The organism is Ferruginibacter paludis (assembly GCF_030409685.1).
Lineage (GTDB): Bacteria > Bacteroidota > Bacteroidia > Chitinophagales > Chitinophagaceae > Ferruginibacter > Ferruginibacter paludis.
This window is the reverse complement of sequence record NZ_JAUFQJ010000013.1, coordinates 230,686-288,356: the sequence shown is the minus strand read 5'-3', so window position 1 is coordinate 288,356 and position 57,671 is coordinate 230,686. Positions and strand designations below refer to the sequence as shown.

Below are 57,671 nucleotides of genomic sequence, written 5' to 3'. Positions count from 1 at the left end.
TCATTGGTATTGCCGTCAAACGAAATTTTTTGTAAAATCGCTTTATACTCAATGGGGACATCAAGGGTCACTTTATTTATGATTTCTTCATTCACGACAGTTTCTACTTTTTTAGTTCCGTCGCAAACTGTATGCACAACCTGGTCTACAAGACAGCATACCCCACCACAAGCTGCACATTTCCACCCTTTGAGTTGCACCTTTTGTATAATGTCGCAGGGGTATTTATAAGGCACGTCAATAAATTTGGTTACCGGTCCTGTAACGGGATTCAAGACAGGAATTTTGATCGTTTGGTTGTCCTGTTTTAAGGGCACCGGTACTTTTGATTTTATTTGCTCTCCCAGCGCAGTGTTTGAAAACAAGAGAGGAATACTGAGGCTGGAAGCGGCGACCGGAATTTCGGTGGTTGTAACTATTTCTTTTGGAGCTTCCGCGTTATCGTGACAGGAACACATCAGGATTGCCAAAGCATAACAACTAATTGCAAGCTGCAGGAAAGATTTCAATTTTGTCAGCATAGAATTTTGTTTGGGCGTTAATGATATAACATTTTTGGTTTAGAGACTTATCGTTTTCGCGGGCAGCGATTTGATGTTTGGCAGGTGGGCTAACAAATTTCAATGCCTGCACGCCTGCTGAAATCGTTTTGAAACGTTCCTTTTGAGCAATAATGTTTATATACATTCATCCAATCGTGGTACCGGGGATAAAGTTTGTCAAGCCTTGCATCACTATGTCCGCCAATGTGATTGACTTGTCCCCAATGTGGTATCCCACCGAACGCATACATGGCCGCTTCAATACGTGATAACATTTCCATACCACCCACGGAGCGGTTAACCGTCGGAAATTCGATCATGCACACAAAATCATTTTCCTGCCCGTATTGCATCGAAAGAAAAAAATGATTGGTTTTTACAAATCGGAGTGAAAACGGCGCAGACAAATATTGCATGCCTTCTTCTACGGATTTGTGCACGATTTGTAAGATCGCTTCTGTTGCATCGATGAATTTGTTACTGGGAAATGCAATTTCGGTGGCATAGGCTGATAGATTGTTTGCCCTGCCTAAATTCAGCACCCGGAAGCTCCTGTCAATATAATCCTTATCGGTAAGTGAGTTAATCAGCAGTTTGGCCATCCAGGGAATAAGCTTTGGAAGCCGGTTGATGATGGTGCGCATGATGGCGTCAAGAATAAAGTCGGGAACGATACGCAGAATGATTTCATAAATGATCTTGCGATGTCCCCTCGGAATGATGGGGCCACTTTTTCTTGGGGGAACGATGTTACGTTCAGTAACCATGCAAGTATAATCATTTTCTTTATTTTTATAAGCACTTACAAGGACTTCCAAATGCCTGTTGTTGTTAAGCAGTTCCCGGTTTTCCAGCAAGGGTTTGACATCTTTCCAGCAGCTGAATTTTCTGTTTTCCATTAAAAAATAACTGTCCATTATTTCTATCACGACCGCATAAATAATTCCCATACAGCCAATATTAACTCCGACTGCATTGAAATGGTCATCATCCTGGATGAACGTGATGTTGGGAAAACCGCTTAACTGCACCGCGCTTTTTGATATAGCAGTAGCGGCAGACGGTTCAATATGATAGATCACACCTCCTTCTCCAACGAGGACGACAGCTTTTAAAAAACTGGATAGCGATCCCAAGGTCATACCCGACCCATGGGTCGATGTTGAGATGACGCCTGCTATTGTTTGCCCATCATAGGCACCCATGTTTATGAGTGCTTTATTTTTATTCTGCAACAATTTGTTCAGGGCCTTCACACGAATGCCGCATTCTACAAAACATAAATTGCCTGCCTGCTTAACACCCTGTTCGCTAAGGGAAAGCGCGGAAATATCCAGCTCATGGTTAAGGCCGTGCGTACCGACCATATAATCCCTGCACAAAGCAATGTCAGAAGAAGAATGACCAGAACCGACCGCCTTCACTGTATAATTTTTTTGTTCAGCATCCTGCACGATTGTTACCAGTTCCCCCAGGGTCGTCGGTTTAAAATATTTAAGAGGATGCGCTTCCTGATCATGTACATAATTTTTCCAGCGTTTCCTGATTGTAACGGCATTGATTGTATTGATCATTATTTTGATATTTCGGCAATTCGGTTGAACATGTTTTTTAAGTTGGCGCCAGGGGTTGAATAATTTCCAGCCAGTGTCTGGTCAAAAATATCTTTGAAACCAACGATTGGTATTTTGACTTTTATATTGACATGTATTGAAATAAAAGATCCGGAGTCAGAATAATCAGAGACATTCACCGTCACCGGAGGATCATCACTTGCCTGGAAACTGGTATTCCCATCTACTGCCTGCGGACCACCTGAACTACTGCCAGTCTTTCTTCCTGTATAGGTAATTTGATAGGTTACCCCAAATTTGCCGACTGCGGTTTGCACCAAATTGAGGGTAGTAGAAATATTTTCATGGATCATCCCGCCAAAATTTCTTTCATCGGTTTTGGTATCAATTATTGAGTTTGCCATATTTACGTTTTGAGTGGTTATTGAATGTTTTTTATTTTCTTGCTAACAATAATTGGTCGTCTGCACGCCCGGCATCGTCGTTCCATCGTGCCAGGGTTTCAGGAACAAGTTTATTATCTGCGTCACGCCCGACGTGGAGAAAAGTATAGGTGCGGTCCTGCCGGACATCTGCGTTGGAAATTTCTATCACGGGTATCCATGTTCCCGTGTTATAAAAATGTACTTTATCATTGAAGGTATATGCGCCGGGATTATGTGTATGTCCCATCGTCATAATGCGGAAGTTTTCTTTTTGCATGCGCATTTGCGCATATTTTTCCAGTGTGACCGGTTCAGTAAGCTGTAACCAGGAAACGATTCTTGCAAGAAGATAAGACAGTATCAGGAACCCGATATTCTTTGAAGCACTCAGCAGAAATGCGCGGATGGGCGAATGATTTGTAGTTGACTGTCCGTTGCCGGAAAGCCAATCAACGATTGCCTGCCAATTGGAAAAGATCAAAAGAATAACCGGTACGAGGATTGCAAGTATCATCAGTGTAGCCCGCTGGAACATGAACCACACATATCTCCTGTTTGTTCTGAGTATACGAATCATCAATGGCAGTTGCTGGAAAATAATTTTCAGGGCAAGCGGAAAATTATCCCTTACCAGCATGGGAATTACATTGCGGGTGGGCCTTACTTTATCCAAATAGGGGTAGAATAGTTCGACCCTGTTAATAAGATACCTGTTAAAAAAAGACCCAAACGGTATATTTACCTGACCCTCTTCCTTCCCAAAGAAGGGGGAATCAAGCACCATCGTGAACTTATCGTAACGATGCCCATGTTCAAGATAAAAATCCTGATCAATGATGACCGCATCATCTGCAAATTTTATTTTGGAAAATATCTTTTGTTCTAAAATATTTTTAAGATCGCTGCCAAGATACAATTGAACGATGTCCTTTGCGAGAAGAAGGCGAATGTAATTTCTCACTCTCAACTGGCAAATTTCAAGATCATGGTTTCCTTTCAGGATTAAAATTTCGTTATCATTCATCAGCCAGTGCGCAAGGGTTTCAAAAAACAACCGGTGGCCTTTCCTGATTTTTATCAGCTTATAAATCGTTTTAAAATCATCGGTTTCCAGCCCGTATGTTTTCTCTTTTTTAGATATGCTTTTTTCCAGCTCATCTGCATCGAAGTGCAGGTCTACCTGTTTTAGTTGGAATGACCATTCTTCAAATTCATCAGTAATCTCGGCAATATCTGGTTTGGGCGGCGGGACTGGTTTATAACCCTGAAAAAAATATCTTACCCGTCTTGTCATAGTTATTGCCCTTGTCCTGCCCGGATAATCGAGCACGCGCAAGAAGTCAAACAAATCGCCGTTAAACACCAGCAAAGCAGTTTTTGTTTTTTTTATTTGTCCGATGTGATCGAGAAATCTTGCAAAAGATTCATCTGCAAAAAAATTTTCCGTACCATTATAAACACCATCCCGGTTTTTCCCGGAAGCCATATGCAGATCGCTGACAACAAAAATTTCCTGGCCCTTACCATCATGCGGGATCGGTGTTGATCTCTTCGGATAGGAAGGTTGAAAAATACCGCTTTTTTGCTCATGATAAGAGTCCGGATCTCTTTTGTATTCATCATCCGGATCCATGCTCTTAAGCCAGGCATCAAAACATTGAACAATTTCCTCGGCTTGCATCTGTAAAAAATTTAATGTTATTGAGTGATAGTGAGCAGGTATTTTATTCTATCCTTCACCAGCAGCAAAATGATAAAAAGAATCACGGCAATGAGCAATGCATACAGCACAGGCGAAACGGATAGAAATTTTATTTTAATGAGGAAGATCCCGAAATGCAGCGCATCGTATGATAGTGCACCAGCAGCGACCAGGAATAACATAGAACCTTTAGGCTCAGATTTTTTTAATGTCAGCCAGGAAACGATTAGTAATGGTGACACCAACCCCAGGTCTCCAATAAAATAACCAAGCCTTGCATCACTGTTTACGATGTCTGCCCAGTTAATGATGATGGATATTGGCCAGCCAATCACAAGAATGGCCGCAACGCCAATACAGACCAGCCGTACGCGGCGGTAACCTGGTGAATTTGATATCGAATTTATCATAACAGTCATTTTTTTATGATGCAGCGACAAAAGAGGCGGCGTAATAAGACATAGCCATCGCAGTCGCCTGGCAGTTCGCCCGTATATTCGTTGGGAAAACACTGGTGTCCGCGACGAAAATATTATCATATCCATGCACCCTGAAATCAAGACCCACGACGCCTTTGCGACTATCTTCACACATCGCGTTTCCTCCCTGCGGGTGGGCTGAACCAATCGTCAGGTCTTCCGGCCTTTTTACAAGAGTATCAATCGAATTCAAATCATTTTCGCTGCCGAACTCAATGATGTTAAAGCTCGAAGGGAGCACTTTTACCGCGCCTCCGCGAAAAAATATTTTTGACAATGTTTTAATTCCCTCTTTCAGCCGTGAAAGATCCGTGTCGGTATATTTGATATCAATCACCGCATTTCCTTTCTTATCGAGCGTTATTACACCGGTCGGATCAGTAGCGATCATCACGCCTGCATCCGCGTATTTGCAATAATTCATCATCCTTTCAAAATGGGTGCGGAAGAAACCGCCCACACTGATAGAAAAGACGACGGGAGGTGCGAAGTAACTTTCGATCACATAATCTTCGCTTGCTTTTGCATAACAGGTGAGGCCAATTCCATCATAACCATTGATGGTCTCCATCGTTTCGGCCGTAACAAAGACACCACCCAGCATGTGAAAGCCACGCCCAACCCTTCCACCGAGCGCAATGCCGCTTTGCAACAACAGCGCGCTGGAACCAATTGCCCCGCAGCTTACCACTATCTTATCGGCATAGATTTGCTGTAAGGACCCTTGCCGGTAAAATTGTACACCGGTGGCACGTTTGCCGTTCGTTAGTATTTGAGTATCTATGCATTCATCAAGAAACTGTGCGCCGAGTTTTTCAGCCCATGGAATGAAAGTCACCAGCATGGAGGTTTTGCGGTTATACCTGCAGCCATAGTTGCACCATCCGCAGCAAAGGCACTCCTCCCGGTTATTGTCAAGATAGGATGCGGGTATACCCAGCTCCTGGCATCCCCGCATAAAAATATCTGCACCGCGGTTGGCCTTCTGCGGATCAATTGGTTTAACCCTTAACGCCTTTTCAAGGATGCCATAGATTTTTATAAGTTCATTTTTCGGAACCGTTGCGCCGGCTTTCTCCCATTCAGGTAATATTTTATCCAGGTCGGGTCTCAGCCAAATCGCATTGTTGATAACGGTCGATCCGCCAACGGTACAACCCTGCGCAATGGTCAAAGCATTGTCTTTTGATGATTGTAACCCGGCGTTCTTATATAATTGCGGAAACATTTCAACTTCGCTGTGCTCAAAGAGGATCGGATTTTCGCGCTTTCCCTTTTCGATAACGGCAACACGAAGGCCTTTGAGGCTTAATTGATGCGCCATCACGCTGCCGCCGGCACCGGAACCGATAACAATGGCATCAAACTTTTCCATACAAAGCACCTCCGGGGCTGAAAGGGTCTGGATAAAAAGAAGGTGTTTGTGATTTGCCCTGGCTGGAGGGCCTTTCATCAAATGGAATATACCCGACCTGCGCCATACCTTTGGGGTTTCCATAATACCCGACACAGGAAAATAACTTTAATACTTTCGCGACATTCCTGAAAATGTCTTTTGCCCCAATTATTTTTTCAACCAGTGATCGCCTTTCATTGGTCCCGAGATTACTAAATGGCAAGGGCCGGGCCACCAGAAGCGGAAGAATCCATTCCACCAAAAACATCACCAGTTTAATCTCTTTGATGGGAGCCGGGGCAGAAATTTTATTAAACATGTGATCAACGGTGATGGCTGCTTCTACGGGATCGACAGCCTGTTCAGCATCGGCATCGATCATCGTGTCTGCAATCATGATCATTGTTTCGAACTGCCGCAACGAAAAAAAGCGTGGCTTAAATCGCTGCTGCAATGATTTGTAATAATATATGGAAAGAAGACCCAATTGCAGCAGCAGCAACACACCGGCAACGACCGGAAATAGTTTCCAAAAATGAATGCCAGAGTATAGAAGCAATATGCTGGTGAGCAACAGACAAAAATAAGCGCTATCCTTGACCGCTTTGTTTTGACGAACACCGGCACCGGTCAAACCTAACAGTACAGCACAACCTGTTAATGCAATCGTCACCAGGCCCGCGGTCAGTGGACTACCATATAAAGCGTGCCTGAATATAAAACCAATGATCCCAATCAGTAAACAAAACCAGCTGCTTACTTTCAACAAGAATGACAATGCATATTCATAAGCATTCATCCCATACATCTTCATCGGAAATTCCATGTTTAAGCATTTAATGAATTATTCAAAACAGGTTTTTCAGGGTAACAGAAAGGATGGATGGATTTTCCCAATTTTCCCAGGGCGTCATATTTCCCTGGCGGACTATCTTAGTCACACCCCACCGGTGCATTGCTTCTTGCATGACCGGGTTGAATCCCGGATTCAAATTCATTTTTTCGCCCATGACCCAATCTAGTGCAAGAATATTGGATGATGCCATCAAAGTTTGCGTCTGCTTTTGCCTGCTTCCGGAATTGCCATCAAAACTGATCCAAGCATCAACAAACCCAAAATGAACTTTCAGCCTATCGGCAAACAGTACCGCAAATTCAGGCTGCCTCGCTTTTTTGCCATTAGAATGAATTCTTTTCCAACCACGGTCAGAGCCGACTGTACTGATGCAACCAGTATAAAAATTCCTGGAATCTGTTTGGTTTTTGGCAAAGGAAATTCTGAAGTCGGCGTCATACCAGGATTTCTCTACAAGATATTTTCCTAGGAAACTGCCGAAATCAAATTCGACTTCGGCTGTATTCTTATTGGCCCTGGCTTGAGTGACAATTGTATTAGAAAACCCGGCTTGTTTGATTTGGCCGGCGCATAGGCTCAGCAATTCCGCATCGACTAGGCAATCCGTTGCATGCTTATCAATGCCAAATGCAGGCTTGATAACGACTAAAAATGACTCTTTGGTTTTGCCAGAAACTTTCCATTCTTGTTCAATTGATCTGATCAAATCAGCAGCAACGATCAGTTCAAGCATCGCGGCAGTTTTATCAGCACCGGATTTTATACAGACAATAGTGGGCTGATTTGTCTGAATTGAAATGTTTCTTACAGAACGTTGCTCCATGTAATTCGGATTTCGAATACTCTGAATTTTCCATTATCAGGCGGCAATTTTACAACCAGGTGATAACTGTACGACAGAAGTAAATTTTATATTTTACCGGTGATTTGCAGAGGTGATCAGGGAAGCCTGTAGATTTGAATTACATTGGGTATGAATGAAATGAACGTAGTTTTTTTCGATATCAGATTTAAAATTCCTCATCATCAAGCAAGAGTAATATGAGTCTTCATTTGCTAATAATTAAATGTACACTTAATTTTTTGCCAAATACACTAATTTGAAAATAAATTTTTGTTTACTAACGGGCATAAGTGTTTGAACTTATATCAGGTACATGGACTACCGACCTTTCGGTATACTTACAATTAGTTGAATTCATTACTACGAAAGCTTTATGCGAAATTGCGTTTTTAATTTATGAATAATTACTTTCAGTATAAATCAGACATAGAAAGTGGGTTACGCGAAATATTCGAAGACTGGATTCAAAACTATGAACATTATCATCAGCATTCAGAGGGACAACTGCAATTCCTGAACAGCATTTTTGATAGTGGACAGATTTACCTGTTGAAAGATTGTATAAATGCTTAACCGGAAGCTGTGCGTTTGCCTGTATCGGAGATAATGGATATTTCTGTTTGATTTTTAGTGTAGACTGCTTTTTCTATTGAAGTTCCCAATAATTGAGATTGCTTTTACATCCGCTGCTGTTCTTCACTAAGCCGCTTAATAAATAGCTGATAAGTTGATCTACAACAGTCAGTGGAATGGATAGGCCACAGGTCCAGAAGGTATCGCAAATTTGTCGATTTCGCTTCTTAATTCTGAAGTGAGCATTTTTATTGTAAAAGTTTATTCATCCAGGCCATTAATTCAAAGAAGCCAACTTTAAGCCCGATAATTGAATTGGTACCCGGGTAATCTGCGATATGTAAGGCTTGCTCAGGTATGTGACTAGAATAATTGCTTGAAACATTTTGAATGTTAACACCAGCGCCAACTATTCGGGGAGGTGCTATTCCATTCTGGCTAAGATGATATAAGATATCACTACCCCCTACTTGCTCTATTTTTGATAATGGCACTTATTGAATAATCTTTATTTATTTTTCTTCGTTGGTAGTCGAAGCTCTTATTACTTCGGGAAGAGTTGTTGCTAAAGTACGTAAAATTAAAGGCGCCGATAGACCAATATGGAAATATACAATCTTGTTCAATTTCTGTGTGTCGTCAAAATAAACATATCCTAGAATTACACTGAGTGCTATATTGAAAATTATAGCCAAGTAATACAAAAATGATTTAAAATCAGGACGTCTATCCTTTGGAGCATTCATACCATCAATTAGATAAAGAATCTGTACTGCAGCGCCTCCTAACCCGGAGATAAAAACTGGTTCTGGTATTGACATATTTAATCTATTCGGTTTTTAAATGTTCCAATTATCTTATCCATCATCGGTGCTTTACTTCTAAAAAGCTTTCTTGAAGTAAATAGAGGTTCACCTGCCTTTTTCCTATAAGACGAGCGTACAAACTCCCCTGAATTAGTAATTACATTCACAACAACACTTAAATCAGTTTTTGTTTGTGATGATATTTCATCAAGGGTTTTCCAATATTCTCCTTCAGAATTATCAAAAAAGGTGATAATCTTATTTTTGGCCGTTTCTATATTGTTATCCATAAATGTTAAATTAAAAAATTGAAAAGCTAAAAATTATTCCATACCTCAAGTTACCTAATTTTTTATAGTTTTGATTTGAACTCCGCAACTGTCGCTTTCTCCCATTCGTAAAAATTTTCCGGATCAATCCAAAATTGCTTCCAAGAATTATTCAACAGTTCGCAAACTTTACCTTTTGAGTCAGGAGTAATGATATCGCAACCGATTTGTTTTGTGCCAACCAGACAAAATTCTGCAGCTAATTTTAATAGTTTGTCGGGTACAGCAATGGGAAATCCCGAAGGCTTTTTATGATCAACAATAACCTTAAACTGCTCCCATTTATCCTGTATTTCCTTCTTTACTTTTTTAAATCCTATTAATTCCAAGCCATGTAAAATTGCTTTCATTCTTGCCTCACCGGGGGGATGTGACGACTTTTGAAATGTCGGAATTTTATAAACCTCCCATGACATCTTAGTGCACATGTGAATGTTTGACCAGATATAGGCTGGACCTAAAGTATATGTTGCGAACAAATCGCAGAAAAGCTCAACGGACCATTTTTCAAGCCAAGATTCTTTCCAAACATGAATAGCGTCAAATTCTGCTACATTTGTTTTATTTAGTTCACGCCTTTTTATTTCATCGTCAAAATATTTTCTTACTTCAACATTAAATAATCCCAAGTTATTCTGCATTGCTTCCAGTTTTGGATTCTCTAAGTACAATAAAGGATGTCCTAATTCGTGATATATGTCGGGGATATGCAGCACAAATTCAGATTCCAAAAGGGGAATGCAGATCAGATTATAATCCGGGTAGATGTGATAATATTTCTGAGAAAGACATGATGCTACTGGGGTTTGTAAAGGATAATTAATTTCCTGACAAATCTGATAGACAAGTTTATTGACAAACTCGTCATCGGCAGCTTTTCTGCTCATAGCGGCTATAACCACATTTTCAATATCCGATAACCTTCCCGAAAGTTGCTTGAACTTTGAAAATTTTTGCCTGATGCTTTTGGGATCATTGTAGTCATCATCATTATACAAATAATCAAGCTCAGATATAATTTGATCAATCTCTCTATTTGCAATCGTTGCTAATGAAGGAAAGTACACGCCAAGTTCCCTCGCTCCTGGTATTTTTGACATCAAAACACGTCCTTTTGCTATTGCCTCTTTTATTGCTCCATTAATATAACTCCTCATAGTATTAGTCGCCAATTATTTTTGCTAAAATTTCGCTGTTTTCAACATCCAAAGCCTCTGTGATTAATTCAATTTTTGGGATAACAGTTTCTGTATCCTTATTCTGAATATCTTCTATTAGAGAGGTAAAGAAAATTTCAGGTCGCTTATGTGAATTCCTCAATTCACGTTCAATAATGCTTGATAGCATTTGAAACTGAGGCTCAGTATTATTCACATCGGTTAGTTTAGACAAAAATTCAATTAGCTGCTCCTGTCTCGCTTCTGTGATTTCCGGGTTTATTTTAGCTTTTACGATAAAATCATTAAGTATATCTAGGTACTTACTGGTTATGCGAAAAGTGCTTGTATTTATTCCGATATTGCTCATGATAATAAGTTTAATGTTAAGAGTGAATAGTTTTAAGAACATCAAGTGCTTCCATATCAAAATCACTTCCAAGAATATTAATTCTTCTGTCAGTTATTTTTATTGTTAAAGGATATCTGGAGCAATCATCTGGCTTTGTGTATGCAAGGCATGACAGATAGTAAATGTCTTCCAGGATTTTTTCTATTTCCATATTTCCGTAAGGAAATTTAATGTACAGGGGATTTGAACTTCCATTATGGACAAATTCCCTTCCGGTTGTACAAAGACAAGCTTCCCGTTCGTTTATCTTAACCCAAGAACCAATCTCCGGATTTAAAACCGAATCATTATCCTGTTGAGTATTAAGAATATCATATTGTTTCAATACTTCGAAAAGTCGTAATTGAAGTATTGAATGCTTAGGAATCTCAACAATATTAACTGAGACATCGCTTGGAAGAACGCCTTTTTCTTTTAACAATTCAACTGCCCTAAATATGCCATTTCGTTCAACAAGGAACAACTTCCCATCTCGATGAATAACTATTGTTCTTAAAACGGTTGTGCTATTATTTTTCTGCACTGCAATATATTTAACTAGCATTTTGATAATTTGCCCTTCTGATAAACGTTCTTTATTTTTTGACTTATCGAATTTTGTTAGAATATTTTTCGAATACTTATCAATAAACGTAAACCCTGCAATATGCTTTTTTACGTCAATACCAATTGTCAAATCTGCATTTAGAGGAGTGTTCAAAACATAAGGCCACCTTTCATTATTAAGAAGTACCTGATTAATTGCCACACCTTTTACATACCCATCATATTTACCTTTCGATTCTCTTTTTATTACGTATCCCTTTTGCCCATTGGCTTCGCTATATAAGAAACATTTTTCCAAAAAATCACTGTGCATTATACTTGCAGTGATACTATACTCTTCCAGGCATTCAGACACAACAAGTGCAGCCAAATCATCATGCTGACGTTGAGATTTTTCAACGCCTGATGGCAGCATAATCAGTGCATATCCACCGCTACCTTTTTTAATTTTCTCTTCCATTTTCTGTAAAATCTCAAACCCAATCGCTACCGAAGTTCTTTTATTTCTATTGTCATATGTAATTACAATTGGATTCCATCCATCATCTGTAGGATGAGTTTTGTTTACCTGGGTACGTAAGTGACCAAGGAAATGTTTTTCATTCCCAAACATATTATAAATGGTTTGCGGCACTAGAAAGTATTGTGTTTCAAAAATTGCATTTGTATAAAATCCAGCGCTTTCATCAAATAACAAAGCTTTACGTCTTTTACCAAGGTCTTCTAAAAATGTATGAAGAGAGTTTTCTGATTTTCGAACTGATAAAGACACATCATTTCCAAATAATAAATCAGGTGCTTGAAACTTCATCTTTTCTACCAACAAAGGTTCTATACTTACTTGCAATTTGATTTTGCCATACATAAGTCTTCCGAAAAAATTATTATGAATTATCCGTATAAGCCTTCTTCTTGGGAAAGGTTTTATAATAGACTTGTGATGTATCTTTTGGACAATAGGATCTTCGGTGTCGTACACTTTGTAGCATAGTGCAGCTATGGCTGCTCTTTCTTGTCCGTCGTTTGTTCGGTAAACCAATACAGAAGCATCATCTGGCAGATTTGCTACCTCTGGTGGCATGGAAGGCCCGAACTTTTCCTGAATATCCTGCAGAAGCGTTACTACCTTACCATCAATCGGCCTCGTAAATTTATAGGTAGAAACTGTTAAGTCACTGAGTTCTGACGGTATTATTTCGTACCTGGTAGTGCCATATTGATATACATAATGAGATTTGTTTACTCTATTAGATTTAAACTCATTTCTTGATATCCTGGGATTTAAAGAGTGAAGCGATATGTACTTTTTGGTGATGTCTAGTTCAAACCCAAACCCCTTAGTAGGCAACTCAACAACTCTTGAATAAAATCCTGTGTAAATACCTACGGGATTTGTTTGTTCGTATGCAACTACATTGAAAAAGCCATCACCCGAACCTGGCTGCCATAATCCTTGATTTTTTGTAAGTTCGGACTGACTGTCAAATTGCAAAAATCTTAGAATTATTTTTTTAGTCTGTTCATTATAACTAGTAAAATCAAGTTTTATTGGATTGTCAATTTTTTTAAAATAAACAACATCTCCATGTTTTACCGAATATTCAACGGGTACTCTATTTATAATTTCTTCATCTGCTCGTATAACTAAGTAAGGTTTGTTTTCCTGCGTTACCACGGTCACTGGATGCCGAAGTGTATACGCCAGACTTTTTATTATGTATTGAATATTGACATCAAAATCGTCATCAGCGTCATCATTGGCCTTTGACTCTTTTAATCCGATTATTTCATATAGGAAATAATCAGCCGACAGTTGACTACAATTTTCAATTTTGAAAATATTCGTCTCGTACTGTGTATTTAGTGACTGTTTCATAATCATCTGTTTTGCATATTTTTTGAAATGGGCATTTTTGGCAATTCTCAATGTGTGCTGTTGTAGAAAAATCTTGTGATTTTAATTGACTGTACTTTTTGTTAGCGCCAGCCATGTGCATCCTTATTATAGCAGAAGACATGTTTTGTCCAAAATCTTCAATTTTATCATCTGTCACATCATAATCCCTTTTTATTCTGTCTTTATGAAGTAGTTGATATTCGGTTAATTTATAGTCATTTATTTTCCATTTGGAAAGGTCAGAAGGAAAATCTGCATGCGGCTTAAGTTTAGCTACTTTAAAAAGTGCAACTGCATAAGCAATCAATTGTTCGTCATAAGAAGTTGTCCCATAGGTATGGACTTTCCAATCAAAAATATGTGGTGCACTGTTATCAAAAAATGCAATAAAATCCGGAATCGCTTTCACACTAAACCGATCGAAATTATAAATTAAAGGCCGCTGACTGATTACGTATTTTGCTGATTTCAGATAATCCAGAAAATAATTATCATCAAGAATGTTTGTAAGAGCATTAGTTATATCATCCTTAGCTTGATTAATTTCCGCATCAGAAACTCCATCGCCAAGTTCACATTCTAAAAAAGCATTGAAAGACGGATTATTTGTAATTACAGCATCGGGCTCACGATACTTTTGTAGAACAGCGTATTCTAACTGCGTATTAAACATGCTCATAGCCTGTTCAATAAAGTAATCTTTTTTTATTGGGTATTTATTATTTATTGCCAGCACCAGATATTTACTTAATATAGCATCGACAATTGAACCCCTCCATGCATAAATTGATTGCAGTTTTGAAAGAAGTGTAACCTCTTTTCTAAACAAATCATTTTTCACACGACTATCAGCTACAATATTCTTGTAAAACCAAAGCCTTTCACACTGTTTAAACTGTTTATAACCGCTAACTGAAATCATTTTTTTCTGGTTCTAATAAATTTCAAATAGTTGAGTAATTCTAATTCTTCATCATCTGAAATGTGGCCTATTCTGTAAGCGATGGATGTTTTACCAGATTCGCTTTTTACATTTTCCTTTCGTTCTGGAGTTGGATACCCGACCTTTTCCATAAGCAGGTCGTAACTTACTCCATATATTTCCGACAGTTTGTGAAGTGTCAACGGAGAAGGTTGTTTTACTTTTCCCGATTCAAGCTGACTTAAATATGCATTTGAAACATCCGCAAGTTTTTCCACTTCCCTTAAGGTCATATTTTTTGCTTCTCTTAGCGCTCTTATATATTCTCCATAGTGTTGCATGTAGTAGTAAATTTATTATCTTGCTAATTATTGCAAGCAAATATACAAATCATTGCTTGATATTGCAAGCGATATTTCGAAATACTTTTTTCCGATTCTAAATATCCAGCTAAGTAATTGATAATTAATTAGAAATTGTTAATCTCTCTGAATTATTGAGTGGTAAATTTTGGCTGCATTTATCTGACCGTAGGTTACCTTGTCTCCTAACTGGCTCTTAATACTTGATAATGAACTGTTACTTTTAATCAAGATTATGAGTTCTTGAAACACATTTTCAGGAATTAGTTCATGCACGCTAATCTCTCCTGTTGAAATAAACCCAGCTAACTGATTTTCAATAGCAGATACATTTAATGACTTTTCCTTGGATATTTCTGCTATAGACTTACCGCTTTTAAACATCTGCAGAACATTTGTTTTTATGCTAAAAACGGGCGTAATAACTTTTGCTTTAACTTCTGAAGATGCATGTAGATTTGCAGATTTATTTTGAGAATTTAAATAAATATCAACATTGTCACTAACCTGGGATACAAAGTGCTCAATGAAACTTTCTGCAGCTATTAACTCATTTCGCTTTTTATCGAGACCATTTTTTAATTCGTTGTAAAAACGGAAAAGCAGTTTTAAGTTAACACTGTGTTTTGTTTTCGAATATTCATCTTTAACTACCGGCATAATACGCTTATCAATTTCCCCTATATAATACGAAGCTGCTAAACCGATTCGTTGCTGAAGCTGCAAATATTTATCCTCCTTTTTTGAATTACAAATGCTACCTATTTCTTCTTGAAATTTAAGCGATGTTGTATGGCACTTTTTCAAATTTTCTACAACAGTCAGCATTGCAGAATTATTGTTTATCAAATTGGAATTTTGAGAAACCATATTTGATAACTCCAACCAACTAAAATATTCTTTCAACGTTTTTTCTGCAAAAAGTCCCTGTGCAGTTATCAGAAGATCATTCAAATTATCTTCTGATAAAGAAATATATGAATCGTCCGAAACAGAAACCGACTTATTAATTATTTGTTCATTGATTAAGGAATGTAAAATCAACCCGTTTAATGATTTTACCCTACTCAAGGCAACATAAACCTGTCCTGGTGTAAAGACACCTTCTAGATCAACAACTGCGTTTTCAAATGTTAAACCCTGGCTTTTATGAATTGTAATTGCCCATGCCAACCTTATTGGAAATTGTCTGAAAGTTCCAATAGTGACAGGGCTAATAGAGTTAGACAATTCATTAAATCCGTATTTTATTTTTGACCAGACTTCCTTTTCAATTTCTGTTATAGCACCATCTTCGAGCAAAATTGATATTTTTTCAGTGCCAATATCTTGCACAATTCCTGTTTTTCCATTGTAGTATTTTTTATCTTTCCCCTTATCATTGCGAAGTAACATCACTCTTGCTCCTGTTTTCAATCTTAAACAATTTTCTGCTGGAAAAGAGGCTTCATCAAAATCTCCCTCAACATCTGCCCATAAGCTATGTTCCAGAGATTTAAGGTTTTTAAGTTCCTTTTCATTTATAAAATCTGCTTTTGCGTTATGTGTTGTGAGAACTACATAGCTATTTTCATTCAGAAAGTTTGGGTCGAAACGGCCGTTAATTATGTCGATTTCTTTTTGGAGGCACTTGCCGATTCTAACTTGGTTTAATATTTCAATAAAAGTATCATCTGTTTGACGATAGACCTTACTAAGCTCAAGAAAAACAGGCGGTTCTTTTTTGATTGCCATGGCATTCAAAAAATTAACGCCATTATAATACTCTTTTATCTGCTGCCATTCATCGTCTGCTATTATGGGAGAAAGTTGATATAAGTCTCCTACATATAAGATTTGAACTCCACCAAATGGCAAGTCGTTTTTCTTTCTCGTAGTTCTTAGCATGTAGTCGATGGCATCTAATGTGTCTGCTCTTAACATTGATACCTCATCGATAATTAGAAGTTCTAGTTCGTTCAGCACCTTTTTTTTTGCACTGTCAAGTGAAGTTCTGATTTGTCTTTTATTTGGAATAAATGGTCCCAAAGGAAGGTTAAAAAAGGAATGAATCGTAGTTCCATTAGCGTTAATGGCTGCAATTCCGGTAGGTGCAACAATTGCTGTTTTTTTAAAGGTATTTTGTTTTATAGTGTTAAGAAATGTTGTTTTGCCAGTTCCAGCCTTCCCGGTAAGAAAAACCGACTTGTTTGTCTCGTTGACAAATTTGAAGGCCAATTTAAAAATATTGTTATCGAAAGTACTCACTATTGGGTTTAAGATATTTTGAGATTATAGACTGTTTTGAACAAATTTAAACTACTATTAGTAATAACAGAAACTAAACCGTAAGTGGAACTTTATCGTCAGGTCAGGATGCTAATCAGTCATATTACCCTTATTCGACTGTCTTCTCCATCTTCAACCGCTCCACTTCTTCCCCAATCAACCTTTTAACCTCCATCTTAACCTGGTAATAATTATCCAGCACCTGTTGCTGAGATACATTTGATACCACTGGAATATTTTTATACCGTCTCATTTCCTCATTTAGTTTATCCGCATCATTAATAATCTCCGCATGAAACATCTTCAGCTTGATTTTTTGATCGGGGTTATCAGCCACTAAACCTACAAATTCCCCAGAAGAAAGGGCGGCAATTTTCGAAGCTGGAATGGCACTATCCAATTGCTTTGAATTACTGATAGAAGTATCCAGCCGGTTTACAGAAACACTCTGCCTGTCCTGCATAATCTTTCCAAACCTTTCTGATAGCAGTTTTGAAGTTTCTCCCATCACCTGGCCGCTGATGATGTTACCGGTAATGTTTACGATAACATCCGCCTGCTCTTTTCCATAATCTTTTTTCAACTGACTAAAATCCTGCATGGCTAAAGTAGTGGCAACTTTATTACTTCTTGCCGTTGCAATCAGGCTATCCATGTTGTTAAAGTAAATGGTTGGAAATTCATCAAACACCAAACTACATTTCAGCATTTCTTTTCTATTCACCTGCCTGATTAGTCTTGAAATATAAAGCGATAGAACTGCGCCATAGATTTGTTGCTTCTCCGGGTTATTACCAACGCAAACAATTTTAGGATGTTTTGGATTGTTGATGTCCAGTGTAAAATCATTGCCTGACAGCACCCAATACAATTGCGGTGAGGCGAGCCTTGCCATACCAATTTTTGCCGATGCTACCTGCCCTTCCAATTGCTCCATAGCGTCATTTTGGTAGGCGGTTATAAATGGGTTTACCAATACTTCAATTTCAGGTTGAGTATTAAGGACAGGAAACAATTCATCATAATCAGCTTGCATCAGTTCTATAACATGCGGCAGAGTACAATACTTTCCATCTTCATATTTTCTCAAAAACCAAATGATGGCTGTGACAAAGTTGATAGGAGATTCTACAAAGAAATCTCCCTGCTTATTAATCCATTCCCTGTTCAATCCCAACAATATCGTCCTGGCAGATTCTGTGGCATCAGTAATATCATTCATCGTGTTTGGGTCAAGCGGATTGCAACGATGAGAAATAGAAAGGTTATCAAAGTTGATTACATAGAATGATGGCTTAACCGGATAGTTGTGTTTGCTTTGCTGCAGCCAGTTGTAAACAATTTTAGAAAGGTCATCGTATTTAAAATCATACACAAACATGGCAAAGCCTTTTTCAATATGCTGTTTAATGACATGCTGAATTACAAACCAACTTTTACCAGCACCCGGACTTCCAATAACCAATAATCCCCTGAAGGGATTGATGATGTTGATCCAACTCTTTCTAATCCGTCCTTTAAGGTTGTAACGGGCAGGCAGGTTAATTGCGTACTCGTTTGTCAGCAATCTTTCTTCCTGCGGAAATGTTTCATTCAAAGAATTGAAAACATCGTTTGACAGGTTCAGCCTGATTAAACGACTTAGTAAATTTCCTCCTGCCAGTATTAGTAAAAAACCAAGGCCTGTTACAACCATGTAAAGAATAGCAATATATTCTAGTGAATAATTTAACCGTAATAGTATGCCGCTGCTAAAGAAAAGCAGGATGCCAATAAGTAAATAACTCGCTACAGCTTTCCAGTTAATCTTTTCATCTTTCTTGCCCTGTGCTCCGAGTAAGGAAATAATCAATAATCCAATCGTTATAAACTTGGAAGTGTATTGGCTACTGAACAAACCTGTGTGCATGATGTTTGTCATTAGCCTGTCGGTTATAGTGCTTCTGAATTCCCATTGCCTAAAAGCGGCATAACAGTAGTAATAAAAGTGTAGCAGCAAAATGAAGATGCTGGCAAATCTTGTCAGGTCAACTATTTTCCTTAACCCCTGTTCATTTTCCCCTGTTTGTGACATAACATAGTTTTAGAGTTTACAAATTGTGGTTCTTCTTTTTTTTCTTGCGTTTCTTTTGTAGCAGATTGTTAGGTACATTTTCGAATTGCTCTTTTGCAGACATCAGTGTTTCTAACAAGCTTTCATTTTTTACAGGCAACTCATTTGATTTGTGAAATTGCTTTTGCTCCATTTTGCTGCTGTTTGAATTTGATGTGCTGCTTGATTTATTTTCTACTTTTTTTATCACATCTTTACCACCCTGGCTCAACCTGCTTTGCAGTGCGGCAGCACTGTAGCCTTTACCCAAATCGCTTCCATTAAAAACCACTTTGTTTTGATTGTCAACGAAAGTGATACCGTACAATCGTCCTTCTGCATTTCGTCTTAGCACGGTGTAGATTTGTTTCTGCCTTAAAGCAGCTACTAAATTGTTCATGCTTGCTGGCGAGGTCTGCAGGCAATCATCAATGGCACTTTTAGTTCTCTGTTTCAGCGATTCTTTTGCAGAATCATTGATCAAAAACTGCTTTTCAAGATTATCAAGCATGGGTTTGCAACCTATGGTACTTGCTTTAATAGGTACACCAACTTTATTTCCCTCTGCATCCAGGATACGATATACCAATCCACGGTTCTTGTAAATCCTACCATCTTCTTTTCCCCTGTCGGCAACAACATTGAACTGTTTTAAGGCTGCATTAAATTCCGGTAAAGAACTGAACTTAAATTGGCTGAATACAGCACTGACTACATTGGAAATACTTCTCTTGGTTTCTGATATTCCGTAAATAGCTTTCTCAGCATCTACCGGCTTGATCCCAGGCTTCATTATTTGCTGCTGCCGTTCCGCCCTTACCAACCCATAAGCTTGTTCTATTTCCTTCCTTGCTTTTTCAGATTGATTTCTGCCGATGTTATGGGTGTTAATTCTGCTGCCATCATTTTGGATGGTAGTGCTTACTATGTGGATGTGCGGATGCCCGGCATCTTCATGTTTATAAACAAGAAAGGGTTGCTCACCAAATCCTATCTTCTCCATGTAAACCCCGGCAATCTCAACAAGCTTACTTTCAGATAAATTTTCTGTTGGATCGAAATTGAGAGAAACATGCAGCGTTTTTGTTGTAGCCATTTTGTTCAACCGGTTGTTTGTTTCAAAGCCGTCGAGCTTTTGATAGAAGTTCATTTTGTTAGCATCATTTAGATAGTTGCCGGCAAACACACATTGCGCTGTTCCTTTCTGAACTTTCTTTTCATTGTAGTTTAGTGCAGCTTCTATACTTTTTGGTATCGTTATTTTTGCAACCATTCTTCGTAGAGTTGATTCATCCTTAATTTTATTTCATTCACCTTCTTTACTAAAGATTGATGCAGCCCGTCGTAATGATTCACCCATGTCCTAAACTCAGGTATCTTATCAAGAATATGCAGCTTGTGCACCACCTGGTTGAAATTATTTCCGATTCCATTCAGGTCTTTTTTCAAAGCAAGCATGTCCTTCAAAAAGTCATCTGCAGACTGGTTCCGATAGTTGATTAAAACAGGCTTTTGCATGGCGACTTCCCTTATATAAGCACTGATATTTTTTTCGGTACTTTTTTGCTGATGCTTTTTCACCTGTTGAAATTCACTTTCATTCATCCTGACTTTCAGCATTATTTTCCTTACCTCATTTTCGTTCTTCTTCATAATCTCATTTTTAAATCTTTGATCAATGGTTGCAGCATCTTTCCAATCCCCCGTACGACTTCGGAGTGAAGGGGCAAGATTCCAAACGTGGCCACGTTTGTACATCTTGCCATGTGCAAGACCCGGCACATTACGCCTTGAAAAAGACTAATTGTAAGAGATTCTGTAATTTTTGATTTGAAGAATATCGAAATCTGCGGCCAGGCAGACCACCCAATAGGAAATAGCAGGTTTATTAGTATCAGATTTTTTACACTCACAACGAATCATTTTCACGGTAAATCCAATACAGGAAAAGGTCGAAATACTATACCAAAAGCCAGTTTTTCATGGCTAATATTTAGCCATGTGAACAAATTTTATTTCCGTTCCGGGAGATTGAAGTATTATTGTGAAATGAGAGATTCCCTAAAACATGTTTTTAGTAGCCAGGTTGTGTTGGAAGACAGCAGCATATTTTATTATTCTATTTCTCCTTACGATTTAAAGAACGCATTGGGGCATAATATTGCAGTATTACAGGAATATAATTTTGCAAAAAAAGGTGACGAAAGCGGTCAAAATTCTTGCAAGTTATACAAGACAAAAGACGGGAATTGGTATGACTTTGAAGACTCAAAAACCAGCGTTGAAAAAGGGTTATTGAGGTTGCTAAAATCTGCAATTGATGCGAAAGAAAACAAAGAAGTTTCAGGCGTTTAATAGGCCGTATATTTTAATTTTGGAAAGACTGATTTTAAGTAAGAAAAAACTCCATAAATTCTTCACCGTTATTATCTTTCACCAACTGAATATCATCTCCGATTTCGTACATGTAAGTGTAGATGCCATCGTCTTTAATATGCAGAAATCTGCCTGGCTTATTTATTGAAACAGGGTATTTTGAATACCATTTTTAAAAGTGATTTTTTGCTTCAATTTGTTCAGCTGGAATTGTTTCTAAATTGATTACCTTATTTGTATCATCGAAAAGATGATCCAGCGTTAAAATTCTTTTTTTTTGGCCTCATTTTTATTCTTACTTAATGTCCTATAATGAGGAGCTTCAATTCTGGTTAAATAACTGGCATGGGCTGGTAAATCCTTATTAACTTCCTGAACAAATAAACTGCTATAGCTACGTTCTCCCATGGCTGAGAACTCTTTTCCAAATGGGTTATTATGGCAAACAAACTTAACGCATCTGAATCCAATAAATAGCTGAGCATTTCATTAAGTGAAGAGGGAATAAAACCTATTTTCTTGCTCTGCAAATGCAGTGCGATGGCGCAGTCATCGTATTCATTTTCCGGCTCCCTTACCAGTTCCAGTAAATCACCTTCTTTCATACTGTCAAGCAATTGCATTCCCTCATAGTGGCGGAAGCCAGCTACAAAGCATTGCAGCAGGTAAATTTTCCTGAAATCTTTTGTAAGGGAAACAGGTAGTTTGCCAATGGCACCTTTAAAGCATTACTGAATCAAGCAATGAACCCGGAAATATCAATACAAATTATTTTGGAAAACCCTCCGCCCTGCGCTTCGGTTAAACCTTTTTCAGGCTGGCAATTAATTAAACTCTTATTATAAATTGATCAGGGAGCTTTGCATAATTGAAGATGCATAGCAAAAGATTATCTCCTTTTGTTTCCTTTTAAATTATAGAATTTGTAGCCCTTTGTCAGACAGTATAATCCTCAAAAGCATTGAAATGAAATACAATTTTTGGGCAAAAAAAAGTAGGCTAAATACCGATTTTTGATTTAACTGCCTCCGAAAGTTCCCTTAAATGAAATTATAAAGTTAGCGCCACTCCATCTATTGTGCGTCGGTGCATTTGAGTTCCAGTCAATACCTACTTCAAGAACGGGAGAAATAGCGGCTTTCGCAGGATCGAATTTACTGCCGAGGATTCCTATTGCCCCACCAACTAAATGTGTCCATATTTTACTTGAACTGCCGTACATTTCATAGAATGGGAACGCACAAATTTTTGAACCTTCTCTAAAAAATAGAGATGGCGTAAATGCTAATCGATAATTAACTTGATTTTTCGACAATGCGCCTCCATACTTTCCTGCACCTTCTCCAATCGGTACAACAGTTGGATTTGATAAACTAATAGGAATTGCTATAGAGTTTTGATAACTATTCAACGTGTCAACCGGCATACCAACTGTCGTCGATAGATTAAAGTTTAACCATAGAATGGGAGTTGCAAAATTTGTGTAATTTAATTCAGCACCAAAATTTAGTAACGGCAACTTTTTGGCAGCAATACTATCTTTGTTTACAACGTCGTAGTAAGCACTGACGGTATTATTTACGAAAAATTTTAAATAGCCGTTCCATTGCTTCAATCTTTTGAGCTTATCCCAATTCATCCATAAGGCATTATTAAAAGCGTATGCAACTGCAAGACTAACGGTAGGTTGGTTTAGATTTGAAAAGAATGATTTGTACGCCGAATTAACGTTTGAAATAGAGCCAGTAACAAAGACAAGGCTGTTATCGGCAGTTGTATAATTTGTGGCATTATCAGGCTTAGTAGTTATATCAGTAATCATAGTTTTTGGCTGAGGACCGACATAATAGATATATTTTTTATGCCTGGCAAATAGCCAGGAAATATCTGCAGATGTTCCACCCACATCGTAGGAAAAATTCTTTTGAGGTAGTATATTAAATAGCGTTTTATTATTGTGATCTGAGAATGATTGCGCATTTGTTTTTAGATTTACAAAAGAAACCGCAACTAATGTGTACAAAAATTTAAGAGTGAGATTATTGTTCATAAAAATTATTTTAGTTAATTATGTTAATGGACAGAGCTTAAAAAGTCACAGTAAAAGACTACTCAATTTTTAGAATATCCGTCCAAAAATTGAAGTGGTGAGTATTAAAATAATGCGTCCGAAGTGTCCTGATTATCCTGGGTTAAAATTTTCCCTTTGAACTCCTTAGTAAGCGTTCTTGCGTTACCATCTTCATCGACATAGACAATATTGACAGTATAGTCAAATTCCCATTTGTCGTTTCCATTAGGTGAAATATGCAACTTAATAAGGGCGTCTCTATGCTGTTCCAAATCAAGCTTACCTGCCATATCTAGCGTTACGTTATTAGATGAGCCATTGTTCCAATGTCCGCCAATCCCGTTTTTTTTTGCAACATAGTAATCGGTGTTATCCTGATAATCGTGATAATTCAAATAGACATCAAGATAAGTGTCATGGTCTTTGTCATTGGACGTGGTGTTGAATGTAACGGATACGCTACGAATTTCTTTTTTACTTGTTTGTGCGAATGTCAAACTGAATAAGGCAATACCTAGAGCCACTGTTAAAATTAACTTTTTCATTTTTTTTGATTTTTATATTTGGTGAATAATTGCGAACTTTTTGCCAGTCTACAGCAAGCTTTGATATAATGCTTGCTGACGAATAGTAGCGCCTTAGCAACCAGACCTTTAAACTTTTTCGTAAAACTTTGGCCTTCCCACGCCTACTTTAATTTCCGTTTTGGGCTAAGTGGTTGTTAATTCCAGAGCAAACATACAGACGCCAATAGATGGTTATTTGCGTCATTGAGGTAAGTTGTTATTTTTCTGTGCCAACTGATGGATTTGGCGATTGGAGTGCAAAAATTATTTATTATCTGACATTCACTGAGGAGAAAAAATTTCTGTAAAATATTTGAAACGGTAAAGTTGACAATTTTATGTATCTTAATAATCTGAATATAATTATGAGACAATTGCCACCTCCAAATAATTCGCTTTTCTGCCGCTATAATAAAGCGTCTTCTTCCAAGCTCACTAGCCAAATGTTTCAACTCATCATTAAAATGAATATCGTTAAACAATTCTTTCTGATCTAACTATAGACATTTTTAATTTAGCAGAAATTCCAATAGAAAAGTATGTATGAATCTAAATTTAATTACTACACAAAAAAATTGTTATGAAATTTTTTTTAATTACCATTTTTGCCATTATGGCAACATTTTTAAATAGTTGCATAGATAGCAGAACGAAAAATTCTGCCAATACAACCAAACCTTTAATAAGTTCAAAAACAAATGGTGGTTCTTACGAAAAAAACATTGTCATGAAAGACTCCAGTCTTAATTTATGCGAATTGATAAAGGCTGAACACCCATTAAATTTCGGCGATATATTTGACCAGGAAACCAACATGTATTATTATGATCATGATACTGATTTTGTGCCTGGTCGTACAAAATTTAGTGAAATGTTTAAGATTGAAGGAACTGACGCTAAGGGCAACACTTCTCTTGGAGAATTAAAAAAAACTGAAGAATCGGTCAGTTTAACTGGTCTAATTGATATGGCGAAAACATTACAAAATCAAAATTATCTTCCTTCCAATTCATACTATTACGGTATTAAAATGCACTATGGTTTGGATAAGGACAGTATGATAATTATATTTGAACCGATAATATTAAAACAGATGGGTACTGATTCTGTCAGAACAGTAATAGACCATCTATCAAGAGTTTTTTATAGGTTTGACGAGAAAGGTAATTTCCAAAAAAAATTACGTGACACTGATGTTATTAATTTCGAGAACCAGTTTCAAAATCCACTAAGTAAGATTTATATAACACATGATCCACCATCAAGACGAGACACACATAAGTTTGTAAAGAACCTTGATGACAATGAAATTAAGGACAATGATGTAAGATATGCATTTATGCCAATGCAGCAAATAATAAGAATGTATGAAGATAATGGTGGCGATTGTAATAATCGTTTCAATTTAATAAAGTTTTCATTTGTTATAAACAGATTTCGAAAACCTGGTGGATTTAATAAATTTCAAGGAAAGCTTCATGTTGTTGCATCCTACAATTTATCTAAAGAATCTTTTACGAAAAGAACGTTAAAGAATAATTACAATAATTTTGCCGGTTTGGGCGCAGATTATACTGAAAAATGCCCAACTAATTGCCCCCAATAAATAACTCATTCAGATTAATTAATTTTCAATTGATAGTAAAATTTGCTTTGAGGCACATAGTCGAAACAACTACAATAATGGTAAGTTTTTCGTTAAAAAGAAAGTTTAGTTTTTCGTTTAAGCTTATTTTTTACTACTTGATTTTTTCACTACTTATTGAATTTTTGGGATTTTACATCAAAGAAATTCGTTTCAATAATGGGAACAATAATTTTCTCTATAATTTTTACCTTTTAATAGACTTCCCCTTTCAATATCTAATTTTTGATTTGTTATCCAATACCAAATACAGAAAATACACAATCTTCTCAACTGTAATTTTTACCCTATTTTGGATTTTCAGTATTGCTCAGAACGGAGTAAATCGTTTCTCAAATATTGCTTTAGCGCTAGGAACGTTTATCGACGTGTTATTGTATTTCTTATTAATTTTTGAAATAAGTCTTAAAAAGCCTGTCGTTATGTTAAAACTTGAAGCGGCTTTTTGGTTTGGTATTAGTGTAATACTCTTTTATGGATGCTCTATTTTCGATTTGGCCACACAAGATATACAAGGCGGTATGTCTTTATCTCAAGCCACGTTCTTAAATTATTTTTTATTGATTTTGAACGATATGAGATATTGCCTAATCCTTTACGCTTTTTTTATTTTTTATCTTAATGAAAAAAGGATACTCATAACAAATCATGAAAGCTAACAGTCTTTTTGTGGCCATCCTTGCCGTAGCGTTTATTGTGTTATTACTTCTTCTAGGGATAGTTGGAGTGATCCTTCTTGCCCGCAAACAACGTCTTTCCCAACAATTAAAAGAAGCCAACTTACAAAGCCGTATTAACGATGTAAATTTTGCCGCGTTGCGTAGCCAAATGAATCCACACTTTATTTTTAATTGCCTTAATTCAATAAAACTTTATACAGAACAAAACAATAATGAAGCCGCCAGTGAATACCTGAGCATGTTTGCACAACTAATACGCAGCTCTTTGGATAATGCGCGTAGGGAAAAAGTGATTCTTTCGGAAGAAATTGCCACTATAGAACTCTATCTTAGATTAGAAGCAATGCGTTTTAAAGAAAAGCTGCTCTACGAAGTAGCAGTAGACAAAAACGTGGATGTTGATTTCATAGAGCTTCCGCCCATGATGATACAACCTTATATTGAAAATGCTATATGGCATGGATTAATGCACAAAAAAGAAGGTGGCAATATAAATGTCCATTTTGCTCAACTCGATAATAATTCTTTACTGCAAATAACTATTACTGACAATGGTATAGGCCGCCTAAAAGCAGCGGAATTAAAAAGTAAAACTGCTGAAAAACACAAGTCTTACGGCACGCAAATAACCGGGGAGCGCATAGCGCTTATAAACGAAAAATATCAGCTATCTGCAGAAGTGAAAACGACCGACCTTTACAACGATTTGAGCCAGCCAAGTGGTACGTTGATAACAATTAAATTGCCCATTAAATAATGAGCCTGCTAAAAACAATTATTATAGACGACGAACCAGATAGTATTGCACTTTTGCAGTTACAGTTGCAAAAATATTGCAAACAAGTTTCGTTAATTGGTACCTATGATAGTTCAGTTACGGCTTTGACAGCAATAAAAGAATTGCAACCGGACATGCTTTTTTTAGATATCGAAATGCCTGAATTAAATGGGTTTCAATTATTGGAACGATTGATGCCGCTGCAATTTAATATAGTATTTGTTACGGCCTATAACGAATACGCAATAAAAGCTTTCCGCTATAACGCTCTTGATTATTTAGTTAAACCTATCCTTGCAATAGATTTGATTGATGCAGTTGAAAAGGCTGCAAAAAATAATCATCCAACAGAAACACAAATTGGATTATTGCAAAAGCAAATTAATGGAGAGCCCATCAAAAAAATTGCTGTTTCTACACAAGCCGGGGTTTCTTTTATTAGTCTTGCAGAGATAGTTTATGCAGAAGCAAGCGGGAATTATTCAGTGTTAATAATGGATGATGGAAGCAAATTTATTATTACTAAAACATTAAAAGATGTGCAGGATTTATTGGAAGAAAGGCATTTTTTTCGGATTCATCGCCAATTCATTATTAACCTAAATAAGGTAAAGCATTTCAATCGACTTGATTACATTATTACCATGGACAATAAAGTCGAACTCCCTGTGGCTCGCGTGCAAAAGGATAAATTATTATCTAAATTCGGTGGTTTATAGTCATCCATGAAAACAAATCCAAATTCTCTACCAATATTGTTCAGTTTCAGAATGTCCGACTTTAAAGATGCAAAAAAATGTACAAAAATGACAATATTCAGGCTTTTAAAATCGGCTGTTAACGCTAAAGTGAAATACCGAGTTTCGTAGCCAAATTACACCTGTTTTAAGGCAGCATCAAGCTAAAAAATATTCCAACCGATCCTTCCACTTTTTCCAATCCGGCATCATGCGGTTTTGCAAATCAAAGAAAGGTCTGGTGTGGTTGTGGTGTACCAAGTGTGCTAACTCATGTATTACCACATATTCAATACTCCCTTTGGGCGCTTTAATCAGCTCAGTGTTAAGGATAATCTTTCCTGCAGGAGTGCAGCTTCCCCAGCGCTTTGACATCCTACGAATGTTCAGTACCGGCTGTTTAATTTTGTACTTTTTGAATTGAGGCAATATTTCATTTATCATCTCGGTAAATACAATCGTTGCCTTCTGCTTATACCATTGCTGTAACTGCTTTTCCAAAGCATCCTTATTTGTGTCTGTTGCATGAATAAATAATTGGCCCCGGAAAGCTTTAATAACGTTAATCTTATCCGGTACAATTTTCAAACGATATTGACGACCTAAATATAAATGTGTTTCGCCATTTATAAACCTGCGTAGGGGTGTGCCCGGTTTATAAGTTTTGAATTGTTCAATTTGTTTAAGTATCCATGGAGCCTTTGATTTTACCTTCGCCAATACCTTTTTGCTGTCGCTACCAAATGGGGCCAATACTTCAACTTTTAAATTGGGATGAACCTTTATAGCTAACGATTTTCTTTCTACAAATGATAATGTAAAATCGATATTCTTTGTGCCAAATTGAATTCGTTGCTTCATTAATCTTTGTATTTTGATTCCGCAACTTTAATGCTATCTGCTATCAATACATCCATGTGATCAAAACCAAAATCAATATCAAATTTGCTTTTAAAATCAAATAACAAATCGTCAATTTCAATGGTGATTTTTCCTTTAATATCATCATTCTTAATCCAATCAATTAACTGCTTTCCATTTTCAAATAGATTGCTCTTGATAATAGCGTCAATCCCTAATGCAACTTCAACAGCTATATCAACTCGATTGGCTTTTGAAGACAAGCTTTCTTTAAACTCTTCACATATCAAGTTATAGTATGCAATAGCTGTTTCATTATCTTTTAATGCTGCAGGAACATTGTCTCTCTTACCGGTAAAGAATGTGTTCTCATAGTCTTTTGCCTTAGCCAGATAGTCTGCTTCGGAAATACGTTGATTATGGAAGTCCTTAATGGCTTGCTTTATAAGTTCGGACAACCTTTTGTAGAATACAGGGTCGTCGTTCATTTTCACACTGATGGCTTTAATAGTCCTGCTGGCAATATGGTCAGCTTTTGCCGCCTTTCCAGTAATTTTCTCTATCTCTGCTTCTCTTTCTTCTTTGTCAAAAATATTAACCAGCTCGGTAATCTTTAATACCTCTCCATCTGTAGTAATATGTTTATCGATTAACTTTTGGACTTGTGCTTCATATTCCTTAAAATCTAACTCGTCAAAAAAGCGTCTCTTAACTGAAACCCGCAACCCTAAAAAGAATTTTGCATCGGCTTTGTATTTGTCCACTTGCTTTGGAGCGGTATTGTTTGCAAATTCGACACTTGATAAGGCCAATTTCAATAATCTTACAAAAGCAGAAAGCTTCTCGTAAAACTTATGTCGCCTTTCTTCATCAGATAAGAGTTCTTCATACGCAGGTTCATCGTATTTATTTTTAATTACCTTGAATATATCCCACAATTCAGAATGCGCTTGAGGCAATTTTTCTAACTCCTTAGTTACGACAGTTACGGTACCAATTAGATCTTCATCATCATAATCATCCTCTCCGGCGTACATTTTTAATGCACCATCTAAATTTTCAAGGTTTCCATAATAGTCAATTATCAAACCGTAATCTTTACCGGGTGCCAATCTATTTACTCTTGCAATTGCCTGTAATAGGGTGTGCTCTTTTAAATTTCGTGTTAGGTATAATACTCTGTTTACCGGCGCATCAAAGCCAGTTAGTAATTTATCAACAACAATAATTATCTCTGGTTCTTCCTGTTTTTTGAAACCATTAATGATTGATTTTTCATAGTTGTCAGGTGTGCCATATTTATCCATCATGGCTTTATAAAAAGCCCTTACTTTATCATCGCTTTCTTCAAAAACATCTGTATCGCCTTCTCTTGTGTCAGGGCCAGAGATTAATAATTCAACGGATATTTTTCCTATCTCTTTCAGTACATCACGATATCTTATAGCGCACAATTTATTGGGTGCAACTAACTGCCCTTTAAACCCAGTACCCTGAATATTCTCCACAAAATGTTTTGAAATATCCCAGGCTGTATTTTCAATAAAACTTAGTGACTGGACTATTTTATTCTTTGCAGAGAATTTACGTTTTAAACTGGCTTTACCGTATTCAGTCAAATCTTCTGCTACACGGTCAAAATAGTTATCTAAAGGCTTTTCATTTACTTCCATTACGTTGTGCCTTCCTTCGTATAATAGAGGAACCACCGCCTTATCTTCAACAGCATCTTTAATAGAATACACGTCGATTAAGCCGCCGAACTTGGCAGCAGTATTCTTTTCTCTTTTCATTAACGGAGTGCCTGTAAAAGCCACAAAACACGCATTTGGAAAAACCCGTTGCATGTAGACATTAAAATTGTTGTACTGACTGCGATGCCCTTCATCTACCAACACAAAAATATTGTTGCTGGTAAATGGTTCAGCAATTTTGATGGCTGCTTCAAATTTATTGATGATTGTTGTTATGATGCCATCATCTTTGTCCTTTAGTAATTCCACCAGATGCTTACCTGTATTTGCCTGTTTAACCTGCTTACCACACTTTTTAAATGTATCCGTAATTTGGTCATCCAGGTCAACACGGTCTGTTACTAATAAAAGTTTTGGATTCTTAATTTTGGGGTCCATTGCAATCAATTGCGCCAGCATAACCATAGTTAACGACTTTCCACTTCCCTGAGTGTGCCAAATAACTCCACCACGTCTTGCGCCTGTAGGCAGAATATTTTCGATTCGCTGTAAAGTGAATTTGACGGCAAAATATTGCTGATAACGGCAAATCTTCTTCTCTCCGTTGTCAAATAAAATAAAGTGATAAATTATATCTAACAGTCTTTCCTTCCTGCATAAATTGAACAATAATTTATCCTGCTCCGTAACAATAACTTCGCTGCTTTCTAACTTATTAAAATACTCCAATACAAAACGAAAACGTTCTTTAAAGAGAACTGTTCTGTCAGTATCGGGTAATGGTGCATTTTTTAACCGCTGTAGTTTAATCACATAATTTTCGTCCTCTTCCTTTGTTCGAAATTGTTCCTTCCACACCCCCCAGAACTCTTTACTGGTTGATGTAGTGCCATACTTAGCCTGATGCACAGCGAGTCCCATTACAATATTTGAGTATTGAAATAGTGAACGGATACCATCATCTTTTTGATTTCTTAAACTCTGCTCTACTGCCTGATCGATAGGGGTTTTTAAGTTTGGGCTTTTGCATTCAATCACCACCATTGGAATGCCATTGACGAACAAAACAATATCTGGTCGATAAGTGTCTGACCTTCCGGAACGCAGCACTTCAAATTCTTCTGTTACATGGTAAACATTATTTTCAGGATGTTCCCAATCGATGTATTTGAAAGAAAAGCTTTTTTTATCACCCAGTACATTTTGCTCTAAACTTTTGCCTAATGTTATCAGCTCGTAAAAGAATTTATTGGCCGCTGTAAAACCATCCTGTAACGGTAAATCTCTTATGGCCAATATAGCTGTGTTGATATTGGTGTCTGAAAATTGAAATTCTTTGTTCTTGTAGTCAATTCTGTTGATTTGCTGTAACTGCTTTTTGAGTATTGTTTCTAACAGGACGTTAGAAATTCGATTGCCCCTGGCTTCAAATGCTTCTAGTGGCGCTAGATATTTATAGCCAAGTTTTATCAATAACTGCAAAGCAGTTATTTGAGATATGTGATCCTCTTTGAATGATGGTACCTGAAACATTATTTACTAAATATATTTTTTAGCCCTTTGATAACCAGAAATACTAGTTCATGAATATTTGTGCTTTCAAAAAGTGTTTTGTTTTCGTCCACAGAGAGTCCATTCAATTCAGAGATGTATTCTATTGGATGACTTTGAAAAAATTCAGAAATCCTATCGTAATCTATTGGTGTTATAGATTTTTCCTCGGAATACTTTTTGAACTCTTTGAAAAAATCGGTTTCGTATTGAAACTCATTTGTTAATTGGGTTGGTTGTTTTCCAAGTATGAGCTGTGACAAAGATTTTGCTGCACCACCAAAACCTCCAAGGATAAAAATGGGCTTCTTGGTGGTCAAAGTGTAATAAGCTTCTTCAATGATGCCTGGTAAATAACCAAGAAATCCCTTCTGTTTGCCTCCAAGAACTATTCTTGCATTGCTATCGTTTGCCATTGCTATTCTCATATCTGCAAAACATTCGGAAAAGATGAATCTATCATCCACATCAGTAAATGGTTTATACTCTTTATCAGTGTCAATCTCACCTAAATGCACAGGTACATTCAAAATAATTGGCTCAACTTGTTGTTTGACAAAATCTGCCTTATCTTCTATTGTAAGAGACTTAGAATTTGGAAACGGAAAATAGTTAACAAATCGCCGCTCTCTATCACTTAAATATTTATACTGATAGGACAATTCTGTAAAAAGTCTTGTAAAACCACCCTGTCTTAAATCGCCACCATATAGCATAGTAGCTCCATTTACAATCAGGTAACGGGCTATTTCAATGGATATATCATCAAGGTGATTGAGAGAAAGTCCTAAGTAATCTAATTCCTCACTTGCAGAAACTGAGATGGCAATTTTTCTTCCATGCAGAAAAGAAGCATGGGTAATATCGATCTGTTCTTCAGTTTGGTCAGCAATGGATGCAGCCAAGTTTTTAGAAACGCCAGATATGTTTAATTCTTTTTCCATTTTTTAACTTATAAGGTTGGTAAACTAATAGGTGTTATGAACTTAATTTCAGCATCTATTTCATTTAATATTCTCAATTCTTCTGCTCCGAGTGGGGGTTCAGGGTATAAAATGACTAACTTTTTTCCTACCTCAACTTTCTTTTTTAGAATATCAATATAGTTAAACAGTTCTGGCGGGGACGTTATTGATATAAACTCGGTTCCCTCTTGTTCGTATCCGCTCTGGATAATTTGAAGTAATTGCAACTGGAATAAGTTATTGAGTACTTGCAATAAAGTTAAATTCACAATTTCATAAAAGCTGCTTTCCTCATCTGACTGCATAGTTATAGTTGGTGTATTACCTAAATATGGAAATGCTCTTTTTTCACCATTTTTAATGTCGTGAACAACTACAATTGAGCATTTGTTTCGCTTCGCTATTAATACCTCTATCCTGCACCATTCTCGTGATGAATATTCGTCAGTATGGAATACAACTAAGGCAGAATTTTTAATCTGGTCCTCGAATTGTTTTTCGAAATCATAGCCATCAGCCACATCAACAGTATCAAAGAATACATCAAGTTTAGTTTCCTTTTCGATAAAAGCTTTAAAGTTTTCCGTTGCAACCAATCCATCTTTTTTTGCATGGCTTAGAAACAACTTTACTGGTGAAGGTGTTTTTGCAGTTTTGTAATCCATCCATATCGGTTGCATATTCATCATTAGCCTTGCACAATCGTGCAACATCTCTGACCTTATTTTCTTTAGCGAAAACTGTAGATTTTCTGAAACGGACAAATCGCCGTGGTAAGCACGGATGAATTGTAATTTTTCTAGGTTGCAACCTATACCATAAGATTGCTCGCATAATGCGACGGGATATACTCTTGTGTTATCATCAACCAGCTGCGCAAGTGTCTCAGTGTAAGCCCTAAACCCATCATCTATCATATATTGTTGATCTATCAACAATACAATTGCATTACGGTTTGCATTAGTTGTTTGAACCGGTATAGGTACCTTATCCACAAATAACGAACGATAATACACGGGTATGCCTAAGCCACGGGACAGTGGCTCTTTTATATCCCTGCAAAAAGTACTATATAAGTTGTTGGCAATTTCTTTCCCCTGAATAAAATTGGGGTGCCAAACTACAAATATTGAAAGAGGATATTTTAATCTGTTATTCATACACAAGAATTATTTTGCATTTGAGGTATACTTCTATTAATAATCTTCTTGTCTTCAGATCTCCTTCCATATGCCGCCTCGATCCAATTCTGTATCTTAATTCTGTCTGTTGTCCAATCATAAATTTGAGCATATCCAGAGTTAGCATTCGCTGCTAATCTCTCTGGTAAGTTGTCAGAATTGTACGTGCCCTTTCCATAATCAGGGTGAGTTGGGAGTAGAATACCAATTAAGCCAGCATATCTATCTCCAACCTTGTGATCTAATGCTCCTGATATTTCCCAATCAACATGCTTTCGGCATTTTGTTTTAGGACCAACAAGAACTATGAGTACAGTGATGTCACATATGTAATCTTTTTGGATCAACTGTTTAATATACTCGTCACTATTATCCGAATCAATATCATTATTTTCGACAGATATACTTGTTATTAAATCGGTGGTAATTTTCTGAAAACTTTCTCGAAAGGCTTGATCATCATGATGGTAATAGCTAAGAAAAGTTTTCCTTCTTGTTAGAGCCTGAGGCAATTTAAAATCCCATTTGAATGCGCCTTCATAATTGAATGGACCAAGACGGTACCATCCGTCCGCTGACCTGGTTGCACCACAAAATGTTTTACCCTTTTGAGTTTCAGCCACAAGCCAATCTCTTGTTCTTAATTCTCCATTATCAATATGATTTTCATAATCATCATATACGAAAGCGGCTTCTATTTGCCGTCCTTCCTGATTGAACGAAATTTTCGTCAATACATAGTCTTCCCATTTTGCCATAATGCTTCTTTTTAATATTGGTCATTAATTAATGAGTCCATTACCCTGGTTAAAGGATTTTGCCCACTATCGTAACTGCTCATCATCTTTGTTTCTAAAAGAACCTCCCTTGGTTTCCCTGTCAATCTTCCTATTAAATTATTTAGATCATAAATATCCCTTATAATTGGTGCTGTTCTTATGTATTCGGGCAGGCTGCCTTTGGGTATACCTTTCAAGCATAATACCCCTAAATCCGTTTTCTCAAAACCATAGCCTATTTCGAAAGGCACCCAACTTGAGTTTACCGTATTAGGTGAAACAATAACGATCATGTGGCTGCTGTTATTAATTCCATTGCATATCGACTCTGTCACTTTTTTTGGATTATTCCCTTGGTGGTGTATCCTCAATTCTGTATCATACTCATCGAAGTAAACGTCAATTCCTGCATTTTGAAAATAGTCAGCTACCTGTTTAGCTTCATTCTTATCCTTTTGTTGATATGAGATAAAAACACACTTCACGTTCAAAAGAAGAAAGTCATTTCGGGTTTTGAACTTCGTGGGATAATAAAATCTGTTTAATGCCATAACTCTAAATTTTAAATCCTAAAAGATCCCAATAATTATTATCGATGCGCTCTCTACTATTATCAATCTTATAGGCATTGTTAGTTCTCTTCCAGTGAGCATAGTTGACCTTACTCTCGAAGTCACTTTCTAAGTTGCGCCAATCCATACAAACTGCGTAGCCAGAATCAATATTATCTTGTAAGCGTTCAGGTATTGAATAACCGTCAACTGGCAAATAAATGGCAAGTAAACCGTTTGGTTTAAAACATCTAAGCGGGTCAGAATGGCTGTAACTTCTGAGCGAAGCCCAAATCTCCCAATCAATCCATTTCCTATGACCTGTACGCTCACCTACAAGAACTATAGTTACCGAGCAGCTCCGCATTTTGCTTCTAATCTTTTTGTAAATTGTATCTTCAGTGAAATCACCAATGTCGTCCTTCAGAGAATAATCTGCCACCATCATTCCGCCTATAGTACGGCGTAACTTTTCGAGATATTTTTGATCCCTGTCATGATGATAGCTAACGAAACAATTTCGAATACTTTTTGCCATTTTTAAGAATTTGATGTATTAACTCTCAATTCACCCGTAAGCAGTTTCTGCATTAATCCTTTCTTTTGCAGTTGCAACGCTGCAAGTCGTTGTTGCTGTAACTTAACTTCTTCGTCACCTTTATTTAAAATATCTGCAATTGCTCTTTGCTCTTTCAATGAAGGAATTAATACTTTTATTTTTGAAAATTCATCCCACCTTAAACCTCCACGTCTATCAATTGAACCCTCCATCCTTTTTTTGTATTCGTGTATGTAGTGATGTGATTTCAAAACTTTGTATAAATACTCATCATCAACAGAATCATCTGTTTTAAATACTGTGTACATCGGACTAATTAATGCCGCCGGATATTTTGCTTGGTAGCCAATTGAACCCTCTTCAATATGGTTAGTTGCATAAGCAAAACAATTTCTTGAAACGATTTTATATGTTGTTAAATCATCGCTATAGATTTTTCTTCCGAAATATTCAAGAGAGGGAACTAACCCATCATACTTAGTACAGGATAAAACAATTAATTCTAAATCAGTTGTGTTTTTCTTTGAAATTTCTTCGGCAAATGAATGAATTGGCAAAACGTGGGATTTAGTCTTCTCAAATTCCTTTAATCTTTCTATTCCAGTTGTTAAATGTTGTAGTAATCCCTTATTTCGTTGCTTAAGCTGAGAGATGATTTGGTTAGTTTTGGTAACGGCTTCATCCCAAGTACTTAGTATGGCAGCAATTTTATTTTGCTCAGGAAGAGATTTTGGAATAGCAATAGGAATTTTTCTTATTATACTAATTGATAGCTCTTGTAATGCACTCCCATTGAGATTACGTTCGAAAACTTTTTTACAATGCGGCGATGTTAACTGCTGGTATAAAAACGTATGAGAGTATTTCTGTAGAGGAGATATAAGTGCAACTCCCCTTGTTAAATTGCATCCAACCAATTTACTATCAACTATTGCTACTTCCCCAATTTTGCCCCTTAATGCAATAACTAGATCATTCTCTCTTAGAATAGTTCTCTTATAAGAATCACTAATTTTCTGCGTGGTTGTTATCAGCTTTTCTGGGTTTATTTTACCGTTTACCAAATCAAGTACTCTCACGCATTTTACACCTCCATCAATTAATTTTCCTGTTTGAACGATGCCGTAGGATATTGGACGATTATTATTTGTTACACTTTCAAGGTCTACTTCATCCCATTCGATGGGTATCCAACCTAAAGACGTATGTTTAAAGCCAGGTTTATGTTTGTTATTACTCCTCATGTTAAAATCCCAATTCTGTTAAATATTCATTCATTTTATTTTCTACAATCAGCAGTTCGCTTTTTAAACGGGTAATTTCAGATTGTGTAGCGGCGATTTCAACTGGTGCTTCTTCTTCAAACGTGTCTACATAGCGTGGTACATTTAGGTTGAAATCATTCTCAGTGATTTCTTTTAAAGTTGCCCTGTATGCATATTTTTCAGCTATTACTGCACCTTCATCTGAGTTTAGCGCTTGGGCTACTTTAAAGGCTTTGTAAGTTTCAACAATGTGTGGAATATCTTTATCTTCCCTTAACTTGTTTTGATTTTTACCTGCTTCATATTCTCTGCTGGCATCCACAAATAGCACATCCTTATTTTCACCTTTTGCCCTATTAAAAATTAAGATAGCTGCAGGAATACCGGTTCCAAAAAACAAGTTAGCAGGCAAGCCTATTACAGCTTCTAAAAGATTTTCTTTTATTAGTTGTTCCCTTATTTTACTTTCAGTACTACCACGGAATAAAACACCATGCGGCACTATTACACCAACTCTGCCAATATCTTCATAGGTAGTTTCAATCATGTGTGTAATGAAGGCAAAGTCACCTTTGCTTTTTGGGGGCACTCCACGATGAAAGCGATTGTATTGATCAGCCAGCGCATCTTCGGCACCCCATTTATCTAAAGAAAACGGAGGATTTGCCCCTACCACATGAAACTTCATTAATTGATCGCCTTCCAACAGCTTCGGGTTATTGATGGTATCTCCCCATTCGATAGTCGCATTATCAAATTCATGCAAGAACATGTTCATTCTTGCCAGCGCCCAAGTGCTTCCGTTATTTTCCTGTCCATAGAGAGAAAAATTACTACTTCCAACTTCTCTGCCCATTTTAATAAGTAACGAGCCTGAACCACAAGTAGGGTCACATAAGCGATAACCTGGCTCTGGTGCAAGCAGCTTTGCTAATAGAGTAGATACCTCACTTGGTGTATAAAAATCACCCGCCTTTTTCCCGGCATCACTGGCGAATTTCGCAATCAAAAATTCGTAAGCATCGCCAATGATATCATTACCTTCCAAATGTGAAGGCTGAATATCCAATTCAGAAAAGTCCACCAGTAGATTTTTTAAGCGCCGATTGCGGTCTTTCGTTTGCCCAAGATTTGCTTCGCTATTAAAATCTATGTTACGAAATACTCTTTCCAATTTGCTTCGGTTAGCATCCTCCAATTTCTCCAATGCAATATTTATTAACTCACCCAGATTGCTTTCATTACGTTGTTTAAACAAGGTATCAAAAGAACTTTCAGCAGGAAGTTGAAAACGTTCGCTGCGTAATGCCCTTTCAATACGCACTTCATCATTTTTATATTTTTCTACGTAGGCTGCCCTTTTATCCTTCCATACATCAGTAACATATTTTAGGAACAGCATGGTGAGTATATAATCTTTGTATTGGGTAGCATCAATAGTGCCCCGGAAAGTGTCGCAGGCTTTCCATACTATTCTATTAATATCTGATTGGTCTAACTTCTTATCCATATTGATTATTTAATAAGTTTTGAAATGATTGCGGAATACAAGCTTTGTTTCTGGCTAATTAATTCTTTAGCCAGTTGTATTTCCTTTTGATGAAAGCTGGCCAATGATGCAACCCTGATTTGTTGATCCATTGGTAAAACTGGTATTTGAAAAGCTGCTAACTCTGATTTGCGAATTGAAAAAATATTAGTGCCGCCACCCAATTGCATTAAAGCTGTTTTTGTTTGTGGGGCATTTAGGATTGCTGCTAAATATTCCGGGTGAATCTTTTTAGTATTCGGGCGAATTACAAAGAAACTTGATGAGGCCACCGTGGGTATATTTTTGTCAATGTAACACCAGGCAAACAACCGATGGCCTTTTCCCACAAATAGCACATCGCCGTTTTGCAGGACATGGGGTCCAATCTTTTCAGTTAACTTTATATAGTCAGCATCATTGGTCAAAAGCATCCCGTCGTCATTAAATTGCCGTAGCTGGAGGAAGGGGATGTTACCTTGCACTTCTGCCTGACCGGGGAAGCCTATTTTGATATCTGATATGTTTTCTATTGCCTGCTGCATTATATTTGTAGAGTTCTGTAAAATGCAAACATACACTATATTTTGTAAAAAATTTGTAGAGTCCTGTAAATTATTTGATTTGTTTCAAGCGATATTAATTAATTTATTGATAATCAATTATTTACTTCAATAAAATTTTTTGAAGTTTTTTCATAATATATTTTACGACTGATCTGAATAAAAAAAGGGCTATAAAAGCCCTTCATCTGCAAATGAATAATAAGCGTCAGTAGTAACAATGATGTGATCTAACACCCTTATATCGTGGTAGCTCGCCGCAGTTTTAATCTTTGCGGTAAGTTGCTCATCTGCCATGCTTGGTTTGAGATTGCCGCTTGGATGGTTGTGAGCTAAGACAATTCCCACGGCCAGCCCTTTAATAGCCGCAGCCAGTATCAATCTTGGGTCAGCAACAGTGCCCGTAATTCCTCCGGCAGATGCTTCATAAACCCCCGTTACCCGATTAGCTCTATTAATTAATAGCACTTTAAATTCTTCCTGCATCTCCATCTTGTTTTCATCCCACACTTTCAGGAAGGTTTGATAACAATCTTTAGAAGTCTTAATCATTGGTCTTTCAGAAGCCTTTACTTTGGTTTTATAAACCAATTCTACTTCTGCTACTTTGCTCCATTCTGGTTGAATCATTGTAATCTGTTCCATAACATTCTTTTTAAAGATTTATAAATTAATTATGGAACCTGCCCACGCTTTTGGCGACCAAGGCAATGAAGCAACGGAATAAATAGCGCAGCGGTTTATGCCGGAATTTCATTGCCGCTACAGAAGCCAAAAGCCGAACTTCGTGGGAGAATTAATGAAGAAAAATTTACATATTTATGAAGAATTTGTTGATAGATACAAACTCATGGATCGATCTTTATACAAACATTGCCGAAGAAAAAAACTTGGAACAACTATTAAAGTGGGAAAAAGACGGCAAGGTTAAGTTCCTGCTCCCTGAAACACTTAACGAAGAATTTGTAAGACAGAAGTCTATACAATTGGGTCTTCTTGATAAAAAGATTAAAGATTTATCCAACAGTGCAGATGAAGATGCCAAGTCAAAATTGAAAGAAGCTTACAGGGTCGCCGAAGGAAAAATTGAAAAAATTGAAACCATTCTCCTGAGGGCAGTAAAAATTAAGAATACAAAAAAAGTGCACGAAATAGTTGGAATCAGGTACACGCAAAAGCTCCCGCCATTTCATAAACAAAACAGCCACAATGATGCTTACATATATTTTGCGACCATTGAATATTTGAAAAAAAAGAAAATCGATTCATTTGTTTTCATCACAAAGAATGTAAAGGATTTCGGTGCTCCTGAAAACCCCAACATCGACATTCATCCCGGCCTCTTAATTCCAGATATAGATGTCCAGTACTTTGCTCCCATCGCTCTTGGCGTCAGCAGGTTACAAAATGATTTAGGGACTGATATCAATAGTGAAAGTAATGCAGCCGCCGATTATACGGAGATCTTTTATTTTTTTCCGAAGGACAAGTATGATAATGTGGTCGACCAGGTGTACCAAGTCCTTGACATATATCACGATCAACTTCCTTTTATTCCCACAGACTTCCTTGCCCGGATTTTTCCGTTTAAAACGCTCAACTTCCGGCATACCGAGGCTTACCACTCCAGCTTCCAGTTAAACTCGAATAATGACAAACTCATGAAGTTTTTCAGTTCGTTCAGAATTGGCAAAGCGAATTCCATTCATTTTAAAACAGGCGAACATAGAGGAAATGAAAAAAAAGTAAAGGAAAAAACACTTGAAATAATTAAGAAGCTAAATATCAATTTGATCTACGATATTAACGGCATTGGCAATAATTTAAAATCCAATTTACAGCTGACGCATCATAATGAATGCCCTTGTATAAAATGTACTTATAACAGATTCGACATTTACGGTGCTTTCAGTCTGCTTGATAAAAAAGCCCAGGCAACAGATCATGATACTTTGAAGCAGGCGTATATGTTCTACCAGTTTCAGCAGTATGCAGCTGGTCTTAAGCTTTTTCATATTGTGTATGAAAACAGTAAGAAAAAAGACCAGTACATATTGAAGTTTATCTGTCTTACCAATCTAAAAAGGCTTGGCAGGCTAATTTTGGGTCATGGGAACGGTGCAGATAATGAGTCTAAGAAAATAATCGAAGCGGTTTCCAAAATTTCTTTAAGACAAGCAAGGTTATCCATTCCCGCAACAAATCCTTTTGTAAACGAGGTTATCGATTGGATTGCTGATGATAACTTTTATAGCCAGTCCCTGGCAAGTATAACAAGCACGGTCGACAAAATCCATGATCATTATAATATCCAGTTACGAGGCGGTCATAGCAGCAACAGCAATTTAGATGTCCTGATAAGTCAGTTTGCGGAAATAGATACATTTCTTGAGGCTAATTTCCTTGTGTACAATAATTATCTAGAATTTGAAAAAGTAGTAGACAGGCTATTGGAAGGATTATTCATGATCTATTCCTTTAACCGGCAACAGAGCACCAGGATCGCATTTATAAATGATTATCTGTTGAGCAGGATAATCATGTTTGCAAAAACCGAAAATATCATTAAGTATTATAACCGGTATAATCTTACCAGTCTCAAATACAGGGAAGCACCAACAAGAAACTCCCGTTTGCCTGAGTTAGCTCTAGTATTTTTTTTAGGATTGGATAAACTTTACAGGTCAGACGACTACAAGAAGGCCACGCAATTTTTATTCTTCGATAAAAACCGAAGGATACTCAACAATTTCCTTGTCACTCTAACGCTAGCAAAAGATGTATATAATTTTGATGAGATTTTAGAAGCGTTACTCCCGGTGTTGGAAATTAAAGAATTGATATCCCGTGATGAAGTCAAGTCGCTGGCTGATTTTATTTCCAGGAAGGGTAAATACATTTCTGAACCACTGCTAAGCAAACTATTAAAATTCGCAATACAAAATAAGCACCTACATGAATACAATATCTTTTATTCACTGAGCAAACAGCTAACCAAAAACAAAAAAAACATTCTGATTTCTGAAACTGACGTTTTTGAATCGATCAGAAATAATTTTTTGGCTAACTGTTCAGCATGTGATCACCCCCATACAGATGTTTTACCCCATCTCATCCCGTTGCTGAATCATAATTTCAAGGTGGAGATTCACCGGCTGATAGCAGAATTACTGCAGCAGAAATTTAATCCGGACTTCTATTATTCCCTGGCAATAATGGGGGTCATTGATTTCGCACCATACCTGGATAAATTTAAAAACCTGTGCACCCCGCCCTTAAAAAGAGATGGTCCAACGCATCCATTTATGAGAGGAGAAACTGTTCTTTACCGACTGAATGAGCTATTGAATATTTATTTCAAAAATGGGTTGAGTACTAAAGACGATTTCTTTGAAAAATTTAAAGGGTTTTCAGACTATTATGATTGGATTCTTGATCCGGATGGATTCGACTATAAAAAATTTAATCCCCTATGGATTCTTGAATATCAAACACACTATTATCTCAAACGAATATTCAAATCAGAAAATATGAAAAAGCATGTTCTGCCTCTGTTAAAAGCTAAAAAGCACCCGGTTTTAAATAATATATTTATTGAGTATTCTTGATAAAACCTCTCTCTTATTATACGTTTTCCCCGGATTACTCCCGACAGTTTGTATGAAATTGAACTATTCATTTAACCTTGTATCGGTATAATCTTCAAAAGTAAATGTCATTTCATGTTTTTCATTTCGTTTAAGTTCATCAAGATTTAAATTTAAGCAATGCCCTTTGGGCATTCCAAACCTCGCAGCGAAATGCTTGTCAATAAATGGCGGCATATTTGGCACAGTGACAATTTTTTCACCGTCAAACATCCATTTATCTTTTTTGTTCAGCGGTAATACTAGTTGGTAGGTATAGCTATGGAACATGATACAAATTATATGGGTCGGTATTTCATCTGTTTTTTGTTTCTTTTCAAAAAGAATAACCATTGGCGATGGAAAAGCAGGCCCCGGATGCACATAAACATTCAGTTTATACAGAGGGTTATCAGGTTCTTCATTTTTTTTCACTGAACGAAGTATAGCAAAAGCAATCTCATAATCACTAACATACTGGTCAGGTAATACCGACAGGCCCATTTTTAAGAGCGCTTTAAATACATGATGTGGATTATAGGATGGACGCGTGGTACGAAAGGTTACTTTTTTATTCTCAGCATCTAAAGTAAAATGGTCGTTTATTTCTTCATGCGATTCTATCCGGAGTTTTGGTACGCTTCGTGGCCCTTCAGGATCCTTTTGCACTATAAATGTTTTGTCTGGTGATTTGAATTTAAGGCCTCCCGACCTAGCATTTGCAATACTAAAGGCACGACTTGCCCCGAGGAAATTAGCCAGATCAGTTTCATACTTGCCAAAAAGACTATTGCACTTGTCACATTCAAAATCTGAGAAAAGGTTTTTATTGCCAATCAACTCCGGTAATAAATGCGCCTTTGATTTAAATCTTTCTTCAGCACTAAAAGGAACGCCACAAAACCTGCACACCCGGTTCTTTCTATTCTTTAAAGGCCTTTTATGCAGCTCATCATCGGAAATCAAACTTTTAATTGCATAAAGATTGGTAAATCTCTCATATATGTCTGTGAATTCATCAATTGGATTACCGATAAATTCTCTATTTATTTTATTGAGATCACCTGGAATCTCTGTAAATTTTAAAAGAAACATTTCCTAAATAATTTTCGTGCTTATTTTCCATTCATTCTTATAATTACCAAAGATACTAAATCACCAAGCTGCCCCGCCATTTTGCAAACTCTACAGCAATGTTTGCGGGGCAGCTTTTTTGACATTTTAAAGGGGCATTTTAAGATGCCCCTTTTTGAGTATCAATTAAGAAATCCTGACATTTCACCCTTTGCAAAACTCTCACAAAGATTGAATGCCTTTTGTGTTCTCATTTGCCCGGTACCTCCAAACAATAAAGATTTTAATTTTGCTTCATCGTTCTTGTAGGTACGTACATTTTGAAAATATCCGGTTACTGCGTTGTATGCTCCAAACAAACTGCCTTTGGTAGTTTCTAACTGCTGGCTCTCGTTGGTCATGGCATATTCAAAAGCGGCATCCGTCATATTTTTAAAGCAGGTAGATAATTCATCCTCTTTACCAGCCTGTATATTTTGCAATACTTCTTTGTTTGGAACCAACGCCATTTGAATCAGCTTCCTTATTTCGGGGTCGGTAATTTTAACCTTTGCCCATTGGTTAAAAATACCTTCCAGTTGACGACTTAACTGGTTGGTGATGCCCATTAATTTGTGGGCTTCTTCCAGCCGTTCTTTTGCGTTGGCGGTATGCCTGATTTTAAAAGCGTTGGTATGATTGCGAAGGGCTGCGTTCAAAGTATTATTGCATACAATTCTAATCGGCGTAAAGGCTGCGGTAATGCTTCCAAAACCATCATGCGAAGTGGTTAAAAACAAATACTGTTCAATCAAATCATTATTACCTACTTTGATATAGTCGGGCAATTTTGCCGTAATGAAAATCCTTTCCCCCTTACCCAATGCGCCTGCGGTTTCATACTGGATGCCATCACCGCCAACAATGGAATCAAAAAAACTGAATGCATCCACATTTTGAACAACTTCGTAATCCCTGCCAACTACTCCCAAAATATTTTCGTTGTCAGTTCTTACCGTTGCAAAATAGTTGGATACTTCAATTTCAGGGATTTTTATTTCGGTGTCCTCGTCTGCTGTTTGGTTTTCATTGTCGAACGTAAACAGTTTTCTTTTTTCCACGGTATAATCCAAACCAGCAAATTTTAATGCTTCTGCGCTGTTAGGATAACCTTCTACAACTTGCCCTAACCCATGCCATGCTTTTTCCTTTACTGAAAAGAAACTGTGTTTGCCTGTTTGCTCATTGAAATTTAAATTGTGTGCCATGATAATTAATTTTTAATTTTTGAAAATGTTGTTGTGAGAAAATTTAAAATGGGAGGTCATCCGCTGCCGGTTCTTTTGCGGGTTCCGGTGTTGTTGGGGGTGTTTCATTCTTTTGGTTGCCGCTTCCGTGCATTTTGATTGTGTTTACATGAAAGGTTAATGTGGCTTTTGCTTCTCCATCTTTCCCCGTGTAAGCATTTACGCCAATGCGCCCCTGCAATTCAACCAAACTGCCTTTGGTGAGGTATTGGGCAATGCCGGGATTTACCCAGTAATCGCACTGCACATAGGTTACAATTTTGGTAGTTTCATTACTGCCCTTTGCTTTGTAGCTGTCATTAATAGCTACATTAAAATTTACTACTTGCTTTTCGTTTTTCAGGGTGCTGATTTTTGCATCTCCTGTTAATCTTGCTGTCATTTCCATGATTGATAGATTTATGATTAAAAAATAAGTTTCAGATTCTTGTCAATGGCTGCGGTCGTTCGCTGTTCCGGTGTGTGCTTTTTTACCAGATAGTAAACCATGATGTCGGCCTGCTGATAGATTACCCATGCTGATACAAGGGATTTTGAACGGCTTATTTTTTTGGAGTGCTGAATCTTCCATGAAAGCCGCATGAGTGCTGAAAGTTGTTGTGTGTGCATACGATGTTATTTTTAAGTGATGATTAACTCGGCATAAGCCTCGTTCGTTCTAATCGTAGCAACCCGGCCTTGAAAAGGATTTGGCAAAAGCAAGGTTTTTGTAAAAAGAATACTACCCCACAGATATATCTCCGAAGGAGGCCAAACCGGGGTGGAGATTGTTTTTACAAAACCGGTGGCAAGTTTCGCCCCTGTATTTTGGCGAAACGCAGACCTTGCTTTTGTCAAAGCCTGTCAAGAAATTTGCGACAGATAAGGATGAATGAGTTTTAAATAATACTCATTTATGAATCTGCTTTGTAGCTTCCCAAGTGGAATACTTTAATAATCTTATTTGAGAATGCTACGGAGTTTTTAAATCTGGAATTGTGGTTGGCGAGGAACAGCCAGTCCCGAAGCTTCGGGAAGCCAATCTCAATGACCAATATGATTGTCCGGCATAGTTCGCCTGGCTTTTTTGCCAAAGGCGAAAAGAAATAAGACTGGTGTACTGTGCAGGGGCTTTGCATTTAATAATAGATCTTTCATTTAAACGTTGCGGCATTAGGCAATCTTTAAGGTGGGAGATAGATAGGAAGCTTATCTTATTCAACTTTCGCAAATACGTTGTATCTTGGTTTAGTTGCTGCAAGCTTATTGATATTGAGTTTCGACATTACAGAAGTTGTTAGCCGCCATATTTAAGATCATTACCAATGACAAGTGTAACAAAAAAAATAACGACCAATACAAGAGTAATTAAAGATTTATTTACTAAGTATACTGATACGTTTATTGCTTTAAAGGAGTTGTTGAATAACTCGATTCAGGCAAAAGCAAAAAGTATAAACCTGCAAATTGATTATACAGAAGACCTCTTATGTAAATCATCAATTAAACAGATTGAAATATTTGACGACGGGCACGGAGTCTCTTATTCAGACTTTGATAAAAAAATACTTGAAATAGGGACTACTGCTAAAGAGAAAGGACAGGGAATTGGCAGATTTAGTTCCTTCCAGATAGGAGAACTAATGCATATAGAAACGATCGGTTATGATGATATTAAAAATTCATTTTCCAAAACATCTCTTAGTATTGATACCACGGATTTTCAAGACGCTCAACTTGAGCAAACTGAATTTAAAGTCGACTATGAATATTTCCCACAAAAGATAAACACCCATTATAAAGTTGTAATTCAAAATTTATATCACAATGTAAGCTTCCCTCCGCTTGTACAGCGACTGTGATAGACCTACTATAATCTCTCATACAACATTCTTGTACCAGCATATCTACCAGTACTCAATTCACAGCACACGGTGCGCCAATAGGGGGCGGCTGACTTGAACGATTTGGTGTCTATTTGCCAAAACCTTCTTGTTTGGCAATCACGCATACGGTATTTAAACTCGTACATTTCTAACCCATTTCCATCGCTAACTTCTTGTGTGCAAACTCTTGCCTTTGGAACTTCGTTTTGTTTTCTTTCATGCCTGCCGCTTGAGAACTGATGCCACTCATCGCCAACACAACCGAATTAAAATTTATCAATAGCGATTTTTAAAGGGAGATAGTCTACATCTTTAGCACCCTTTATAACAATACTTTTGCCATCTGATTCAACACTCTTGTACATCTCTAAAAAAAATTCAATACCATTACGGGCCTTGTCAATAGTTTTTTCGTAAAAAATTGAATTCCCTTGCCGTAATATTAGTTTGGAATACATTCCCGCATCGTCAAATTGTATTAATAAAGTTGCTTGAACTACTTTATCATAAAGATTGAGTTCAGTCTCTATTACTTTATAATCAGTATTCAAGTTAATAGAAATTCCCTTTGCGTAGCAATATTCACATGCATCGCCTAATTGAGGATTTCCGATTACTTTAGAGGCTTTCCGAAGAAAATTGTGAGCCTCATCCCAAAGATATTTTTTTCTTTCAAATCCACTCATTTTAAGAAAACTATCTATATCTAACACCCCATAATATCGTAAATGGCCAGGCTGATAAAATATTTTAAACTTTTCGAGTGCTGGGACAATTCTATAAGTGTCTTCTGTTGCTAAGTCGATATTTATAAACTTAATTTTTACACCGTCATATTTTTCATTTAATAATGTGGTTAGTAAAACACTCAAACCAAAATATAAGTCGTCTAAATTGTTCAAATTTTCTCTTCCATCCTTAAACCAATAAAGACACCTCTCAATTCTTTTTTTCATTTGAAACTTTTGTTTTAAAATCTTATTCGAAATCCAGTTGTAAAGTCGATAGGGAAAGGGACTTTCATTCCAGGTAAACGATATTGTCCAGTGGAATTATAATGTAAACTTCGTAAATATTTTTCAGCTACGTGGGCTTCAGATTTAGTCATAACTCCCGAAAAGGAAGCAGTTGCCCCATCCCCAGCTAATTTTAAAGACTGTTCCATCCTCTTGAAATTTGCGTCTGTAACACCAAATTTAAATACCCCTCCCCCTGCCTCTAATATGGTATAGGTACGCGAGGGCGCTTTTGACAATGATGATGTAAACAGTTTTATCAAATTTGCCGAACCGGACGCAAGAGATTTTAGTCCTGAAAGATCGCCCACTGCCATTAAAGCATTGAATGTCCCTCCGACATACCGACCGTTTTGAAAATCACTGATTGCATTTCTTCCAGAACCATAGGCAGGGATAGCTGATGAAAGGCCTTCAGCTTGTCCAATTCCTTTATCACTTGTCGGTACTACCTCAGCTCCTGCTAGTGTAACGGTAATCGATTTTCCATTTTCATCCTTGTACGTTTCAGATTGACCAATTATTTCGTCCAAGTTTGTCGGAGTAGCTCCTCTATTTTGCCAAGGTTCATTAAATCCCCAAGAATCGCCACTTACAAAAGGGCCTAAATCATTTGCTTTACTTGGTGATCCAGCACTACTTAACCCATTCTTGGCGACATAGTCGTTACTTAAAGGACCGTATGTTTTTCCACCACTTCCATCATTAATATCCCAGGCCTCTAATCCTTCAACTTCGATGCTGCTTACAACTTTATTTTCCGAAAAAGCATAAGTCGTATTATACAGGTATTTTTCTGCAAGTGGATCTATCTGCCAGAATCTACCAGTTTGGGGATCATCCATTCTATACTTGAATTCATAGATTTCCAAACCACTTCCGTCAGTAAATTCTTTGTGTTCAAAATCTTGGCCTTGAAACTTTTTATTTGATTCGAATTTACCGGCCGCTTTAGAACTGATTCCGGCTTGAATCAAGCCGAATGGATAGTAATGGGTTTCCTCAGTCAAAGGTCCCCTTGTATGCACCACCTGCAAGTTATCAAAGAACACATTTACCGGGCTTTCATTGCTACAATAAATATACACAAATCCATTTTTGGGTACCGGTATATTGCGCATTGAAGCATCTTCGGTATTATGATCTTTGACTACCGGGGTTGACTTTACCTGGCTAAAGCCACTTCCCACACATTTAAATTGCTCATCAAAAAACAGGTAATTGATAAACGCTTTGGGTATGGTTGGGGCTGTATTGCTTTGATTGGTTTCGTTGGTAGAGAGGATGCTGATACCTGCTATACCATTCGCTGTGTTTATTAAGGCCGGGGTAACAGCTCCATGCGCAGTCACAAGGTTTTGTCCGTTTACATTTCCCAGCAGTCCGGTTAAGAGGTCAATTACGGGTACTGAACTATTTGCCCCACTCCCACCCGTATTATTTTGAAACCAATAGCTTTTGCCAAAAATATTCAGCGTATCCCCAGCCATTACTTTGAGTGTGATACCTAAACCAGTCTTGTTGGTATTGGCATTCGTTTGGTAAATAAGTTGACTGTTTGTTGTGGTACACAGCGTGCCTGTACATGACGGGTTGTTGTTTAAAATATTGTTGTTATTAAGATACGCCGTTATACCGGTAGCGGCACTGTTGGCTACAACCTTAGTGGGGTCAATTGTGTAATATTTATTTTCAGTTCCAACCAATGATGTCTCGAGTGTCGCTGCCGGATATACATCCTGTTGCCTTTCGTCTGTAAGGACTACTCTTGTGTTACCAAGATGGTCCTTTTCAAAGTAATCAAAAGCCAACCCGCTAAGTAGGTTTGGACTGGCTCCATTAGTATATAATGCCCGTACCCTGCCTTCTTCGTGACCAATAAATTGTAATTTCGTAGTATCACCAAATGGTGCATTTAATATAGCGTTAGAGTAAATCTTAGTTTCATATACAAAACCATTTACGTAATCTGTTGTAGTAGTGATGTTAGTAGTGTTAGGCCCATTATAAATAACACTGGCATTATTTTCCACTGTTATTTTTTGCAGCTTATTGCCCAATGCATCATACTTGTAAGTGATGGTACCCTTACCATTAACAGCAGTGGCATTTTTTACAGTTATTTGCTGCGGCAGGTTCAAAAAATTGTATTGTATGCCATCAGTGGTTAGGTTACCGATGTCTTTGTTATAATCTCTTTTTAAGTTACCATTTCCATCGTAGGTATAATCTGTAATAGTAGTCAAATCTGTAGCCGCAACTTTTGCCGCATAATTTGGATGAAGTGCCGATGTACGGAAGTCTCCAAGTTTTGTAGTGGTGTCGTTTAAATTATCCCGAACGTTTTGCAGCTTATTACTGTTTGACTGGTAAGTATAAATCAAGTTGTCAATTTGGGCTATGGTATTCACTTTTAAACCCCACTGCTGCATCTGCTTTATATTGCCATTAGCGTCATACGCAGTAAGGTAACTTGTACCGTCGCCCATCTTTACAGAAAAATCAACCTGCGAATTATTCCAGCTGTTATCAGATGCATTATTCTGTTTAAAATTGGCCTTCAATAAACGATTGGCATTATCATATCCAAAATCATACTGTCTACATATTGCATCGCCTTTGCTTTTCCAAAGCAGCCCGCCAATATTACCATTGAGTTGAGCTGCGGCATAACTGGTAGCTGTATTTCTTGCGCTGGTTTTATCATAACCTAGTTCAAAGCCAAAATAAGTATTCGTTAGTGTGCCATTTAAAAAATCCCTGTTTATTCCAAGAAGCCAACCTCGTATGTTATAGTCAAAGTTTAGGGCATCAAGCTCTGTAGTACTCCCTGCCTTTTGACCTAATCTTTTTGCCTTTAACTGCCCTAATTCGTTATATGAATTTTGCACAATTATTTTTTCAGCAACGGTAATATTTTGGGTGCCCACAATACTGTTCACTTTTTTTCGTGCCATTAACAAGCGACCCATATGATCATAATCCAGTTTAGTTCCAACGTTGTGGGTTTGCGTAGCAGTACCAGTTTTTTGGTTATGTTGTAAAAGGGTACGTAAAGCCTTACCACTAAAATCGTATTGTGTGGTCGCGATATCTATTCCGGTACTTAAGTTTGTGCTTTGCGTTTGTATCACTCGCCCTTTATCATCGTACAATATCGCAGTATATAGATAGGTGCTTGCTGAACCCACCACTTTCACCATAGTGCCGGTCACCATGCCCCGCGTTTGATAATTTACAGTTAGCGGGAGCGCATATAAGGGAGCAGTGTTGAAGACTGTAACAAAATAGCTTGTGTCAGTCGCATAAGTACTAACTAAAGTAGAACTTAAACCTGTGGGCGTAATCCAACTGGCATAGTCATCATAAAAGGTTTGGGTTAGTATCTCGTAATTGGCACTGGTGTTTGGATAACTACCCCCAATATTTGCCTGGCCTTGATGGTACACACGGTCATTGGCATTTGTAAGCAGGCCAGTCCTGTAAGGACGGCTCAATTCATCATATTCTGTCACCATCCATTGCCCTGTTCCCGTGGTTCGCAGGGCGCTGTCTTGTGTCATTACCGGTCGGTTCCTGGTATCGTATACAATCCAAACCTCACCAGCCCCCGGTATTTTTTTAATGATCATCCGGTTCCTTGTATCATATTCATAACGGAAGCACAGTTCATTGGCAATGCCTTGCGTAATAGTCCAGGTAGGGCTTATTAATTCTACTGCCCGGGGAGGAATTACAAACCGGAGATTCTGCAATGTGTCATAAACGTAATAGGTATTCAGCCAACCAGTGTGACCAACAGCTGGCGCATTATCAATCTGTACTTTTTTTAGCACCACCATTCCTTCTTTATTTTTATACTCAATTACCTTATGACTGCTTTCGTCGATAGTAACATTTTTGTATAGTTGCCCGGCTGTATACATTCCTACATTAAACGGAATGCTGCCAGCAGCGGGAAGGATTGACCACAACCTTACACTGTCAGTCAATGCATTAATAACGTACTGACTATTTATTCCAACATTTGCACCAACCCAATTCAAGCCCGGCGCATAACTGTTGGTAACTCTCTCCAGCGGCGATTTTTCGAAGTTTGTTTTACCGTAATAATAATTTTCGCCTGAAAATTGAGCCTTATTAAAAATCGAATCCTGCTGAAATGGGTCTGCTTTAAAATTCCCGTCATTAATTACATCTCCTGTTCTGGCTACATTGGAAATAAATGGAAGGTACTTATATGTTTCTCTTCCCATACTGTCATAAACGGAGGCGTTTACCATATCATTCAATAGAGGGCTCCCCTGTTTAACTACAGTTTGCAGGGGGCGGCCAAGGCCATCCACATAATCAGTTGATTGTATTACATCTGTTACAGGCCGTACAACAAGAGCAGAAGAGCTTGATTCCGGAACTTTTGCGGTATAGGTACGAACATAATTTATAAACGTACTACTTCCGTACGGTAGCGGGTTTTTAATCTGCGCCTTTACATCAGACTCCATATAAACAAAACAGCAGATTGTTAATATGATTACCTTCAATGTAGTTACGAGGTTAATATTTTTTTGCATCACCTAATTTTTTAAAAAATTGTTTATTGTAATTGAAGTAATTTCTTCAATAGAATATCCGATAGCTCCTTTTCAGGGCCGATGACACCATATAACTCTCCCTCTGCAGATATAAAGTAGGCTTCCCCGACTCCTTTTACTTCCTGGTCAAAATGAGTATTTTGATTAACATCAGTTAACCATGAAAACAATGGGTGCTGCTTATCAGCAGATGTCTTATTTGTGTACATTCCTTTTGTGATAATGACATTTTTTCCAATTATTCCATTGTAAAAATCCTGTAAATCGGTTATCCTATTTTCGTCATATCCGTACTCATAGGCAGGTACTCCAATAACAGTAATTTTATCAACATATAGCTTGCTTATCATGTCTATTTTTTTCAGAAATGCTATATCTGATTTTGTATTGGTTACAGGTAAAATTGCTATCATTATTTTTTTCCCTTGTAAGTCTCCGATAGAGATGTCAGTGTTATCCATTTTTACGACGTGGATATCAAATAGCCCGATATTAATCCCTATCCCGGCAATCAGAAAACAAAGTTTTAACAGATACATATTTTTGAGTGTTTATTATTGAATAGTTAGATTAAAAATAGGCGAGCAAAGATTTACGCCGATTACGACTGAACCAAATGTAGCAGAGGTCCCGGTTGTAGTTAAGGTACAACCTGCAGAAAAAGTATAACTGGTAGTATTTCCAGGCTTAGCAATCGTCAATGAATATTTTCCGGCTGGAATAAAACCAATTTTTCCCGGATGTAAAATATCAATTGGAAAAGAATATACAGCGCCGCCCCCAAATAGAGTAAATGTCGCAATAAATCCTCCTGTACCAGAAGAATAATCAAACCCACTTACTGAAGCGCCACAAACACCATGAGCATTCGCATATGCCTGACCGTTGGTTGTTGTATCTGTTGTGGCCTGATTATCTGCATCTAGTTGGCTTATGTTGGAGCTGTATGTACCGCCTGGAACATTATAGGTTACAGCACTACCCAAAAGTGCTGATCCACAATCATTTTTATTGTACACCCTGCTTAAAGGGGCATTATAAAACGGAACCGCCAACATTTGATATTTATAGTCAAATTGTTTGAGTATATTATTATCCATATCCCAAATCCGTTTTAATCTAGGGATACCCGCATCCCACTCGTATTTGACTATCGAATTACTCGGTGAGCATGTTGAAGCAACTCCAAACGTTGGAGAGTATGTATATGTGGTCATCATTGCCTTTGATGGATATAACCTTAATTCGTCAACGGTATCAATTGCCGCCGCTGTAACATTTACCGCTGTTGTTGTTGTTGGTAACAAATGTTCATAGTATGTCCACCCCTGCTTTGTCAATCCTGCGGGAGTCGATGCTGATACAGTGCCCCCATTTGACTTGACTGTAGCGGAACCATTTTTCGCCCAATAGGATACAAAATATTGCTTTCCTGAGGGCACGGTTGCCGTGATGGTTTTGGTGCTATTTAGCACATAGCCCTGGTTACCGGTAAGGCTTGCAGTAATATAATTGTTGTCAGGCAATACCCAATTTCCTTTCCCCTCACCCTCGAAGGAAGTATATGCAACAGATGCATTGTTTGCATTTTTCACAACGGCCACCGGATAAAGAGAAGAATAATCCCACAAGTAACAAGTTGCTATGCTATCTGGTCCTATAACATCAACGGGATTGCCAATGGAATCATACTGTAAAATATTGGTCTTTATAATGTCTGACGATACCTGGTATTGATCTTTCTCGAAAGGCCAATAAAAACTACCATTATTCGTAGTATTTAATTTTAGGCTATCTTTCGAAACCATTAATATCTTACCTAGCTGATTACTTTTTGTAATCATAATTGCAGGGTCTTTAATATTTTGGTTGACCATATTGGAATAAAACGTATTGCCAGGAAAATCTGAAGGATATTTTATAGAAGTTATTTTGCTTGACCCATCACTTAGATTCTTTAAGGTATCCTGCATTACTTTATTGTTACTGTCATTATAGGCAAATGTTTCAATTGTTTTTATTGAATCAGGCGACTGGTAGTAGGTACTAGCTTTTTGTATAGTTGGATAAAAATGTGTATAGTAAACAAAAGGAGTAACATTGGATGTCCAAATATTTACCGTTCCAACCTGATGGGCGCTAGCGAAACTATACATTTTAATGTCCTTAGATTTAAAACTGTAACTACGAATTCCAACCCGATTGGAAGTTATAGCATCATCATTGATGTAATTGATAGTGTCTCTTGAAACAATATTTTTTGCGCTATCATAATTTGTTTGAGCGATTAATTTACCACGTTGAAAATTTCTGCTATTGGGTTGCATAAAATAATTGGCGGAAATTGTTGTACTTAAAAATGCACTCGGCAAGATATCGCCATGTCCGTTATCGTAGTTGTTATATCGATAAGACGTTTTACTACCATCAGCATTCAGCTCATCAACTTTAGAATAGGTTACATGATTGCCATTGGTATTTTGCAGAGGCATTAAATTTCTGTCATAGAAATATCTCATTATAATAGTACCGGTCATATCTGCAGCGTTTACTGAGTCGCGGTACAGAATGCCTGCACTATTTAAAATGCCACTTGAAAAACCATTGTCATTTTTGTACTGGTATTTCTTAACTGTCGGAATTGCATTGGCATCGCTGTAAGAATCAATTTCTTTTATACGCAATCCTCCCGCTGTGGTGTTTGTACTTAAAAAATTTGTCTGGTAGTTTGCCGGATTTATTTGTGAGGAATAGTCATGAGGCTCATAAATAAAATTTGTATAACCACCAGTTGGATAAGTGATGGAAGCTAATGATCCAATCTTCGCAGAATCAAAAACGGGTTGTCTATTTGTATAATATGTATTGATAAAATCCTCATTCGGAAAGCCTCCGTTTCCGGATGGGGGAGCATAAGGATTATTATATTGTCCGTTTGTACTTGGCAATACAGAAGTCTTCATTGGAAACTTGCCAGTATAGTATCCCCAGTGATCAATTTTTGTTGTAAGAATACCATCTTCAATTTTGCCATCACAATAATTCGAAAAATTCATACCGTTATAGTTGAATTGATATATCAAAGGCCATTTCACTGTGCCAAAATTGAGTGTTTTAAGGAAAAGACGATTAGCAACGGTAGAGTCATAATAGGCAAACCCAAAGGACATGGTTTGGGCACTGTTATATGACACCTGAATTTTATCAAGTTTATAATCTGTGGGGAGTGTTGTCACTGGATCCAAAACTCCCAATGTTGCCCACAAGTTGGGTATTGCGGAATATGTTTGCAGGGTATTGTCAGACGCTGGAACACCAAAGTTGTTAAGCGTAGTTTTAGGTAACGAATAATAGTAAATATTATATGGAGAATAGGTAAATTGTACAGAGAGTTTGTTGTAGGTTATGGATTGTAAGTATACTGGATCATGGATGATGCCTGAAAGAGCCTGCAATGAATAAGCTGAATAGGTATTGCCAAGATATTGTGACTGGTAAGCATTCATTGAGCCGTAAACAGAATACGAATAAATGCTTCGTTGATAATTAAAATTTATTTTCTCCCCTTTACTCGTGATAATCTGAGTTAAATACCAGGATGTTGCTGTCGCTGGCCAGGTATCACCTACACTATTTCGATTAAATTCTATCGAATTTGCATCGTTGCCAAATACAAAAGTGTTACCCGACCTGTCGGAAATTTGAAAATTTTGAAAGCAATATTTTACAACGACTGATTTCGTTAAGGTCGGATATTTATAGCTGTACGGTGCCATTGACACGGTGATTTTTAGTTTCTCACCATTATTTTCCTTAACCTGCCAATTACCAGATTGATCCATCCAAAAACTACCGGAATAACCTGGCACACTAAACATAAATTCATCAGGAGCCCAATCATGCCATTGACCATAGGCGGTGCATGGCCCGGAACCACATTTTAAACTCACTAAGAATCCTGCCATGGTATCTATATTATTCCAGCTAGTTTTATTTAATTGACTTCGATTCCAATAGTATCCAAGCATTGAGTCCGAATAGCTTGTATTTACATGCTCATCCAGGGTCCCGTTTTGGACTCTTGTAATGCATCCTCCTGAGGTTAAAGACCAACCAACACCAACGGTGCCTCCTTTTTCATTAGGCTTTACACCGCCTGCATGATAATTTAGACGGATATCAATATCTAAGCCTTTTACCGGCAATTTATAAATGGGAACATCAACAGAGGGCAATCCATTGAAAAAATCAACTGGTACCCGGCCAAATTTTTGAATCGAAGCAGCTTGCGGTGTTGCCACGGAAACAAGGCCAGGATCCATAACAAATTGGTTACCGGAATTGATAGGGCTTTGGCTAAATAACTTGCCCAGTACTAAGCAAAAAAACAAACAAAAGCTGTATCGCTTTTGGCCGATTTTTTTTGTCCTCATTTTACGATTCATTAATGAACTAGTGATAAACATACTCCTTGTGTTAAAAATTAAAACCCGCTCTAAATACAATTGGGTGTGTATTAAATGGATGCTGCGATGCCAGCAAATCATACAGTAACTGAAATTTTGTACCCTTAAACCATTTATTTTTAATGGGCATTTTTTTGCTAATACCTGCCAGGCCGCTTTGCTGCCATGTACTGTATTGCTGTAATTGTGATAAATTTTTGAAAACTGTGTT

Annotated in this window: 48 protein-coding genes (2 of these 48 only partly in view); 6 read left to right on the top strand and 42 right to left on the bottom strand. The window is 37.3% G+C overall.

From position 1 onward, the window contains the following. The 19 genes from QWZ08_RS19575 to QWZ08_RS19485 all read right to left on the bottom strand — a co-directional run. Positions 1-521, bottom strand: partial view of a DUF4403 family protein gene (locus QWZ08_RS19575; protein WP_290339224.1) — the 5' portion only. Its footprint begins 1,090 nt before the window's first position; the window shows 521 of its 1,611 coding nt (coding positions 1-521); it begins with the start codon at positions 519-521; the stop codon falls past the left edge of the window. 89 nt (positions 522-610) lie between these two features. Continuing rightward, positions 611-2,116: a D-arabinono-1,4-lactone oxidase gene (locus tag QWZ08_RS19570; protein WP_290339223.1), complete on the bottom strand. Its 1,506-nt coding sequence runs from the start codon at positions 2,114-2,116 to the stop codon at positions 611-613. Beyond that, positions 2,116-2,520 carry a hypothetical protein gene (locus tag QWZ08_RS19565; protein WP_290339222.1) on the bottom strand — a complete coding sequence of 135 codons (405 nt, stop codon included), beginning with the start codon at positions 2,518-2,520 and terminating at the stop codon, positions 2,116-2,118. The genes QWZ08_RS19570 and QWZ08_RS19565 overlap by 1 nt, the downstream gene beginning before the upstream one ends. A 31-nt stretch (positions 2,521-2,551) precedes the next feature. Further along, the gene (locus QWZ08_RS19560) at positions 2,552-4,222 is read right to left on the bottom strand and encodes a hypothetical protein (protein WP_290339221.1); all 1,671 of its coding nucleotides are present in this window, start codon (positions 4,220-4,222) and stop codon (positions 2,552-2,554) included. A gap of 17 nt (positions 4,223-4,239) precedes the next feature. Further along, entirely contained in the window at positions 4,240-4,653 is a 414-nt protein-coding gene (locus QWZ08_RS19555) for a hypothetical protein (protein WP_290339220.1), read from the bottom strand. A 13-nt stretch (positions 4,654-4,666) separates the two neighbouring features. Further along, positions 4,667-6,097, bottom strand: a complete 1,431-nt coding sequence (locus QWZ08_RS19550) for a GMC family oxidoreductase (protein ID WP_290339219.1) — start codon at positions 6,095-6,097, stop codon at positions 4,667-4,669. Then, the gene (locus QWZ08_RS19545; protein ID WP_290339218.1) at positions 6,084-6,944 is read right to left on the bottom strand and encodes a hypothetical protein; all 861 of its coding nucleotides are present in this window, start codon (positions 6,942-6,944) and stop codon (positions 6,084-6,086) included. The genes QWZ08_RS19550 and QWZ08_RS19545 overlap by 14 nt, the downstream gene beginning before the upstream one ends. 22 nt (positions 6,945-6,966) lie before the next feature. Further along, a complete protein-coding gene (locus QWZ08_RS19540) occupies positions 6,967-7,797 on the bottom strand; it encodes a DUF362 domain-containing protein (RefSeq protein ID WP_290339217.1) in 831 nt (276 codons plus the stop codon). Positions 7,798-8,903: 1,106 nt separating this feature from the next. Further along, positions 8,904-9,212, bottom strand: a complete 309-nt coding sequence (locus QWZ08_RS19535; protein ID WP_290339216.1) for a hypothetical protein — start codon at positions 9,210-9,212, stop codon at positions 8,904-8,906. 2 nt (positions 9,213-9,214) lie between these two features. After that, entirely contained in the window at positions 9,215-9,487 is a 273-nt protein-coding gene (locus tag QWZ08_RS19530) for a hypothetical protein (protein ID WP_290339215.1), read from the bottom strand. A 62-nt stretch (positions 9,488-9,549) separates the two neighbouring features. Next, a complete protein-coding gene (locus QWZ08_RS19525; protein ID WP_290339214.1) occupies positions 9,550-10,683 on the bottom strand; it encodes a hypothetical protein in 1,134 nt (377 codons plus the stop codon). Positions 10,684-10,687: 4 nt separating this feature from the next. Continuing rightward, complete coding sequence (locus QWZ08_RS19520; protein WP_290339213.1) at positions 10,688-11,053, bottom strand: hypothetical protein; 366 nt, start codon at positions 11,051-11,053, stop codon at positions 10,688-10,690. Between the two features lie 16 nt (positions 11,054-11,069). Beyond that, positions 11,070-13,517 carry an argonaute/piwi family protein gene (locus tag QWZ08_RS19515; RefSeq protein WP_290339212.1) on the bottom strand — a complete coding sequence of 816 codons (2,448 nt, stop codon included), beginning with the start codon at positions 13,515-13,517 and terminating at the stop codon, positions 11,070-11,072. Further along, the gene (locus tag QWZ08_RS19510) at positions 13,468-14,460 is read right to left on the bottom strand and encodes a PD-(D/E)XK nuclease family protein (protein WP_290339211.1); all 993 of its coding nucleotides are present in this window, start codon (positions 14,458-14,460) and stop codon (positions 13,468-13,470) included. The genes QWZ08_RS19515 and QWZ08_RS19510 overlap by 50 nt, the downstream gene beginning before the upstream one ends. Further along, a complete protein-coding gene (locus tag QWZ08_RS19505) occupies positions 14,457-14,801 on the bottom strand; it encodes a helix-turn-helix domain-containing protein (protein ID WP_290339210.1) in 345 nt (114 codons plus the stop codon). Before QWZ08_RS19505 ends, QWZ08_RS19510 begins: the two co-directional genes overlap by 4 nt. A gap of 138 nt (positions 14,802-14,939) precedes the next feature. Beyond that, entirely contained in the window at positions 14,940-17,069 is a 2,130-nt protein-coding gene (locus QWZ08_RS19500; RefSeq protein ID WP_290339209.1) for a helix-turn-helix domain-containing protein, read from the bottom strand. 130 nt (positions 17,070-17,199) lie between these two features. Next, positions 17,200-19,164: a conjugal transfer protein MobC gene (mobC, locus tag QWZ08_RS19495; protein WP_290339208.1), complete on the bottom strand. Its 1,965-nt coding sequence runs from the start codon at positions 19,162-19,164 to the stop codon at positions 17,200-17,202. Positions 19,165-19,180: 16 nt separating this feature from the next. Beyond that, the gene (locus QWZ08_RS19490; RefSeq protein WP_290339207.1) at positions 19,181-20,455 is read right to left on the bottom strand and encodes a relaxase/mobilization nuclease domain-containing protein; all 1,275 of its coding nucleotides are present in this window, start codon (positions 20,453-20,455) and stop codon (positions 19,181-19,183) included. Next, positions 20,440-20,835: a plasmid mobilization protein gene (locus QWZ08_RS19485; RefSeq protein ID WP_290339206.1), complete on the bottom strand. Its 396-nt coding sequence runs from the start codon at positions 20,833-20,835 to the stop codon at positions 20,440-20,442. The genes QWZ08_RS19490 and QWZ08_RS19485 overlap by 16 nt, the downstream gene beginning before the upstream one ends. A 396-nt stretch (positions 20,836-21,231) precedes the next feature. On the opposite strand from QWZ08_RS19485, the gene QWZ08_RS19480 reads away from it, so the two are divergent. Next, positions 21,232-21,537, top strand: coding sequence for a hypothetical protein (locus QWZ08_RS19480; protein WP_290339205.1), 306 nt, complete (start codon positions 21,232-21,234; stop codon positions 21,535-21,537). Between the two features lie 353 nt (positions 21,538-21,890). Here QWZ08_RS19480 and QWZ08_RS19475 read toward each other — a convergent pair whose 3' ends face one another. From QWZ08_RS19475 to QWZ08_RS19465, 3 genes are all read right to left on the bottom strand, one after another. Continuing rightward, the gene (locus QWZ08_RS19475) at positions 21,891-22,220 is read right to left on the bottom strand and encodes an HIRAN domain-containing protein (RefSeq protein ID WP_290339228.1); all 330 of its coding nucleotides are present in this window, start codon (positions 22,218-22,220) and stop codon (positions 21,891-21,893) included. Between the two features lie 356 nt (positions 22,221-22,576). Then, positions 22,577-23,608: a hypothetical protein gene (locus QWZ08_RS19470; RefSeq protein WP_290339204.1), complete on the bottom strand. Its 1,032-nt coding sequence runs from the start codon at positions 23,606-23,608 to the stop codon at positions 22,577-22,579. Positions 23,609-23,712: 104 nt separating this feature from the next. Then, a complete protein-coding gene (locus QWZ08_RS19465) occupies positions 23,713-24,174 on the bottom strand; it encodes a hypothetical protein (protein WP_290339203.1) in 462 nt (153 codons plus the stop codon). Between the two features lie 601 nt (positions 24,175-24,775). Between QWZ08_RS19465 and QWZ08_RS19460 the strand changes: the two genes are divergently transcribed. The 3 genes from QWZ08_RS19460 to QWZ08_RS19450 all read left to right on the top strand — a co-directional run bounded on the left by QWZ08_RS19460 (position 24,776) and on the right by QWZ08_RS19450 (position 28,017). After that, entirely contained in the window at positions 24,776-25,801 is a 1,026-nt protein-coding gene (locus tag QWZ08_RS19460) for a hypothetical protein (RefSeq protein ID WP_290339202.1), read from the top strand. Positions 25,802-26,488: 687 nt separating this feature from the next. Next, the gene (locus QWZ08_RS19455) at positions 26,489-27,277 is read left to right on the top strand and encodes a sensor histidine kinase (protein WP_290339201.1); all 789 of its coding nucleotides are present in this window, start codon (positions 26,489-26,491) and stop codon (positions 27,275-27,277) included. Beyond that, on the top strand, positions 27,277-28,017 hold the full coding sequence (locus QWZ08_RS19450) for a LytR/AlgR family response regulator transcription factor (protein ID WP_290339200.1): 741 nt from the start codon (positions 27,277-27,279) through the stop codon (positions 28,015-28,017). The genes QWZ08_RS19455 and QWZ08_RS19450 overlap by 1 nt, the downstream gene beginning before the upstream one ends. Before the next feature lie 177 nt (positions 28,018-28,194). Here the strand turns inward: QWZ08_RS19450 and QWZ08_RS19445 are convergent, their stop codons facing one another. The 11 genes from QWZ08_RS19445 to QWZ08_RS19395 all read right to left on the bottom strand — a co-directional run bounded on the left by QWZ08_RS19445 (position 28,195) and on the right by QWZ08_RS19395 (position 40,177). Beyond that, positions 28,195-28,896, bottom strand: a complete 702-nt coding sequence (locus QWZ08_RS19445; protein ID WP_290339199.1) for a M48 family metallopeptidase — start codon at positions 28,894-28,896, stop codon at positions 28,195-28,197. After that, a complete protein-coding gene (locus QWZ08_RS19440; protein WP_290339198.1) occupies positions 28,896-32,123 on the bottom strand; it encodes a type I restriction endonuclease subunit R in 3,228 nt (1,075 codons plus the stop codon). The genes QWZ08_RS19445 and QWZ08_RS19440 overlap by 1 nt, the downstream gene beginning before the upstream one ends. Continuing rightward, positions 32,123-33,085 (bottom strand): hypothetical protein, encoded by a 963-nt coding sequence (locus QWZ08_RS19435; protein WP_290339197.1) that lies wholly within the window; start codon positions 33,083-33,085, stop codon positions 32,123-32,125. The genes QWZ08_RS19440 and QWZ08_RS19435 overlap by 1 nt, the downstream gene beginning before the upstream one ends. An 8-nt stretch (positions 33,086-33,093) precedes the next feature. Then, positions 33,094-34,266 (bottom strand): toll/interleukin-1 receptor domain-containing protein, encoded by a 1,173-nt coding sequence (locus QWZ08_RS19430; RefSeq protein ID WP_290339196.1) that lies wholly within the window; start codon positions 34,264-34,266, stop codon positions 33,094-33,096. Next, on the bottom strand, positions 34,263-35,045 hold the full coding sequence (locus tag QWZ08_RS19425) for a TIR domain-containing protein (RefSeq protein ID WP_290339195.1): 783 nt from the start codon (positions 35,043-35,045) through the stop codon (positions 34,263-34,265). Before QWZ08_RS19425 ends, QWZ08_RS19430 begins: the two co-directional genes overlap by 4 nt. An 11-nt stretch (positions 35,046-35,056) precedes the next feature. Next, complete coding sequence (locus QWZ08_RS19420) at positions 35,057-35,617, bottom strand: toll/interleukin-1 receptor domain-containing protein (protein ID WP_290339194.1); 561 nt, start codon at positions 35,615-35,617, stop codon at positions 35,057-35,059. 4 nt (positions 35,618-35,621) lie between these two features. Beyond that, positions 35,622-36,155 carry a TIR domain-containing protein gene (locus QWZ08_RS19415; protein WP_290339193.1) on the bottom strand — a complete coding sequence of 178 codons (534 nt, stop codon included), beginning with the start codon at positions 36,153-36,155 and terminating at the stop codon, positions 35,622-35,624. 2 nt (positions 36,156-36,157) lie between these two features. Continuing rightward, the gene (locus tag QWZ08_RS19410; protein WP_290339192.1) at positions 36,158-37,420 is read right to left on the bottom strand and encodes a restriction endonuclease subunit S; all 1,263 of its coding nucleotides are present in this window, start codon (positions 37,418-37,420) and stop codon (positions 36,158-36,160) included. Position 37,421: 1 nt separating this feature from the next. Continuing rightward, positions 37,422-38,951, bottom strand: a complete 1,530-nt coding sequence (locus tag QWZ08_RS19405; RefSeq protein ID WP_290339191.1) for a type I restriction-modification system subunit M — start codon at positions 38,949-38,951, stop codon at positions 37,422-37,424. Positions 38,952-38,956: 5 nt separating this feature from the next. Further along, positions 38,957-39,514, bottom strand: coding sequence for a restriction endonuclease subunit S (locus QWZ08_RS19400; protein WP_290339190.1), 558 nt, complete (start codon positions 39,512-39,514; stop codon positions 38,957-38,959). A 189-nt stretch (positions 39,515-39,703) separates the two neighbouring features. Next, positions 39,704-40,177 carry a JAB domain-containing protein gene (locus QWZ08_RS19395; protein WP_290339189.1) on the bottom strand — a complete coding sequence of 158 codons (474 nt, stop codon included), beginning with the start codon at positions 40,175-40,177 and terminating at the stop codon, positions 39,704-39,706. A gap of 176 nt (positions 40,178-40,353) precedes the next feature. On the opposite strand from QWZ08_RS19395, the gene QWZ08_RS19390 reads away from it, so the two are divergent. After that, positions 40,354-43,140 (top strand): PIN domain-containing protein, encoded by a 2,787-nt coding sequence (locus tag QWZ08_RS19390; RefSeq protein WP_290339188.1) that lies wholly within the window; start codon positions 40,354-40,356, stop codon positions 43,138-43,140. Positions 43,141-43,203: 63 nt separating this feature from the next. On the opposite strand, the gene QWZ08_RS19385 is transcribed toward QWZ08_RS19390, so the two are convergent. The 4 genes from QWZ08_RS19385 to QWZ08_RS19370 form a co-directional block, all read right to left on the bottom strand. Beyond that, the gene (locus QWZ08_RS19385; protein WP_290339187.1) at positions 43,204-44,253 is read right to left on the bottom strand and encodes an HNH endonuclease; all 1,050 of its coding nucleotides are present in this window, start codon (positions 44,251-44,253) and stop codon (positions 43,204-43,206) included. 161 nt (positions 44,254-44,414) lie between these two features. Continuing rightward, positions 44,415-45,479: a DUF932 domain-containing protein gene (locus QWZ08_RS19380; RefSeq protein WP_290339186.1), complete on the bottom strand. Its 1,065-nt coding sequence runs from the start codon at positions 45,477-45,479 to the stop codon at positions 44,415-44,417. Between the two features lie 43 nt (positions 45,480-45,522). Next, a complete protein-coding gene (locus QWZ08_RS19375) occupies positions 45,523-45,900 on the bottom strand; it encodes a single-stranded DNA-binding protein (protein ID WP_290339185.1) in 378 nt (125 codons plus the stop codon). A 23-nt stretch (positions 45,901-45,923) separates the two neighbouring features. Beyond that, positions 45,924-46,127 (bottom strand): hypothetical protein, encoded by a 204-nt coding sequence (locus QWZ08_RS19370; protein WP_290339184.1) that lies wholly within the window; start codon positions 46,125-46,127, stop codon positions 45,924-45,926. 695 nt (positions 46,128-46,822) lie between these two features. On the opposite strand from QWZ08_RS19370, the gene QWZ08_RS19365 reads away from it, so the two are divergent. Further along, positions 46,823-47,359, top strand: coding sequence for an ATP-binding protein (locus QWZ08_RS19365; protein WP_290339183.1), 537 nt, complete (start codon positions 46,823-46,825; stop codon positions 47,357-47,359). Between the two features lie 290 nt (positions 47,360-47,649). On the opposite strand, the gene QWZ08_RS19360 is transcribed toward QWZ08_RS19365, so the two are convergent. The 5 genes from QWZ08_RS19360 to QWZ08_RS19340 form a co-directional block, all read right to left on the bottom strand. Next, the gene (locus QWZ08_RS19360; RefSeq protein ID WP_290339182.1) at positions 47,650-48,339 is read right to left on the bottom strand and encodes a hypothetical protein; all 690 of its coding nucleotides are present in this window, start codon (positions 48,337-48,339) and stop codon (positions 47,650-47,652) included. 14 nt (positions 48,340-48,353) lie between these two features. Then, positions 48,354-52,973 carry a DUF6443 domain-containing protein gene (locus QWZ08_RS19355; RefSeq protein ID WP_290339181.1) on the bottom strand — a complete coding sequence of 1,540 codons (4,620 nt, stop codon included), beginning with the start codon at positions 52,971-52,973 and terminating at the stop codon, positions 48,354-48,356. 23 nt (positions 52,974-52,996) lie between these two features. Further along, the gene (locus tag QWZ08_RS19350) at positions 52,997-53,533 is read right to left on the bottom strand and encodes a hypothetical protein (RefSeq protein ID WP_290339180.1); all 537 of its coding nucleotides are present in this window, start codon (positions 53,531-53,533) and stop codon (positions 52,997-52,999) included. Positions 53,534-53,548: 15 nt separating this feature from the next. Next, positions 53,549-57,316 carry a DUF5977 domain-containing protein gene (locus tag QWZ08_RS19345; RefSeq protein WP_290339179.1) on the bottom strand — a complete coding sequence of 1,256 codons (3,768 nt, stop codon included), beginning with the start codon at positions 57,314-57,316 and terminating at the stop codon, positions 53,549-53,551. A gap of 154 nt (positions 57,317-57,470) precedes the next feature. Beyond that, positions 57,471-57,671, bottom strand: partial view of a hypothetical protein gene (locus tag QWZ08_RS19340; protein ID WP_290339178.1) — the 3' end only. It continues 1,188 nt past the right edge of the window; only the last 201 of its 1,389 coding nucleotides appear in the window; its start codon lies off the right edge, out of view; its stop codon occupies positions 57,471-57,473.

Coding starts and splice junctions, on each gene's coding strand:
- QWZ08_RS19425 (WP_290339195.1), bottom strand. CDS start 35,045: ATGGCAAAATGGGAAGACTATGTATTGACGAAAATTTCGTTCAATCAG.
- QWZ08_RS19390 (WP_290339188.1), top strand. CDS start 40,354: ATGAAGAATTTGTTGATAGATACAAACTCATGGATCGATCTTTATACA.
- QWZ08_RS19555 (WP_290339220.1), bottom strand. CDS start 4,653: ATGATAAATTCGATATCAAATTCACCAGGTTACCGCCGCGTACGGCTG.
- QWZ08_RS19365 (WP_290339183.1), top strand. CDS start 46,823: ATGACAAGTGTAACAAAAAAAATAACGACCAATACAAGAGTAATTAAA.
- QWZ08_RS19570 (WP_290339223.1), bottom strand. CDS start 2,116: ATGATCAATACAATCAATGCCGTTACAATCAGGAAACGCTGGAAAAAT.
- QWZ08_RS19515 (WP_290339212.1), bottom strand. CDS start 13,517: ATGAAACAGTCACTAAATACACAGTACGAGACGAATATTTTCAAAATT.
- QWZ08_RS19480 (WP_290339205.1), top strand. CDS start 21,232: ATGAGAGATTCCCTAAAACATGTTTTTAGTAGCCAGGTTGTGTTGGAA.
- QWZ08_RS19550 (WP_290339219.1), bottom strand. CDS start 6,097: ATGGAAAAGTTTGATGCCATTGTTATCGGTTCCGGTGCCGGCGGCAGC.
- QWZ08_RS19520 (WP_290339213.1), bottom strand. CDS start 11,053: ATGAGCAATATCGGAATAAATACAAGCACTTTTCGCATAACCAGTAAG.
- QWZ08_RS19435 (WP_290339197.1), bottom strand. CDS start 33,085: ATGGAAAAAGAATTAAACATATCTGGCGTTTCTAAAAACTTGGCTGCA.
- QWZ08_RS19530 (WP_290339215.1), bottom strand. CDS start 9,487: ATGGATAACAATATAGAAACGGCCAAAAATAAGATTATCACCTTTTTT.
- QWZ08_RS19355 (WP_290339181.1), bottom strand. CDS start 52,973: ATGCAAAAAAATATTAACCTCGTAACTACATTGAAGGTAATCATATTA.
- QWZ08_RS19505 (WP_290339210.1), bottom strand. CDS start 14,801: ATGCAACACTATGGAGAATATATAAGAGCGCTAAGAGAAGCAAAAAAT.
- QWZ08_RS19400 (WP_290339190.1), bottom strand. CDS start 39,514: ATGCAGCAGGCAATAGAAAACATATCAGATATCAAAATAGGCTTCCCC.
- QWZ08_RS19525 (WP_290339214.1), bottom strand. CDS start 10,683: ATGAGGAGTTATATTAATGGAGCAATAAAAGAGGCAATAGCAAAAGGA.
- QWZ08_RS19440 (WP_290339198.1), bottom strand. CDS start 32,123: ATGTTTCAGGTACCATCATTCAAAGAGGATCACATATCTCAAATAACT.
- QWZ08_RS19395 (WP_290339189.1), bottom strand. CDS start 40,177: ATGGAACAGATTACAATGATTCAACCAGAATGGAGCAAAGTAGCAGAA.
- QWZ08_RS19430 (WP_290339196.1), bottom strand. CDS start 34,266: ATGAATAACAGATTAAAATATCCTCTTTCAATATTTGTAGTTTGGCAC.
- QWZ08_RS19375 (WP_290339185.1), bottom strand. CDS start 45,900: ATGACAGCAAGATTAACAGGAGATGCAAAAATCAGCACCCTGAAAAAC.
- QWZ08_RS19370 (WP_290339184.1), bottom strand. CDS start 46,127: ATGCACACACAACAACTTTCAGCACTCATGCGGCTTTCATGGAAGATT.
- QWZ08_RS19450 (WP_290339200.1), top strand. CDS start 27,277: ATGAGCCTGCTAAAAACAATTATTATAGACGACGAACCAGATAGTATT.
- QWZ08_RS19535 (WP_290339216.1), bottom strand. CDS start 9,212: ATGTCAATACCAGAACCAGTTTTTATCTCCGGGTTAGGAGGCGCTGCA.
- QWZ08_RS19380 (WP_290339186.1), bottom strand. CDS start 45,479: ATGGCACACAATTTAAATTTCAATGAGCAAACAGGCAAACACAGTTTC.
- QWZ08_RS19485 (WP_290339206.1), bottom strand. CDS start 20,835: ATGAAGAAGAACGAAAATGAGGTAAGGAAAATAATGCTGAAAGTCAGG.
- QWZ08_RS19445 (WP_290339199.1), bottom strand. CDS start 28,896: ATGAAGCAACGAATTCAATTTGGCACAAAGAATATCGATTTTACATTA.
- QWZ08_RS19510 (WP_290339211.1), bottom strand. CDS start 14,460: ATGATTTCAGTTAGCGGTTATAAACAGTTTAAACAGTGTGAAAGGCTT.
- QWZ08_RS19405 (WP_290339191.1), bottom strand. CDS start 38,951: ATGGATAAGAAGTTAGACCAATCAGATATTAATAGAATAGTATGGAAA.
- QWZ08_RS19490 (WP_290339207.1), bottom strand. CDS start 20,455: ATGGTTGCAAAAATAACGATACCAAAAAGTATAGAAGCTGCACTAAAC.
- QWZ08_RS19465 (WP_290339203.1), bottom strand. CDS start 24,174: ATGAAAAAGTTAATTTTAACAGTGGCTCTAGGTATTGCCTTATTCAGT.
- QWZ08_RS19540 (WP_290339217.1), bottom strand. CDS start 7,797: ATGGAGCAACGTTCTGTAAGAAACATTTCAATTCAGACAAATCAGCCC.
- QWZ08_RS19460 (WP_290339202.1), top strand. CDS start 24,776: ATGAAATTTTTTTTAATTACCATTTTTGCCATTATGGCAACATTTTTA.
- mobC (WP_290339208.1), bottom strand. CDS start 19,164: ATGTCACAAACAGGGGAAAATGAACAGGGGTTAAGGAAAATAGTTGAC.
- QWZ08_RS19565 (WP_290339222.1), bottom strand. CDS start 2,520: ATGGCAAACTCAATAATTGATACCAAAACCGATGAAAGAAATTTTGGC.
- QWZ08_RS19420 (WP_290339194.1), bottom strand. CDS start 35,617: ATGGCATTAAACAGATTTTATTATCCCACGAAGTTCAAAACCCGAAAT.
- QWZ08_RS19345 (WP_290339179.1), bottom strand. CDS start 57,316: ATGGATCCTGGCCTTGTTTCCGTGGCAACACCGCAAGCTGCTTCGATT.
- QWZ08_RS19360 (WP_290339182.1), bottom strand. CDS start 48,339: ATGAAAAAAAGAATTGAGAGGTGTCTTTATTGGTTTAAGGATGGAAGA.
- QWZ08_RS19455 (WP_290339201.1), top strand. CDS start 26,489: ATGAAAGCTAACAGTCTTTTTGTGGCCATCCTTGCCGTAGCGTTTATT.
- QWZ08_RS19350 (WP_290339180.1), bottom strand. CDS start 53,533: ATGTATCTGTTAAAACTTTGTTTTCTGATTGCCGGGATAGGGATTAAT.
- QWZ08_RS19385 (WP_290339187.1), bottom strand. CDS start 44,253: ATGTTTCTTTTAAAATTTACAGAGATTCCAGGTGATCTCAATAAAATA.
- QWZ08_RS19470 (WP_290339204.1), bottom strand. CDS start 23,608: ATGAACAATAATCTCACTCTTAAATTTTTGTACACATTAGTTGCGGTT.
- QWZ08_RS19410 (WP_290339192.1), bottom strand. CDS start 37,420: ATGAGGAGTAATAACAAACATAAACCTGGCTTTAAACATACGTCTTTA.
- QWZ08_RS19560 (WP_290339221.1), bottom strand. CDS start 4,222: ATGCAAGCCGAGGAAATTGTTCAATGTTTTGATGCCTGGCTTAAGAGC.
- QWZ08_RS19415 (WP_290339193.1), bottom strand. CDS start 36,155: ATGGCAAAAAGTATTCGAAATTGTTTCGTTAGCTATCATCATGACAGG.
- QWZ08_RS19545 (WP_290339218.1), bottom strand. CDS start 6,944: ATGGAATTTCCGATGAAGATGTATGGGATGAATGCTTATGAATATGCA.